This window comes from Celeribacter sp. PS-C1, from assembly GCF_019429625.1.
Taxonomy (GTDB): Bacteria; Pseudomonadota; Alphaproteobacteria; order Rhodobacterales; family Rhodobacteraceae; genus Celeribacter.
The window spans coordinates 1-55,254 of sequence record NZ_JAHXRW010000011.1 but is presented as its reverse complement, the minus strand read 5'-3'; the positions used below and the strand labels follow the sequence as shown (position 1 = coordinate 55,254).

Below are 55,254 nucleotides of genomic sequence, written 5' to 3'. Positions count from 1 at the left end.
CGGAACAGCTGGGCTTGAGATCTGTCGAGTTCAGCGTCCTGACTGATGACCTCGCCCTCGGGGCCAAAAATCGATAGGCGCAGCACATCGCCCGCACGGCTACCGTAGGCAAAGCCGTATACGACAAGCGCGGGGCTTTGTGTGGTGAACGCCGCGGCCCCCGCCGTGCCCGCTTTGACCGCCTCATATTCGGGAACTGTCGTATCGATGCCCACGTCCAAAAGGCCACCAGCCTGGTAAACCATGTCGCGGTCCCAAAGCGTGCCGCTCAGGATCGCGTCCGGTCCGCAGGCGACGGTGCCCGCAGGATTGAACGGGTCGATGGTTTTGTCGTTATGACGCACGGAGAGGTGGACATGCGGGAATTGCGTCAGACCCGACAGGCCGACTTGGCCCAGAACGGTTGCCGAGGACACTCGGTCGCCCTCCTGAACCGCGATGCTGTCCTTCATCATGTGGCAATATTGTGTGACCCAGCCGTCGCCATGATCGACCACAACGCCATTGCCGCATTCCTTCCCGGTGATGTCGGGCGCGCCTTCGCGGCCTTGGGGGAAATCCTCCATGCCGTCGCGGGTGCCGATGACGGTGCCGGGTGCTGAGGCGAGAACATCGACACCATTCCAAAGGTCGATGACGGCGGGCAGGGCGAAATCAGTGCCTTTGTGACCGTCATAGGAGAGCGTGCCACAGGTGAAATCCGCCGCCCCCGGGCCGGGGTCGGTGTCGACATAGCTTTGGATGTAACAGGTGTCGCCCAGTGTGCAGTTGATCGGCGGCGACAGCACCGGATCACGCGCCAGAGCGGGCGCGGCGATTGAAATGAGGCCAAGGAAGAACAGTGGTTTCGTCATGAGGTCCAAGCTGACGTAAAAAGCCCCGCCAAGACAGGTCCTGACGGGGCTTTTGTTTGTTTTTTAAATCACTCTGCGGTCAGAAGTGGTGGCTTCTTCGAACGTCCGATGCGCGGGGCACCCGGCTCCTCGATGCGCAGTTCGATGTCGCCATCCTTGACGCCCACCTTGACCACGCCGCCCTTCGACAGCTTGCCGAACAGAAGCTCTTCAGCGAGCGGTTTTTTGATGTGCTCCTGAATGACGCGGCCCAGCGGACGTGCGCCCATCTTGTCGTCGTAGCCCTTGTCGGCGAGCCATTCGGCGGCCGGGCGGGTGAGTTCGATGTGCACGTTGCGGTCCATGAGCTGGGCCTCAAGTTGCAGTACGAATTTCTCGACGACCTGCAGGATGACCTCTTTCGGCAGCGGGCCGAAGGAAACCACCGCGTCCAGACGGTTGCGGAATTCCGGCGTGAAGGTGCGTTCGATCGCGGCGGTGTCTTCGCCTTCGCGACGGTCGCGGCCAAAGCCGATGGCTTCTTTCGCCTGCTCGGACGCACCCGCGTTGGAGGTCATGATCAGGATCACGTTGCGGAAATCGACGGTGCGGCCGTTGTGATCGGTCAGCTTGCCGTTGTCCATCACCTGCAGAAGAATGTTGTAGACATCCGGGTGGGCCTTTTCGATCTCGTCGAGCAAAAGCACACAATGCGGATGCTGGTCGACGCCATCGGTCAAAAGACCGCCCTGATCGAAACCGACATAGCCCGGAGGCGCGCCGATCAGACGGGAGACCGCGTGTTTCTCCATGTATTCCGACATGTCAAAGCGCAGCAGTTCCACGCCAAGGCTATCTGCGAGCTGTTTCGCAACCTCGGTTTTACCCACACCGGTCGGACCGGCAAAGAGGTAGTTGCCGATGGGTTTCTCCGGCTCGCGCAGACCCGCCCGCGACAGTTTGATCGCAGAGCTGAGTGTCTCGATGGCCTTGTCCTGGCCGAAGACGACGCGTTTGAGCGTGCCTTCGAGATCCTTGAGCACCTCGGCATCGTCTTTGGAGACGTTCTTCGGCGGGATGCGGGCGATCTTTGCCACCACGGCTTCGATCTCTTTCGGGGAGATCGTTTTACGGCGTTTGCTTTCGGCCACGAGATGCTGGGCCGCGCCCGCTTCATCGATCACGTCGATCGCCTTGTCGGGCAGTTTACGGTCGTGAATGTAGCGCGCGGACAGTTCAACGGCGGTCTTGATCGCATCTGCCGTGTAGCGGATGTCGTGATGCTCTTCGAAATAGGGTTTGAGACCCTGAAGGATTTTCACCGCATCATCAACCGACGGCTCGTTGACGTCGATTTTCTGGAACCGACGCGACAGGGCACGGTCTTTCTCGAAATGCTGGCGGAATTCCTTATAGGTCGTGGAGCCCATGCAGCGCAGTTTGCCGCCCTGCAGCGCAGGCTTCAGCAGGTTGGAGGCATCCATCGCGCCGCCAGATGTGGCACCCGCACCGATCACGGTGTGAATCTCGTCGATGAACAGCACCGCGTCCGGGTGATCTTCGAGCTCTTTGACGACTGCTTTCAGGCGTTCTTCGAAATCGCCGCGATAGCGCGTGCCCGCCAAAAGCGCGCCCATGTCGAGCGAAAAGATCGTGGATTTGGAGAGAACCTCCGGGGTTTCACCGTCAACGATTTTTTTGGCGAGACCTTCGGCGATGGCGGTCTTGCCCACGCCCGGATCGCCCACCAAAAGCGGATTGTTCTTGCGGCGGCGGCAAAGAACCTGAATGCAGCGCTCGACCTCATGGGCGCGACCGATCAGCGGATCGACATCGCCCTCGGCGGCCTTCTTGTTGAGATCGACGCAGTATTTCGCGAGCGCGGACTCTTTGTCCTCGCCGGAGGATTGCGGCTGCGCGCTTTGGGTTTCTTCCTGCTGTTCTTCAGAGCCGGTGATCGGGCGTTGTTCGCCAAAGGCGGGGTCTTTCGCCACACCATGGGCGATGAAATTCACCGCATCGTAACGCGTCATATCTTGTTCTTGCAGGAAGTAGGCGGCGTTGGATTCACGTTCAGCAAAGATCGCGACCAACACGTTGGCACCGGTCACCTCGGTGCGGCCCGAGGATTGGACATGGATCGCGGCGCGCTGGATCACGCGCTGGAACGAGGCGGTAGGCACGGCCTCAGAGCCTTCGACATCGGTGACGAGCGTCGAAAGATCGTCCTCGATATAATCCAGAAGGGTTTTTCGCAGCTCCTCAAGCTCGACATTGCAGGCCTGCATCACGCGGGCCGCGTCGGGCTCGTCGATCAGGGCCAGCAATAGGTGTTCCAGGGTTGCAAGTTCGTGGCGGCGGGCGTTTGCCAGCGCCAAGGCTGCATGGATGGCTTGCTCAAGGGTGTTCGAAAATGACGGCACGTTGGGGGTGCTCCTTCGCATTCGGGGTCTCTAAAGGGGCATGTTTTGCGGCCCGCCCCCTAAGTTTTGGCCTGATACTCTTAAAGTTCGATTGAAACGCGCGCGCTTCAAGCAAAAAAATGGTTAACGGGGGTAAATTTTTGTGAGGCGTCAAGTTTTGAGCGCTTTGTTTGGGGCGATCCCCTGTTTTCCAAGAAACTATGTAAGTTTACTTGACAGGAAAACAAGGGGCCAACTCATGCGTTAAAACGAGTCCTTTCGGGCTCTGATTTCGGCGAAAACCTCGGCGTCGGAAGCGTCCTCCATACCCAAAAGCTCTTTCACTGGCGCCAGCCCGGCGCGCAGGAAAGGATTGGTCGCAAGTTCCAGAGCCAGCGGCGAGGGCACGGTGGCTTCGCCGTTTTCGCGAGCCGCCTCAATGGCTTTGGCACGGTTTCGCAGCGCCGCGTTGTCGGGTTCGATGGTCAGCGCAAACCGCGCATTCGAGGCGGTGTATTCATGGCCGGAGTAGACCACGGTGTCCTCTGGCAGGGCGGCGAAACGCGAGAGCGTCTCCCACATCTGCGCAGGGGTGCCCTCAAACAGACGACCGCAGCCAAGCGCCATGAGGCTGTCCGCAGAAAACAGGGCCTTGGCTGAGGGGATGTGATAGGCGATGTGGCCTATGGTGTGACCATCGGCGGCCAGAATCTGCACCTCATGCCCGGAGAAATCAAAGCTTTGCCCCGGCTCTACGATGCGCATGAGCGGCGGCAAGCGGTGTTGGTCGGCCTTGGCGCCAGTGACCGTCGCGCCCGTCGCCTCAACCAGCCCGGGGGTGCCGTCCACATGGTCCCAATGGTGATGAGTGAGCCAAATCTCATCGAGCGTCCAGCCACGTTCGGAGAGGGCATCCAACACGGGGGCTGGATCGGCTGCATCGACCAGAGCGGTGCGCCCGCTGACGGGATCATGCACAAGAAAATCGTAATTGTCCGTAAGGGCGGCAATGGTGACGATCTCTAGCATGGCGTTCTCCGGTATCTTGCGTCTATGGTGTTCCTAACATTTGGGGAAGGCCCGCGGATTGCAATGCATCTCGACGTCGTTGAGCTGAGAAATTTCTACTACCGGACCGGATTGGGCCGCGCCGCACAGCGCGCGATCCGGGATCAGGTTGTGGCCTTTTGGCCCGATGCGGAACGTCAGTCTGTGGCGGGCTTTGGCTTTGCCGTGCCGTTGCTACGCCCCTATCTGGCAGATGCGCGTCGGGTGATTGGCTTGATGCCGGACCAGCAGGGGGTGATGCATTGGCCTGCGGGGATGCCGAATGTCTCGGCGCTGTGCCCTGAGACGCGCTGGCCGCTCCAGACCGGATTCGTCGACAAGCTGGTGGTCATGCACGGGCTCGAGACCTCGGACGCGCCGGATGCCTTGTTGGAAGAATGCTGGCGGGTGCTTGGGCCGGGGGGCAAGGCGCTCTTTGTGGTGCCGAACCGAGGCGGGCTTTGGTCGCGCTCAGACAGCACGCCGTTCGGTTATGGGCGGCCCTACAGTCTCAGCCAGCTTGAGTTGCAGCTGCGGCGCTCGCGGTTCTTGCCTGAACGTCACGCCGCGGTTCTGTTTCAGCCACCGTCACACAAACGATTTTGGAAACGCTGGGGGCCGGTGTGGGAACGCGTCGGGCGTCAGATGCCGACGGCGCTCGCGGGCGGTGTTCTGGTGGTCGAGGTCTCGAAACAGGTCTATGCCCAAACCGGGTCCGGTTCGCCGGAAGCAGTGCGCCGCAAAGCCGGGGTGCTCGAAGGTCTGCGCCCTGTGCCCGAGGCGAAACCTGTTTGACCGCGCCCAAGTCAAATCTGTGGCAAGTCTCGCGTCAGATCATCATTTTTCGTGCCCGCGTTTTCGGGCCAGCGGATCGAACGCGAGGGAATCACACGGTTTCGTGAGGCAAATCCGCATCGCTGTCGCAATTTTTTTGCGCCGCTTCGAAGGGGTGGGAGGCGGAAAACCCTTAAAGCCCTGAAAACTCTGACCGCAGAGTTGCAATCTGTTGGCGCTAAACTGGCGCAACAAGGTTGCGGCAAAGTTGAGGCTCTGCTACATCCACGCTGATTTTGTTGCCTGTGCGGTTCGCGTGCGGGTCAATCAAGCTGCTCTACCTCCATGAATGACCTCAAAAACGGGGCAGAAGGGGGAGGGCCCTAAGACATCGGAAGGGTGGACGTGTCCGAACCAGCTTCGATCTCCAGCGGCATCGCCGCACGCTACGCAAAGGCCGTTTTCGAACTGGCCAAAGAAAGCAATGCCATCGCGGCACTTGAGGGGGACGTGGCGACGCTGTCGACAGCGCTCTCCGAGAGTGACGATCTCAAGGCCCTCATTTCTTCGCCGGTGTATTCCCGTGAAGAATTGGAAGCCGCGATCACCGCGATTGCCAAAAAGGCCGGTCTGACAGACTTCGTGTCCAGCACGCTGGCTCTGATGGCGCAAAACCGCCGTCTTTTCGCCTTGCCGCAGCTTGTAGCTGCTCTGAGCGCCCTTCTTGCCGAAGAGCGTGGCGAAGTGACCGCCGAGGTCGTGTCCGCAAAAGCGCTGACCAAGACCCAGGCCACCAAACTTGCCAAGACCCTCTCCGAGAAGTTTGGCAAAGACGTGAACATCAATGCGACCGTGGATGAATCTCTCATCGGCGGTCTTGTCGTCAAGGTGGGCTCGAAGATGATCGATACCTCGATCGCCTCCAAGCTCAACTCCCTCCAGAATGCAATGAAAGAGGTCGGATAATGGGAATCCAGGCAGCTGAAATTTCTGCGATCCTTAAGGAGCAGATTAAAAACTTTGGCCAAGAGGCCGAAGTTGCTGAAGTGGGCCGCGTGCTCTCCGTCGGTGACGGTATTGCGCGTGTGTATGGCCTCGATAACGTTCAGGCCGGTGAGATGGTCGAATTCCCCGGTGGTATCCGCGGGATGGCCCTCAACCTCGAATCCGACAACGTCGGCGTCGTGATCTTCGGCTCCGACCGTGACATTAAAGAAGGCGACACCGTCAAGCGCACCAAGTCCATCGTGGACGTGCCCGCTGGCGACGCGCTTCTCGGCCGCGTGGTCGACGGTCTGGGCAACCCGATCGACGGCAAAGGCGCCATCGCCGCTTCCGAGCGTCGCATCGCCGACAGCAAAGCACCGGGCATCATCCCGCGTAAATCCGTGCACGAACCGATGGCCACAGGCCTCAAGTCCGTGGACGCGATGATCCCGATCGGTCGTGGCCAGCGTGAGCTGATCATCGGCGACCGTCAGACCGGTAAAACTGCCGTTGCTCTCGACGCCATCCTCAACCAGAAGTCCTACAACGACGCTGCTGGTGGTGACGAGAACAAGAAACTCTACTGTATCTACGTGGCCATCGGTCAAAAACGCTCCACCGTTGCTCAGCTCGTCAAAAAGCTCGAGGAAACCGGTGCGATCGAATACACCACCGTCGTCGCCGCAACCGCGTCCGACCCGGCGCCGATGCAGTACCTGGCTCCGTACACCGCGACCGCGATGGCCGAGTTCTACCGCGACAACGGCAAACACGCCCTGATCATCTACGATGACCTCTCCAAGCAAGCTGTGTCCTATCGTCAGATGTCCCTGCTTCTGCGTCGTCCGCCGGGCCGCGAAGCTTACCCGGGTGACGTGTTCTACCTCCACTCGCGCCTGCTCGAGCGTTCCGCGAAGCTGAACGAAGATTTCGGCGCCGGTTCCTTGACGGCTCTGCCGATCATCGAAACCCAGGGCGGTGACGTGTCTGCGTTTATTCCGACCAACGTGATCTCCATCACCGACGGTCAGATCTTCCTCGAGACCGAACTGTTCTACCAAGGTATCCGTCCGGCTGTGAACACCGGTCTGTCCGTGTCCCGCGTGGGCTCCTCGGCTCAGACCAAAGCCATGTCCTCCGTGGCTGGCCCGGTGAAACTGTCGCTCGCTCAGTACCGTGAGATGGCAGCGTTTGCTCAGTTTGGTTCCGACCTCGATGCCGCAACTCAGAAACTTCTGAACCGTGGTGCGCGTCTGACCGAGCTGATGAAACAGCCGCAATACGCGCCGCTGACCAACGCCGAGATCGTCTGCGTGATCTTCGCTGGCACCAACGGCTACTTGGACAGCATCCCGGTGTCCGAAGTGGGCGCCTATGAGGCGAAGCTGCTCGACTTCCTGCGCAACCAGAAAGCCGACGTTCTTCAGTGGATCACCGACGAAGATCCGAAGATCAAAGGCGAGCCTGCTGACAAGCTCAAAGCGGTTCTGGACGAATTCGCCAAAACCTACGCTTAATCCTGAAGGACAGCTTTAATGCCCAACCTCAAGGATCTCAAAAACCGGATCGCGAGCGTGAAATCCACGCGCAAGATCACCAAGGCCATGCAGATGGTGGCCGCCGCGAAACTGCGGCGGGCACAGGATGCGGCTGAGGCCTCGCGTCCCTATGCAGAGCGTTTCAACGCTGTGCTCGGGTCGCTGTCGGCTTCGGTTGGTGGCTCCGATACCGCGCCCCGGCTTCTTGCCGGGACCGGAAAAGACGATGTGCATCTGCTCGTTGTCATGACCTCTGAAAAGGGTCTGTGTGGTGGCTTTAACACCAACATCGTGAAACTGGCGAAAACCCGCATCGTCGAGCTTCAAGGCAAAGGCAAGACGGTGAAAATCATCACCGTCGGCAAAAAAGGCCGTGAACAGCTCAAGCGTGATTATGCGGATCTCTTCGTCGCTCACGTGGACCTGACCGAGGTGAAGAAAATCGGTTACGCCAACGCGCAGGACATCGCGAAGGACCTTCTGGTTCGCTTCGATGCCGGCGAGTTTGACGTGGCGACGATCTTCTATGCCAAATTCCAAAACGTCGTGACCCAAGTCCCGACTGCGCAACAGATCATCCCGGCGGCCTATGAGGCCGATGAGGATGCCGGTGGCTCGCTCTACGATTACGAGCCCTCCGAGGAAGGCATTCTGGCCGACCTTCTGCCGCGCGGTGTGGCGACGCAGATCTTCTCGGCGCTGCTGGAAAATGGTGCCTCCGAGCAGGGCGCGCGGATGTCCGCAATGGACAACGCCACCCGCAACGCAGGCGACATGATCGACAAGCTGACGATCGAATACAACCGTTCGCGTCAGGCCGTCATCACCAACGAGCTTATCGAAATCATCTCGGGCGCTGAAGCGCTCTAAGACCCGGAGTAAAGAAACATGGCACAGTCCAAAGGCAAGATCACGCAGGTGATTGGCGCCGTTGTCGACGTACAGTTCGACGGCGAGCTCCCCGCCATTCTCAACGCGCTTGAAACCGACAACAACGGCAACCGTCTGGTTCTCGAAGTTGCTCAGCACCTCGGCGAAAACTCGGTCCGCACCATCGCGATGGATGCGACCGAAGGCCTCGTGCGCGGTCAGGAAGTGACCGACACCAACGGCCCGATCACCATCCCGGTGGGCAATGCGACCCTCGGTCGTATCCTCAACGTGATCGGTGAGCCGGTCGACGAAAAAGGTCCGGTCGAAGCCACCGAGCGTCGTCCGATCCACGCGGAAGCCCCGGAGTTCTCCGAACAGGCGACCGAAACCTCCATCCTCGTCACCGGCATCAAGGTGATCGACCTTCTCGCACCTTACTCCAAAGGTGGTAAGATCGGTCTCTTCGGTGGTGCAGGCGTGGGTAAAACCGTTCTCATCATGGAACTCATCAACAACATCGCAAAAGTGCACTCGGGCTTCTCCGTGTTCGCTGGTGTGGGTGAGCGGACCCGTGAAGGTAACGACCTTTACCACGAGATGATCGAATCCAACGTCATCAAGCCGGACGCCCTCGAGGAGTCCCAGGTGGCTCTGGTTTACGGTCAGATGAACGAGCCTCCGGGAGCCCGCGCACGTGTTGCTCTGACCGGTCTGACCCTCGCTGAGCAGTTCCGTGACCAGTCCGGTACCGACGTTCTGTTCTTCGTGGACAACATCTTCCGCTTCACGCAAGCCGGTTCCGAGGTGTCCGCACTTCTCGGCCGTATCCCCTCCGCTGTGGGCTACCAGCCGACGCTGGCCACCGACATGGGTGCGATGCAGGAACGTATTACCTCCACCAAGAACGGCTCGATCACCTCGATCCAGGCTGTGTACGTGCCCGCCGACGACCTTACCGACCCGGCACCGGCCACGACCTTTGCTCACTTGGACGCGACCACCGTTCTCAACCGTGCGATCTCCGAGCTCGGCATCTACCCGGCTGTGGACCCGCTCGACTCCTCTTCGCGTATCCTCGATCCGCAAATCGTTGGCGAAGAGCACTACAACGTCGCACGTCAGGTTCAGAACATCCTTCAGCGCTACAAGTCGCTGCAGGACATCATCGCCATCCTCGGCATGGACGAACTGTCGGAAGAAGATAAGCTGACCGTGGCTCGCGCCCGTAAGATCCAGCGTTTCCTCTCCCAGCCGTTCGACGTGGCGAAAGTGTTCACCGGCTCCGACGGTGTGCAGGTTCCGCTCGAAGACACGATCTCGTCCTTCAAGGCGGTTGTGGCCGGCGAATACGACCACCTGCCGGAAGCAGCCTTCTACATGGTTGGCGGCATCGCGGAAGTGCTCGAAAAAGCCGAGAAACTGGCTGCAGAAGCTGCCTAATTTTAACCCGGAAGGAGGCCTCTGATGGCTACAGTCCAATTTGATCTCGTCTCTCCCGAGCGCAAACTTGCGTCTCTCCAAGTGGAGCAGGTCCAGATCCCGGGTTCCGAAGGCCGTTTGACAGCGATGGCGGGCCACGAGCCCACCATCCTCACCCTGCGTCCCGGTCGTTTGATCGTGAACGGGCCGGAAGGTGAGATGGAATTCATCGTGACGGGCGGGTTTGCCGAACTGGCGCCGGAGAACATCTCCGTGCTGGCTGAGGTGGCTTTGCCGCGTGGGGAAATGTCGCAAGAGATCGTCACCGATCTCATCGCGAAAGCCCGCGCCGAACATGACAAGGCGTCGCAAGAAGAGCAGGCAGAGACCCACACGTTCCTGTCCGATCTCTTCCACATCGCCGAAGACCTCGGGTTCCACACCAATCTCTGATTGGCTGTGACACGTGAATTGGAAAGGCCCCGCATCTCAGCGGGGCCTTTTTTATTTCTGAAAGGATTTTGATGATGGGTGACGCGTTTCGACCCCGTGTCCACGGCTGGGTCGTGACCTGTTTTGGCGAAGACGTCGCGATGGACGCGGCAGAGCGCAACCGGCGGTTTTTGGAGGAGGCTCTGGAGCTGGTGCAATCTTTGGGCATGACGCAATCTGCGGTCCATGAGCTGGTCGATTACGTCTTCTCTCGAGCCAAAGGCGAGGCGGTGCAGGAAGTCGGCGGTGTCATGGTGACCCTCGCCTCGCTTTGCGCAACCCATGGCATGGATATGGCAGGGGAGGCGGACAAAGAATTGAGCCGCATCGAGGCCCCCGAAGTGATCGCCAAAATCCGCGCCAAACATGCAGGTAAGCCGAAGGTCTGAACTGATAACCCTTTCCCTCTTCCCTTGTTCACGCGTTTCGGGGCAATCTGCCTGCGGGGGAAAGATTAATGCTTAGAATAGACAGTCATCAGCTCGGGATCTCTCAGGGATCCTTTGTGCTCTTTTCGGATTTTCAGGTTGGGGGCGCGATGTGGACGGGGCAGGGGCCACGTGAGCTACGCCGCGTGGTCGAATTCGACGAGGCCTATCTGCGACCGCCATTGGTTCAGGTCAGTCTCTCAATGCTCGACATCGACCATTCTACCAACCACCGCGTCGATATTTCCGCAGACATGGTGTCTGAGGAGGGCTTTATGATCGTCTTCCGCACTTGGGGTGATACCAAGATCGCGCGGGTGCGAGCCGATTGGACCGCTTTCGGGCCGGTGCGTCATGAGGATGACTGGGAGGTCTGAGAAGATATTCAAGCCATGAAAAAAGGCGCGTCGGGGAGGTCCCGCGCGCCTTTTCCATGAACGGCTCAACAGCTTACGGGTGATACACACCTTCGTAGAGCGGCACGAGCGTCTTGTCTTCGAACAGCGAGGACACGGAGGTGCCGTTCCAAGTGTTGATGATCGCCTGCGCAAAGAGCGGCGCGGTCGGCACGATGCGGATGTTCTTGCAGGCGGCGACGGCTTCATTGGCCTCGATCGAGTCGGTGATCACCAAGGATGAGAGCTTGGAATTGGTCACGCGCTCCACGGCAGGACCGGACAGCACGCCATGGGAGATATAGGCGTGCACTTCGGCGGCGCCGTGATCCATCAACAGATCGGCGGCTTTGCAGAGCGTGCCAGCGGTGTCCACAAGGTCATCGACGATGATACATTTCTTGCCCTCGACGGAACCGATCACGGTCATCTCGGCGACCTCACCCGGCTTTTCGCGGCGTTTGTCGACGATCGAGAGCGGTGCGTCGATGCGCTTTGCGAGCTCACGGGCACGGGCCACGCCGCCAACGTCAGGAGAGACGACCATGATGTCGCTCAGACCGTCCTTGAAATGATGTTTGATGTCGAGCGCAAAGACCGGCGAGGCGTAGAGGTTGTCGACTGGAATGTCGAAGAAGCCCTGAATCTGCGTCGCGTGCAGATCGAGCGTCAGAATGCGTTCAATGCCTGCTTCGACCATCATGTTGGCGACGAGCTTCGCGGTGATCGGCGTGCGGGCCTTGGTGCGGCGGTCCTGACGGGCGTAGCCGAAATAGGGGATCACGGCGGTGATGCGGCCCGCGGACGAGCGGCGCAGCGCGTCGGTGATGATCAGCAATTCCATGAGGTTGTCGTTGGCCGGGTTGGACGTCGGCTGAACAACGAACATGTCCTCGCCACGCACGTTCTCATAGACCTCGACGAAGATCTCGCCATCGTTGAACCGCTCAACACGAGCATCGCACAGGTCGATCGACATGCCGCGGTGCATCGAGAGACGGCGGGCAATGGAATTCGCCAGCGTGCGGTTTGCATTGCCGGAGATGAGTTTCGGTTCATGAGATGTGGGCATGGCAGCTTTTCCCAGAGTGTTTGGCGAAATTGGCGCGGGGATCGTCACGGAATCGTAACGTTGACACCGCTTACCACCCAGCTAGGTTTTTGGAAACATCCCGAGCGTCCCGAGGAGGGGGCAAATGGCACATATCGACTATTATTTTTCGCTTCTGTCCTCTTTCACCTATCTGGCAGGGGATCGCTTTGCGGAGATTGCGGAAAAACATGGGGCGAGCGTGCGCTATAAACCCTTCGATATTCTTACCATGTTTGATCGTATCGGCGCCCCGCGTCCGGCTCAACGTCCGCAGGGGCGGCAAGAGTACCGCATGCAGGAGCTGAAACGGTTTGCTGCCAAGCTGGGCAAACCGATGCATTTTCAGCCGGCTTATTGGCCGACCAACGCGGCGCCAGCCTCCTATGCGGTGATCGCGGCTCAGGAGGCCGGAGGTGGCGATCTTGATGGTCTGGTGCAGCGCCTCCTCAAAGCGGTCTGGGAAGAGGATCGTGATATCGCCGACGATGCGGTGATCACGGAGGCGCTTAAGGCGTCTGGGTTTGATCCGATGCTGTCGATGACGGGGCTTCTGAAGGGCGCGGAGCTCTATGAGCAGAACCTTGAAGAAGGGCTGAAGGCCGGAATTTTCGGCGCACCGTTTTACATTGTGACGGATACGGATGAACGGTTCTGGGGGCAGGATCGCCTCGATATGCTGGACGAGTATCTCGGGGCCTTGTGAGCGTTTCAGCCCCACAATCCGGAGTTTTCTGCGCCCATTTATCTCGCACGAACCTTAATCTGATTAACCTTAATGCGTGCTGAGAGGTCTGGGGCTCAGTCCGCCAAAGCCGCCAAAAGCGCATCCACATCGGCCTCAGTCGTCGACCAGCTCGCCACAAATCGTGCCAAAAGCGGCTCGTCCGGGTCACCTGTCAGAGCCCTGTTCGGGCCCCAGAAGTGATAGACTGCGCCTTTTGCCTTGGCCTCGATGTGCATCTTGCGAGGCAGGCGGGCGAAAACCAGATTACCCTCGGCGGTATAGGCCAGATCGCCCCCGATTTCCGCGATGCCTTTCGCCAAACGCGTGCCCATCGCATTGGCCTGAGTGGCTAATTCCAGCCAAAGATCTCCCTCCAGCCATGCCAGAATCTGCGCCGAGATATAGCGGGATTTCGAGAGGTTATGCCCGCCGCGCATGCGTTGGCTTTCAAAGGCCTCTTTAAAGGCCGGGTCAAACAGCACGGCGGCCTCGGCCCCCATCGCTCCGGTTTTCGTTGCGCCCAAAGAGAGTGCCGACAGCTCGCGTGTCATCTCCCAAGGTGTCGCGCCGCTCGCCGCCATCGCATTGGCAAACCGCGCCCCGTCGAGGTGCAGCGGTAAGCGTGAGGCTTCTGCCAATGCGGCAATGTCGGCCGGGCGATAGAGTTCGCCAAATTCGGTAAGATTGGTCAGCGAGACAGCCGCTGGCGGGCTGGCGTGAATGTCGTCGCCACTGTCGCGGATCACGGCATCGCGCAGTTCCTCTGGCGCCATTCGGCTGCCAGTGCCGGACAAGAGTTTGAGTTTCGCGCCACCAGAATAAAACGGCACGGAATTGCGCTCGTCCACCTCGATATGCGCGGTCTTATGGCAATAGACGATGCCCCAAGGCGGCGTCATTGCCGCCAAAAGCGCGGCGTTCGTACCGGTGCCCGAAACCATCGGATAGACCAGCGCATCGGGCGCCTGAAACATGTCGCGCAGACGCTCGGTCAGCTCCGCCGTCCAACGATCCCCGGCATAAGGCGCGGCGTATCCGTCGTTGGCGCGGGCGAGTGCCTCCATAATTTTCGGATGCACGCCTGAGGTGTTATCAGACCCGAAAAACATCAGGTGGGTTCCTCGATGATATGATCTTCCCAATCATCCTCATCGACTTCGAATTCTGGCACTGTCCTGCCGCGCATGGAGACGCCTGCGGCGTGCACGCTCTCCGGGTCGCCGGTCAAAAGCGGGTGCCAATCGGGCAGGGGGCGGCCCTTCCACAACAGGCGATAAGCACAGGTGGTGGGCATCCAATAGGCGTGGCTGTCGATGTTCTCGGGCGTCAAGCGGATGCACTCAGGCACAAGCTTTTTGCGGATCTCATATTGTCCGCATTGGCAGGACTGATCATCGAGCAGGCGACAGGCGACACGGGTCAGATAGACTTCGCCCGTGTCCGCATCTTCGATCTTGTTGAGGCAGCATTTGCCACAACCGTCACAGAGCGCTTCCCATTCTTCCTCCGACATCTTCGTCAGAGGCACGGTTTCCCAAAAGCGCTCGCGTTTGCTCATTCCAACGCCTCAAGGATCGCGCGGGCCTGTGCGCAATCGAGATCCATCTGATCAATAAGCGGTTGCAGCCCTGTGAAAACAAGCTCAGGACGCAAATATTCAACAAAGGCGACCGAGAGGTGTTCATCGTAAAGCGAGCCGGAAAAGTCGAAGATAAAGGTCTCGAGGCAGGGCATATTAGCGCCGAAGGTCGGTTTCACCCCCAAGGAGGCCGCGCCCTTATAGGAGCCTTTGTGAGGCCCCGTGAGCACGTCGACCAGCACCGCATAGACCCCGAATTTCGGGGCATGCAGCCCCTCGATCGACATGTTCGCAGTTGGGAACCCGAGCTCGCGCCCGCGTTTGTCGCCGTGGCCGACTTTGCCCTCGATCCGGTGCCAATGGCCCAGCATCTCGGCGGCCTTTTCCGGCGCGCCCTCTGAAAGCGCGACACGGATCGCAGAGGACGAAGAGATGCCGCTGTCGGTTTCCAAAAGCTCGGCGATGGTGACGCCAAAGCCCATCTCTTCGCCAAACCTCTGAAGATCGGCCACTTTGCCGGCCCGTTTCGCGCCGAAACAGAAGTCCGCGCCGACAACGATATGTTTGAGACCCAGCCCTTCGACGATGATCTCGCGGGCAAAGGCTTCGGGCGTCATCGCCGCCAGTTCGGCATTGAACGGCAGTTGGAACAGTTGCTCGACGCCCAGTTTCGCAAGACGGCTCGCTTTGGAGTCGGCATTCATCAAGCGAAAGGGCGGGGCGCCTGGTGCAAAAAACTCGCGGGGATGCGGCTCAAAAGTGACGATGCCCAACGGGCCATGCGCGCGGGCGAGATCAATCACATGGCGGTGGCCACGGTGTACGCCATCGAAATTACCAATCGCGGCGGCACAGCCTTTGGCCTCTTCGGGAATGTCGGTCCAGTGCGTGTAAATCTGCATGGGGCTCCTCGCGAGAGGCGCCCCTCGCGTCGTCAGTCGAATTTACGGCTCGGCGCAAGCACCATGGCCTCGCCTTTCAAGACAACGGTATCGCCCACGGTGCAGCGACATTCAAGGGCAACACGGCGTTTTGCATGGATGATGTCGGTCACCGTGACCTCGGCCAGAACCGTATCGCCGGGGCGCACAGGTGCCAGAAACTTGAGCGTCTGGCCCATGTAGATCGTGCCATGACCGGGAAGCTGCTCTCCGATCACGGCGGAAATCAGAGCGGCGGTCAGCATGCCATGGGCAATGCGGCCTTCGAAAATCGTGTCATTGGCATAGGCATCGTCGAAATGCACGGGGTTACGGTCGGTAGAGACCTCCCCAAACAATTCAATGTCGTGATCGGTGATGACCTTGCGCAAAGAGCGCGTCATGCCGATCTCGATGTCTTCGATACAGATGGTTCCGCGGGGCTGATTGTCCAACATGCGCTCCGATTCCTTCTTGATGTTGCGGTGCAGCATAGCGGAAAATCGAGAGAGAAACAATATTGCGCGCAAGAAAATTTTTATGACGACGTAGATATTGGAAATAAGTTTCGTGGCGATGTCATGAGGGGTGCGCAAAAAAAGGCGCGGGATCCACTCCAGCGCCTTGTTTACTTTTTGCCTGAAATACTCACACCTCAGCGTAAGAACGAAATCGCTGCCGTCGGTGACAGGTTATGTTCCGAAAGCCACATCTTGAGCCGCTCCGGGTCAGGGTTTACCGGATCGGGCCCGAATTCTTTGGCAGCCAAGCCGCCGGTGATGAACAAGACGTCCAGCCCTTCGCCAATGCCACCCATCACATCCGTGCCGATGCCATCGCCGATGCAGAGAATACGGTTGTCGTCGATGGGGGCGAGCTGGGCCAAGCGGCGGCGGGCCAGATCATAGATCGGCGGATGCGGTTTGCCGAAATAGAGGCTCTCACCGCCCATTTCGGTGTAAAGCGCAGCCAAAGCGCCCGCGCACCATTCCCGCACCTCGCCACGATCCACCACGATGTCGGGGTTGGCACAGAGAAGTTTCAGGCCCTTTTGTTTCGCATAGAGGAACTGCGGACGGTAAATCTCCGGGTCGGCCAGCGGGTCCTCGGGACCGGAACATACGATGCCTTCGGCCTCTTCGAGCGGCACTTCGGTGATCTCGACGGCCTCATCCGTGACGATGTCCATCGGCTGCATGAAGTCGTCTTTGAACATATCGCCGATGTGGTGAACTTTCTCTCCCACGACGCCCAGATACATCGCCATCCGTGCGGAATCGCCGGAGGTGGCGATGGCGTCATAGGCGTCCTCTGGGACGCCGAACTCTTTGATCTGCTGCGCGACCGAGCGCCACGGACGCGGGGAATTGGTCACGAGCACGACTTTGCCGCCGCCCGCGCGGTAGGTTTGCAATGCGGCACAGGCTTCGGGAAACGCCGTGACGCCATTGTGGACACAGCCCCAAAGGTCGACGAAAAGCGCATCGTAATCGGTCGAGATTTCGGACAGGGTTTGGATCAGGCGGGTCATATCGGCTCCTCATGCATCGCTGCCCTTTAGCTATCCTGTGAGGGTCTGAAAGGAAAGCGTCAGAATGCCCACTTGCGGTAGGACTGCGGGCTGATATGACCGGAATGACCGATCAAAGGAGTGAGACATGAATCCGACCAAACGCCGTTTTCTCGTCTATGGAGGCGCTGCCGTTGTGGCGCTGGGGTTCGGCCTGTTGCGCGCGTCTCAGACCCGAGCCGTGCAGGGTGTGGACTACGACCATAAAATTATGACCGTGGCGCAAATGCAGGCCGAGGGCGGTCTGATCGTCGACATCCGCACGCCCGAGGAATGGGCCGAGACCGGTGTGATTGAAGGTGCGGAGCTTGTGACCTTTGAAAGCGCCGATAGTTTTCTGGCCGAAATCAGTCCGAAGCTGTCGGAAGGGCAGGACCTGATCCTGATCTGTCGCTCCGGCAACCGCACAGCGCGCGCGGCGCAGGCCTTGGCGGGCAAGTTGCCGAACCGGATCATCTCCATCGACGGGGGCATGAAGGCGCAGATTGCCAGTGGCTATCAACCCGTCGCGGTCAACTGATCAGCACGCCAGCGCCGGATCGGCCTCGCGGTCCACGACGAGCGTCGTGACAATAGCGCCGATCCACATGCAGAACAGGGCGAGCCAGGCGGTGGCGGCAAAAACCGAACTGCCGGTGACGCCGTTGCCGATGGCGCAACCGCCCGCGAGCATGGCGCCGAAGCCCATGAGCACCGCGCCGACCATGGATTTGCGCATGACGGGAACGGAGTCAAAGCTCTGCCAGCGGAACTCACCGGAGAGGAGCGAGGCGACAAAGGCTCCCACGACCACACCGGGCACGAGGCCCACGTCGAATTCCAACACCGCGTTGAGGTCGAGAAAGAACATCAATGTGTTGGCGGAAGGGCCGGAGAAGGTGACGGAGGTCACGGGAACGGGATCAAAAGCGACCTGCGCCAAGGACCATGTAAGGCCCCAACCGACCGCGACGGCAAAGCCCACGCCCGAGGCAAAGATCCAGGTTTTCGGGCCGATCTGGTTCTTGATCGCCAGTATCAAGGCCAAGGCGGCAAAGGCCAGCCCTAGCACCAGTCCCGTGCCCTCCGGCAGATGCAGCGCATTCAGAAGATTGACGTTTTCACCGCCGGGTGTGATCGAAAGAGATGCCAGCTTGTCGCGGTAAGGCGCCAAGACGCCATGCAGGCTCATCTGAGCAGTAACCGCAAAGATCAGCCCTGAGACCACTGAGCGCAGATTGCCCGTAGAGGCCAACACTAAAAGCCGTCCTGAACAGCCGCGCGACAGGACCATGCCTGCGCCAAACATCAATCCGCCGATCACCGCGCCGGACCATGATCCGGGCACGGCCATGACACGCGCGTCCGCGCCGCGAAACAGCCCCAACATCTGCGCGCCCTGCACCCAGACGATGGCGGTTGAGAGCGTCAGGAACCAGACAGCAACTTTGGGACCAAGGCGTCCGCGGGCAAACTCGACCGTTGCCGCGCGTAGACAGAATTGAGAACGCTGTGCGGAGACGCCAAAAATGAGACCGGTGATCAGGCCGAATATCGCCGCAGAGGGGCTTTCGCCGATCCCCTCGACGAGAGTCAAAATATCCATGATCTGCTCCTCCCACAGGCAAATTCCGGCTATTTTAAGGGAGAACTATAGCTGCGCTTTGATTTGAGTCACATGATTTTGCATATGTGAATGTTTTGGGCATACCTCTGCTCGGCTGTGGCAGAAGGGGGTGTGCGGGATTTCTGGCTATTCAAAATCGTTTTTGCCCCCTAAAGCAAATCTATGACACGCTCACCGATCCCCCTCTCCGAGACCCCGAACCTGCCGCTATGGCGCAGGCCCGAGGGGTTGTTGTTCCTGATGGCCTTCGCCATGCCGGTGGCCTTTGCCACATGGAACGCATTGTTGAACAATTTCGTCATCGAGGTGGCGGGGTTCACAGGAGTCGAGATCGGCTGGCTGCACACGATCCGCGAAATTCCGGGCTTTCTCGCCATCGGGGTGATCGCGCTGATCATCTTCATTCGCGAGCAGGTGCTGGGCATCGTGTCGCTCTTGCTCTTGGGCGTGGCGACCGCCGTGACCGCCTATTTTCCCTCGCTTGGCGGCATTTTGACGGTCACCATGCTGTCCTCTATCGGCTTTCACTACTTTGAGACGGTGAATCAGTCGCTGCAATTGCAATGGCTGTCGAAAGACCGTGCGCCGATCGTGATCGGGCGTTTGATGGCGGCGGGGTCTGCCGCCTCTCTTGTGGCTTATGGGGTGCTGGTCTTGACGTGGAAGACCTTCGATCTGTCCTATGCGCTGGTCTACGTGGTCTCGGGCGGCTTTACGGCAGCGGTCGCGATTTTCGCGCTCACCGCCTATCCGCAGTTCGAGGCGCCCAATCCGCAGGCCAAGAAAATCGTCCTGAAACGTCGCTATGGTCTCTATTACGCGCTGCAATTCATGTCCGGCGCGCGGCGACAGATCTTTGTCGTCTTCGCGGCCTTTATGATGGTCGAGAAATTCGGTTTCGAGGTGCATGAGATCACCGCACTGTTTCTGATCAACTATGTCGCCAACATGGTGATTGCGCCCTTCATGGGCAAAGTCGTGTCCCGCAAGGGCGAGCGCTTTGTCTTGATGCTGGAATACATCGGTCTGACGTTGGTGTTCCTGGCTTACGGTGGGATTTACTGGCTGGGGTGGGGCGTTCTCATCGCAGCAGCACTTTACGTGATCGACCATATGCTCTTTGGCCTCGCTTTCGCGCTCAAAACCTATTTCCAAAAGATCGCCGATCCGGAAGACATCGCGCCTACGGCAGCCGTTGCCTTTACCATCAACCATATCGCGGCGGTCTTCCTGCCGGCTCTGTTGGGCTATCTCTGGGTGGCCTCTCCGGGCGGGGTGTTTGCGCTGGCCGCAGGCATGGCGATGGCCTCTCTCGGTTTGGCCGCACTCATCCCGCGTCACCCGGAAAAGGGCAATGAATGGCGGTTCCTGCCGCTGGTGCGCGAAAGCGCGGTTCTGAGCGAGCCGGCGGAGTAACTTGGTGCTTGGCGTTTTGCACTCTATATTGAGAGCGAAACGCCATGATGGAGCCCGCCATGTTCTCTGCCCTGACCAAGAAACTTACCATGCCCACGCCAGACGCCGCCTTGCCGGGGCGTCCTGATCCGATCCCGACTGCGGCGGAGCATTTTGTCTTGCACGTGCCACTTGAGGGCGATGTGCCTGAGGGCTGCGAAGAGGCGATTTTTGGCATGGGCTGTTTTTGGGGTGTCGAGCGCAAGTTCTGGCAGGTGCCGGGAGTGGTGAACACCGCCGTCGGCTATGCGGCGGGCTATACGCCGAACCCGACCTATGAAGAGGTCTGCACCGGCCAGACCGGTCACAATGAGGTGGTGCGCGTGATCTTTGATCCGTCGAAAGTCAGCTACGCCGAGCTGCTCAAGGTCTTTTGGGAGGGCCACAACCCGACCCAAGGCATGCAGCAGGGCAATGATCGCGGTACGCAATATCGCTCCGGCATCTACTACACCTCCGAGGCTCAGCGCGCGGCGGCGGAGGCCTCGCTGGCGGGCTATAACGTGTTGCTGCAGGACAAAGGTTACGGCGCCATCACGACCGAAGTTCTGCCTGCTAGCAAGTTCTATTATGCCGAGGACTATCACCAGCAATATCTGGCGAAGAACCCTAGCGGCTATTGCGGTATCGGCGGCACCGGGGTGAGCTGTCCGGTGGGGCTGTCAATGGGACGGTCGATTGAATGGACGGACCCGGTGGAGCCGCAGGGGCACGCCGACTGAGCCGCATCCAATCTGTAAAATCCAGAGCCGCGCTTGAGTAAAGCGCGGCTTCGCTTTATGGCGAAGGCAAAGCCCATTTCGGAGTGCAGCCATGACCACTTTCACCGCCTTTACCAAGACCCGCGGCAAAGCCCCCGCCGAAGCCATTGGCGAGGCGCTGGAGTTTCTCGACCCGGAACCCACGGGCGTGGGGGTCTTCGAGATCGAGGACGGTTCGGGTCTCTGGGAAGTTGGCGCCTATTTCACCGAGGCGCCCGATGAGATCGCGCTGGCGCTTTTGGCTAAGGCCAATGACGCGCCGGATTTCGTCATCTCTGAACTGCCGGAAACCGATTGGGTCGCGAAAGTGCGTCGCGATCTGGCCCCAGTCGAGGCCGGTCGTTTCTTTGTCTACGGTTCGCATGACGTCGACAAACTGCCCGCGGACAAGATCGGGCTTTTGATCGAGGCCGCCATGGCCTTTGGCACCGGGCATCACGGCACCACTCTGGGCTGTCTCAAGGCGCTGGATCGTCTGATGGGCGAGGGCAAAAGCTTTGACAACGTGGCCGACATCGGCTGCGGTACCGCCGTTCTCGCGATGGCGGCTGCGAAGATCTCCGACCAGATCGTCTATGCTTCCGACATCGACGAGGTGGCTGTAGAGGTCGCACAATCGAATGTCGATGCCAATGATCTCTCGGGTCGCGTCATCTGTCTGGAAGCTGCTGGCTTTAACCATGAAGTTCTCGCCGAAAAAGCGCCCTTCGATCTCGTATTCGCCAACATTCTCAAGGGCCCGTTGGTGGCGCTCGCACCTGATATGGCGGGCAACGTCAAACCTGGCGGCCATGTGATTCTCTCCGGAATTCTCAATCCGCAGGCCGATGAGGTCGTCGAGGTTTATACACGTACCGGGTTCAATCTGGTCGATCGGCAGGAGATTGTTGACTGGACGACGCTGACAATGGAGCGCAACGCCTCATAAAGGAGGCAAAATCTTCCCCTCACCAGGCTTGCCCCATTTTTGACATATTCTGCCTTAATTATGTCATGGTCGGTGGGGCCGATGTAGTTTGTATGGGGAGGCTGCTATGCCGTATGCCGGTTCGCAGCAATTGAATAAACGTTTGACCCGGATCGAGGCGCGGCGTCGTGCCTTGAATAAGGGTGTCATTTATTCCGTTAATCAGGACGGGCTGATCATCGCTCGCCCGCGTCGTCGCGGTTTGCGGCGTCCGATCCATTTGTTGTTCGTGGCTTTGGCTGGGGTCATTCTGTTCAAAGCGGTGCTCTATGCCACCCTTGGCGCCTCGACCTATGGCGCACGTGTGGCTGAGCTGGCCGAAGGCACGGCGATCGAACGCGCTGGTGCTTGGGTGATGCATGCCGATGATCTGACCATCTGGTTGGCGCTTCAGGGCAAGATGCTTCTGAGCTGACATCAGAGAGAGTCCGGGATCTCTCTTCTTGAGTTGAACGGCTGTTTCTCAATTTGCCGTTCCGGGACCTCTCCACGTCATAGCCCGCGCCTCCAGTGCGGGCTTTCGCCTCTTTTGATGCTCACGCCTGACGGTGCCTGATAGGGCGGGCCGAGAGGTCCTGCATTTGCATGACACGCTGCGCTTGGCTGAGTCTTCGCTCTGCCATTGAAATAAGTGGCTGGAGGCAAACCAGTCTTGGCAAATGTTCTCGTTTCGTGCTAACTCATTCTTAACGAATAAAACGAGCAGGTGAGACTATGCGTGTGATGGGCATCGACCCCGGGCTGCGCAATATGGGCTGGGGCATTATCGATGTCGCAGGCCCGCGTATCAGCCATGTCGCCAACGGCATCTGCCGCTCGGCTTCTTCCGATGATCTCGCCACGCGGCTTTTGTCGCTCTTCGATCAGCTTACCGCTATCGTCGAGACCTACCGCCCCGATAGCGCCGCCGTCGAGCAGACCTTTGTCAACAAGGACGCCGTTGCGACGCTGAAACTTGGGCAGGCGCGCTCGGTCGCGTTGCTGGTCCCTGCGCGGGCGGGCATTCCCATCGGTGAATACGCCCCCAACGCGGTGAAAAAGACCGTCGTAGGTGTTGGCCACGCGGCCAAGCAACAGGTCGAACATATGATCAAGCTGCAACTGCCGGGCGCGAAGCTCGAAGGTCCCGATGCGGTCGATGCGCTGGCCATCGCGATCACGCATTCTTACCACGCGCAATCGTCGTCGCGGCTGCAAGACGCGCTCAGAAAGGCCGCCTCATGATCGGCAAACTCACCGGTGTCATCGACTATATTGGCACGGATCATGTCCTGATCGACGTGCGCGGCGTCGGCTATATCGTCTATATTTCCGAGCGCACGCGGATGTCCCTTCCGGGGCGCGGCGCGCCGGTTGCGCTTTACACTGATATGCTGGTGCAGGAGACGAACCTGCAACTCTTTGGCTTTACCTCACTCTTGGAAAAGGAATGGTATCGCTTGTTGATTTCCGTGCAGGGCATCGGCTCGAAAGCCGCCATGGCCATCCTCGGCACCTTGGGGCCGGAGGCGACAGGGCGGGCGATTGCGCTGGGCGACTGGACGGCGGTCAAGGCCGCACCAGGCGTGGGACCGAAGATCGCGCAGCGTGTGGTCAATGAGTTGAAAGACAAGGCACCCACGGTGATGTCGATGGGCGGCAAGCTGTCGGAGGCTTTGGAAGCGCCCGAGACAGTCGAGGTGATTGAAAGCGCCACGCCCACCGCCAAACCCGCGCCGAAGAAAGCCCCTGCCAAAGCCAATGCGAGCGCAGAGGCCGAGGCGTTGTCCGCGCTGCAAAACCTCGGCTATTCTCCGTCGGACGCGGCGCAGGCCGTGGCGCAATCCGCGCAGGACGCGCCCGAGGCGGACACCTCCACCCTGATCAAAGCCGCGTTGCGCCTACTCGCGCCGAAAGGGTAACCGATGGATCAACCAGACCCGACATTGCGGCCCGAACGCCAAACCGAAGACGCAGATCGCGCCTTGCGCCCGCAGGCGCTTGAGGAATTCATCGGTCAGCAAGAGGCCCGCGCCAACCTCCGTGTGTTCATTGAGTCTGCCAAGATGCGCGAGGAGGCGATGGACCATGTGCTGTTCCATGGTCCACCGGGCCTTGGTAAAACCACGCTTGCGCAGATCATGGCGCGCGAGTTGGGGGTGAATTTCAAGATGACCTCCGGGCCGGTCTTGGCGAAAGCCGGCGATCTGGCGGCGATCCTGACCAATCTCGAAGCCCGCGATGTGCTCTTCATCGACGAGATACACCGGATGAACCCGGTGGTCGAAGAGGTGCTTTACCCGGCGATGGAGGATTTTGAACTCGATCTGGTGATCGGCGAAGGCCCCGCCGCGCGCACGGTGCGGATCGAGTTGCAGCCCTTTACCCTGGTCGGCGCGACCACGCGGCTCGGGCTTTTGACCACACCTTTGCGTGACCGTTTCGGCATCCCGACGCGGCTTCAGTTTTATACCACCGAAGAGCTGCATGAGATCGTCACCCGTGGTGCGCGTCTGTTGGGTGTTCCTGCGGAGCCTGATGGCGCGCATGAGATCGCGAAACGCGCCCGTGGCACGCCCCGGATCGCCGGGCGGCTCTTGCGCCGCGTGGTGGATTTCGCCGTGGTCGAGGGCGACGGGCGGATTACCAAATCATTGGCCGACGGCGCGCTGACGCGTCTGGGTGTGGACCTTTTGGGCCTTGATGGGGCCGACCGACGGTATCTCGGGATGATTGCAGAGAATTACGGTGGTGGGCCTGTGGGGGTGGAAACTTTGGCGGCGGCACTTTCGGAGTCGCGAGATGCCATTGAGGATGTGATCGAGCCCTATCTTTTGCAACAGGGCCTGATCCAACGCACGCCGCGCGGGCGGATGTTGACGCAGAAATCCTGGCGGCATCTGGGGCTCGAGGCCCCGAAAGCGCCGGATCAGTCGGATTTGTTCGGAAAGTGAGTATTTGAGCCACGGAAAGAGGCGAGGGGCTATGCGGGTTTTCTTTTTGTCGATTGTCGCAAGTGTTTTGCCCTTTGCGTTTATGGCGATGGATCGCGCGGAAACCTCTGCGGGCGTCGCTGAAATCCTGCCGCTCGCGCCGATTGGCGCAGATGCGCTTTATCTGGCAGACGCGCCCGTCGATCTGCCGCTTGCCGTGGATCATCTCGACATTGCCGCGCAGGACGGAAATCTCTTGCTCATCCTCTTGGCGTCGGGCGGCACGGCCTGTCCCAAGATGTGGGCCTATGTCGATGCCGGGGCTGATCCGGTCTGGGTGTCGGAGCCATTCGGGACATGCCACGACAATGCGCAAGCTCAGATGACGGAGCGAGGGATCGAGGTAATCTCTCCTGCGACCGATCCGGGGCAGAGTGGGGATCTGCGCTACTGGCTCGAAGGACGTGAGATCCATGAGGCGCGGGCTCCGTCAAAATCACTGGGCTTTACCCAAGTGGCCCAATGGGAGGGGAGGCACCCAAAGCTCTTGGTCAACGATCCTGCGTGGGAGGGGCGGTTCCTTGCGGCAGTCGGACCCATTGGGTTGTTGGAACTCAGAGCACTTTTTGAACAGGCAAGCGTCTTGGAGTGGGAGGGCGACTGGCTTGTGGCGCAGGGGTGTAAGGCCAATGCCTGCGGGCATCTCAAAGGGGCGTTGGCGATGCGCCGGGATGGACATGCCTTGGTGGCAGTGATTGGCCGCGCGGCCGCTGATCCGCTGGCGGGGCTGCGCATCTATGGCGATGCGCAAAACCAGCCGCTGCCGCAAGCGATCATTCAGGTGTTTGCCGGTCACGTTGAGTGAGCTTACCCCAACAAATGCCCCATCTGCGCCACGGCCAGTTTGTAGCCGTTGACGCCACAGCCCGCCATGACCGCATCTGCGCGCATTGAGACATAGGAATGATGGCGGAAGGCTTCGCGTTTGTGGACCTGAGAGATATGCACCTCGATCACCGGGCCTTCGAAGGTGTTCAATGCATCGAGAATAGCCACCGAAGTATGCGTATAGGCCGCAGGGTTGATGACGATGCCTGCGGCTTTGTCACGGGCTTCGTGGATCATCTCGATGATTTCACCTTCGTGGTTCGACTGGGCGAAGACGATGTCGAGATCGTGGCTGGCGGCCTCGGTCGCACAGAGGGCTTCGACATCTTCGAGCGTGTCGGCGCCGTAAATCTCCGGCTGGCGTTTGCCCAGAAGGTTCAGGTTGGGACCGTTCAGGATGTAGATTGTCTTGCTCATGATGCGCCTCGTCTCGTTTTCGCGGCCAAGCTACGCGGGGCAGGGGTTGCTGCGCAAGCCACCCTGTTGCAAAAGAGCGGCGAAACCCTGTGACGCGAGAGAGCCAAATGACGGACATCACCCCGGACCGGATCGAAGAGTTTTTCACCCGCTCGAATGGCGATTACGTCTTTGCGCGCTGGGGGCGGCCGATTGCGCCCGTGGTCTTTGGCGTCGAGGATGAGACTTTGGTGACGGTGAAATCCGCGATCGAGGCCTGTGTCGCCATCGCAGGGCATCGTATCGAGGAGATGGACCCCGAGCTTGGCACGAACCTCATGGTGTTTTTCCTGTCCGATTGGGCGGAGCTGTTGGACGTGCCGCATATGGGCGATCTGATCCCTGATCTTGAGGCGCGGGTAGCGACACTTCAGGAGCGCGGCGCGCATCAATACCGGGCCTTCCGGTTTGACGATCAAGGCGCGATCAAGGCCTGTTTCACCTTCGTGCGCATGGGCGGCGCGATGGATGAGGTGCCTGCCGAGGTGATTGCACTGTCTCAGGCGGTGCAGGCGATGCTGTTGTGGTCGGATGTCGAGTTCACCCAAGACAGCCCGCTGGCCGAGACCTCCGAGGGTACGGTGGTTCGACCGGATGTGGCGAATGTGCTTCGTGCGGCCTACGATCCGATGCTGCCCAATGCGGCGCGGGATGCGTCACACGCGCTTAGGCTCTATGCTCGGGTGATCGCGGGGTGAGAGCCTTCGTCGGCCTCCCTCTGCCGCACGATTTGACGGATCGGCTGGACACTCTGGCTATGGGGTTGCGCTTTGGGCGCGCTGTGCCTGCGGAGAATATGCATATCACGCTGGCTTTTCTGGATGATCAGCCCGAGGAGGTTCTGGCGGAGCTGCATGAGGAATTGTCCGGCTTTTCCTCACGCGCGCCGGAGATCGAGATCAAAGGCCTCGATGTCTTCGGCGGTGGCAAACCGCGCCTGCTTTTTGCCAATGTTGAACCGAACGAAGCGCTGACCGCCTTGCACAAAAAGATACGGCAGGCGGCGCGGTCGGTCGGGATTGAGTTGTCGCACGAGCGTTTCCGTCCCCATATCACGCTGCGCCGGTTCAACCGCCTGCATCCCGGCGAACATCAGGAGTTGGAACATCTGATCGCGGCGCAGGGGGCGTTCTCTTGGCCCAAATTCCAAGCGCCGAGTTTCGACATGGTGCACTCTGTGCTGAGCCATGAGGCAGCGCAATATGAGACCCTTGCGAGCTATCCGCTCGCGCCCTAGGGTCGCAAAAAACGAAAGGCCCGTCAGATGATCCACACGCTCCCTGTCCATGTCTATTACGAGGACACCGATCTCGCGGGCATCGTCTATTACGCCAATTACCTCAAATTCATCGAACGCGGTCGTACTGAATGGGTGCGCGACCTGGGCGTGGATCAGGTCAAGCTCAAGGAAGAAGAGGGCATTGTCTTCGCCGTTCGGCGCGTCGAGGCGGATTACCTGTCTCCGGCCAGATTCGATGACGATCTGGTGGTCGAGACCTCGCTTGAGGCCATGACAGGTGCCCGGATTGTGGTCAGCCAAAAGGTCAAACGCGGCGAAGAAGAGCTTTTCGTCGCTCAGGTCACCCTCGTGGCGCTCACCGCGACGGGCCATCCTGCGCGTCTTCCGGCGGTTCTCCGCCGAAATCTGCACTAAGCCTCCCCAAAATCGCCAAAAATCCGAAAATCTAGCACGAGTGTCACATGTTCGTGTTGGCGAAGCCCCTGTGGATAGGATAGAATCTCGGGTAATGATGAGAGCCGAGTAAATGCGGCCGACAGGCGATTAAAAGAGCAGGTTCATGGACCAGACAACCCTTGCGATGGCGCAGGAGATCGATTTCTCCTTGCTGGCGCTTTTCATGCGCGCAACCTTCACCGTGAAAATCGTGATGCTGATGCTGATCGTGGCCTCGTTTTGGTCATGGTCGATCATCATCCAGAAATTCATCGCGTTCAAAAAGGCCCGCGCGGAAGCTGCCGCCTTTGATCAGGCCTTTTGGTCTGGCGAGCCTTTGGACGAGTTGTACGACCAAATCTCCAATGGGCCGATGTCTGCGCCGGAGCGGGTGTTTGCCGCTGGCATGACCGAATGGCGCCGCTCTCACAAAGCCGATGGCGGGCTGATCGCGGGTGCACAATCGCGCATCGACCGTTCGATGGATGTCGCCATCGCGAAAGAGAGCGAAGAGATGACCTCGGGTCTGTCTTTCCTCGCGACCGTTGGGTCGACTGGCCCCTTCGTGGGCCTGTTCGGCACGGTTTGGGGCATCAAAACCGCCTTTGAAGACATCGCCATGGCGCAATCCACTAACTTGGCCGTCGTGGCGCCGGGCATTGCGGAGGCGCTTTTGGCCACGGCGCTTGGCCTTCTGGCCGCTATTCCGGCGGTGATTTTCTACAACAAACTCAACGCCGACAGCGACCGCATCTTGGGCGGTTACGAAGCCTTTGCCGACGAATTCGCGACCATCCTGTCGCGGGAACTGGACAGCTGAGATGGGCGCGGGTGTGGTACAGAAATCGGGCGGAGGCGGGCGTCGCGGACGTCGCCGTCGCCCCGCAGCGATGAGCGAGATCAACGTCACGCCTTTCGTCGACGTGATGCTCGTGCTTTTGATTATCTTCATGGTGGCAGCCCCCATGATGACCGTCGGCGTGCCGGTGGAACTGCCGGAAACTGCGGCGACCGCTTTGCCGCAAGAGGAACAGGAGCCACTCACCATCACGCTCACCGCCGATGGGCAGGTGCTCTTGATGGAAAACGAGACTCCCGAGGGTGATCTGGTGACCAAGCTTCAGGCCATCGCTGCTGAGCGCAACGATGACAAAATCTTCCTGCGCGCCGACGGATCGGTGCCCTATGAGCGTGTCGCTCAGGTCATGGGCGCGCTCAATGCGGGCGGGTTCCGCTCGATCGGCCTCGTGACCGAACAGGGCGGACCCCGCCTTGACGGCTCCGGAAACTAAACTGGAAACTAGGGAACAGTCGGCGTGAACGCGGGCCAATATATCTCTGGGGCGGGCCATCTTGGCCTAATCGCCTATATGCTTTTCGGGGGGCTGTTCTTGCGCCCCGAGAGACCGGAGGACGTGTCCGTGCAAGAGGTCGCGCTGATCTCTGAGGCCGAATTCGCCGCCATGGTCGAGCGCAGCACGGCGCCCGAGAATTTCGAAGAGGCGCAGCAATTGCAGGCACCCCAAACCGAGGCCGCGCCTGACGTGCGCCCGACCCAAGAGGCCTCGCCCGAAAGCACGCCACCCGTGACGCCGCCGCCGGATGTGCCCGACGCACCGCCGGAACCGCAAACCAGTGTGACGCCACCCGTCGAGGTGACGCCGACCCCGCCCACGCCGCAGGCCGAGCCGGAGATTTCTCTCGAAGACCCCGGCGCGAATTTGCCCGATATACCGGATCAGCGCCCGACACCGCGTCCGGTGCCGCGCATTTCCGATCAGGTCGTGACCGCGCCCGAGCCGCAGCCGGAGATTTCCCAAGCACCGGTTGAAGCCGCGTCTGAAGACAGCGAAAGCCCCGAGGTGGTCGAGGAGCCGGTTGAAGAGGCAGCCCCGCAGGAAACCACGACGGAGATCGTGACGGAGGCCGAAAGACCATCGGGTATGACCTCGTCGCCGCGCCCGAAATCGCGTCCGGCGAATCTGGCCGCTCAGGCGGCTGAAGCTGCGCGAGAGCCGGAACCGCAACCGCAACAACAGCCGCAAGAGCAGCCGCAACAGGCACGGCAGGACAATTCCGATGCTGTGGCCGAAGCCGCCGCTGCGGCAGCTGCCGCTTTGGCCGCCGAAAGCGCCACGCCTGCCGCGCCCGAACGCCCGGCTGGTCCGCCGCTCACCTCTGGCGAACGCGAAGGCATGCGTGTGGCTGTGTCGCAATGTTGGAACGTCGGCGCCATGTCTACGGAGGCGATGCGCACCGTGATCACCGTCGGTGTCCAGATGAACGAAGATGGCACGCCGCAGAACGGCTCCATCAAGCTCTTGTCCCATTCGGGCGGCTCGGAGGCGGGCGCGACAGCCGCGTTCGAAGTGGCCCGACGGGCGATAATCCGCTGTGGAGCAAGCGGTTTTCCGTTGCCGGTGGAAAAATACGCGCATTGGCGCAATATCGAAATGACGTTCGATCCCGAACAGATGAGGTACAAATGAAACGCCTGACGACACTTGCCTGTGCTTTTGCCTGCGCACTCTCTTTCGGAGCTGCGCCGATGCAGGCACAGGACCCAGGTCCCCTGAAGCTCGACATTACCCGTGGTGTGATCGAGCCCCTGCCGCTCGCGCTGCCGGATTTCATCGCCGAGACGCCACAAGCCGCAGAATACGCACAACAAATCTCCCAAGTGATCGCCGCCGATCTGGTTGGCACCGGGTTGTTCCGTGAGATCCCTGCCTCGGCGCATATCTCGCAGGTCACCAATTTCAGCGCGCCCGTGTCCTATGCGGATTGGAGGGCGATCAACGCGCAGGGCCTCGTGACGGGTGCTGTCGGCATGGATGCCTCGGGCAACCTTTCGGTGAAGTTCCGTGTCTTCGACATCTATGCTGAAGCGCCTTTGGGATCGGGTCTGCAACTGGGCGGTTCGACCACCAGCTGGCGCCGGATCGCGCACAAGGTGGCCGATGTTGTCTATTCCCGGATCACCGGCGAAGGTGGCTATTTCGACAGCCGTGTGGTGTTTGTGTCCGAGACCGGGCCGAAGAACGACCGTCTGAAACGTCTCGGTGTGATGGATTACGACGGGGCGGGGCTTCAGTATCTCACCGACGACAATTTCATCGTGTTCGCGCCGCGGTTCTCGCCGACCGGCGACCGGGTGCTCTACACATCTTATGAAAACGGCACGCCGCAGATCATGATGCTCGATGTGGGTACGGTGACGCGCACGCGTCTGCCAGTGCCTGCCGAAGCTGTGACCTTTGCGCCGCGCTTCTCGCCGGATGGCCAGTCCATCGTCTACTCCATGTCGACTGGCACCAACACCGATCTTTATCGCATGGACATTGCGACGGGGCAGAACGTGCGTCTGACCAATACGCCGGCGATCGAGACTGCGCCGTCTTTCTCGCCCGACGGCTCGCAGATCGTCTTTGAATCCGACCGCTCCGGCACGCAGCAGCTTTACATCATGCCCGCAAATGGCGGCGAAGCGCGGCGTATTTCGGCGGGCAAGGGGCGTTATGGCACTCCGGTCTGGTCGCCGCGGGGAGATCTGATCGCCTTCACCAAGCAAAACCAAGGTCGCTTCCACATCGGCGTGATGCGCACGGATGGCTCCGAGGAGCGTCTGTTGACCGCGTCTTTCCTTGATGAAGGTCCGAGCTGGGCGCCCAACGGTCGTGTGATCATGTTCACCCGTGAAAGCCAAGGGGCGTCAGGCGCCAGCGCGCTTTACACAGTGGATATTTCTGGCCGCAATCTCAAGCGCGTGCCGACCAATGCGGGTGCCTCTGATGCGGCCTGGTCGCCGCTTTTGAAATGACCTCGTTGAAATAAATAAGCGACCCTCCCCAAGTTGCGGGGAGGGTGTTATAGTCCAACCGAAGAGCAGTTTCGAGTTTCCGCAAAGGAAGATCCTCATGTCCAATATTCTCACTTCCCGCACCTCGCGTGCCGTCCTTTTGATTGCAGCTCTGGGCCTGTCGGCCTGTACCAACCCCGGCCGGTTCGGCGCAGGTGGCGGTGCGAATGGGGCTGGCGGCGCTGGTGCCAATGGCGCGCTGGCGGGCTCGGTTTCTGATCCGACCTCGGTTGCGTATTTCAACCAGACCATCGGCGACCGCGTGTTGTTCGCGGTGGATCAATCCACGCTTTCTGATGAGGCGCGCACCGTGCTGGCCGGTCAGGCCAACTGGCTGTCGATGAACCCGGCCTATACCGCGATCATCGAAGGTCACGCGGATGAGCAAGGCACACGCGATTACAACTTTGCGCTCTCCGCCCGTCGTGCAGCGTCCGTGCAGGAATATCTGATCAACCAGGGTGTGAACCCGTCGCGTCTCAAGACCATTCCTTATGGCAAGGAACGTCCGCTCGCGATCTGTTCCGACGAGTCTTGCTATAGCCAGAACCGCCGTGCGGTGACGGTGCTGGCCGCTGGCGCGGGCATGTAAGGACCGGTCACGATGAAAGCCCTCCTCCTCTCCGCCACGCTGAGCGCCCTAACGCTCGGCACCCCGATCATTGCGCAGGACGCGCAGACGCTGGCCGATATTCGTCAGGAAGCCGCTGTGCTTTCCGTCGAGATCAACACGCTGAAGCGTGAGCTTTCCACCACCGGCGCGCCCAACACGCAGTTTGCGGGGGCGGGGACGCTGGAGCGGGTTGATTTGATGGAAGCGGCATTGGCCAATCTGACGGCCAAGATCGAGGCATTGGAATTCCGCATCGACCGCGTTGTGAGCGATGGCACGAACCAATTGGACGACCTGAACTTCCGGCTCTGCGAGTTGGAAGCGGGCTGTGACATTGGCAACCTGCCGCCGCTGAAACCCATTGGGGGCGAGGCGGGCGCGACAGATGTGGTCGTGCCGTCTCCGGGGATCGAGCCGCCGATGGATGGCGGGGGTGATCTCGCATTGTCCGAGCAAAGCGATTTCGATGCGGCTATGGCGCTTTATACCAACGGGAAATACCCCGAAGCCGCCAACGCTTTCGCGAATTTTGCCCAGACCTACACCGGCGGATATTTGACCGGCGAGGCGCATTTCATGCGCGGAGAGGCCCTGTCGGCCTCGGGCCAAACGGCGGATGCAGCGCGCGCCTATCTCGACAGCTTCTCCGGGAGCCCCGAAGGCGACCGGGCACCGGATGCCTTGCTGCGTCTGGCGGGCGCTTTGAGCGATTTGGGCCAGACCGACAAAGGCTGTGTCATGTTCGGCGAAGTCATCGCGCGTTTCCCGGGTTCTCAAGCGGCAATTCAGGCCCAGACCGACGCGTCTCTGCGCGGGTGCTCACTGTAAAGGTCTGAATATGGAAGAAAAAGCGGCGAACCGGGCGATGCTGCGGCATTTCGTGGCCAGCGCGTTTTCTTTCGACAAACCCGACCATCTGGCCGTTGCCGTCTCGGGCGGTGGCGACAGTCTGGCGCTTTTGCATCTGATGGCGGAATGGGCGGCGGAAGAGCGGATCAAGCTTGAGGCCGTCACCGTCAACCACGGGCTGCGCCCCGAGGCCGCGCATGAGGCGCAATTTGTCGCCGAGGTGTCCGAGCGGCTCAAGGTCAAACACACCACGCTGAACTGGTCCGGCTACAATGGTGCGGGAAATCTACAGGATGCCGCGCGACGGGCGCGCTATCGCTTGATGGCCGAATGGGCCAAGCCGCGCGGCATTTCCACCATCGCGCTGGCGCATACCGCCGACGATCAGGCAGAGACATTTTTCATGCGTCTGGCGCGGGCCTCCGGCATCGACGGGTTGACCGGGATGCAGCGGCGGCGGATCTCTGATGGCATCACTTGGGTGCGGCCCCTGTTGATGCAGGAACGCTTCGAGTTGCGGCAATATCTGCGTGAGCTGCGCGAGCCCTGGATCGACGACCCGTCGAATGACGATGAGGCGTTCGATCGCGTCAAAGCACGCCGTGCGATGGAGGAACTCACGAAACTGGGCATCGATGTGCATGTGGTGGGTCGGGTGATGGATCATCTGGGCCAGGTGCGTTCGGCTCTGGATTTCGCCACGCATGATCACGCGCTCGAATGCGTGCGCGAAGAACATGGCGATCTGATCATCGACCGCCGCCGTTTCGCCGAAGGCTCGCCCGAAGTGAATCGCCGCCTTGTTGCCGCCGCCCTGCGGTGGATTGCCTCGGCGGATTATGGCCCGAGGGGGATGAAGCTTCAGGAATTTCTCTCCGCCATGATGCGCGGACGCGATGCGACGCTTCATGGTGTGCGTCTTTTGGGTGGTAAAGAGAGCTTTCGCCTGACTCGTGAGCATGCCGCTGTTGCGGGTGCCGTGGCGCTGCGGGGGGGCGTTTGGGACGGGCGCTGGATCATCGAAGGTGTTGATAACAAAGAGTTCATCATTCGCGCCTTGGGCGAAGACGGGTTATTACAACTTGGCGAACGCCCCGCTGACGCGCCGCCGCGCGAAACATTGGCGGCGTCTCCTGCGGTCTTTGACGGCAATACGCTGATCTCGGCACCTCTTGCGGGCCATGGTGTGGCCCACGCGCGGTTAATCCACCCGAAAGCTGGTTTCTATACATCGCTTTTATCGCATTGAACTTGGGGCGTGGATGCCTATTTTAAGGGGTAAGCTTCGCGCCCGTGGTATGCTTCATGGGTGCGACCCCAGATTATTTCGAGGAGATCCCCTTGGGCAACGCACGTAATCTCGCCTTCTGGCTCGTGCTTTTGATGCTCGTTCTGGCCCTGTTTCAGGTGCTGGGCGGCAGTCAGAACACCATGTCGTCGGAAGTCGTACCCTATTCCGAATTCATGTCGAAGGTGGATGACGGCACCGTCACCTCCGTCGATATCGACGGTGAGCGGGTGTATTTCACCGGTGCAGACAACCGGCGCAAATACACGATCAACCCGGGTGACGACAGTCTCGTGTCCCAGCTTTTGGAAGAGGGCGTGCAAGTCAAAGGCGAGCCGCAGGAAGAAAGCGGCATCATGCCGTTCGTTCTGTCCTTCCTGCCGATCTTCCTGATCATCGGTGTCTGGATTTATTTCATGAACCGCATGCAGGGCGGCGGCAAAGGCGGTGCGATGGGCTTTGGCAAATCGCGTGCGAAACTTTTGACCGAAAAACAAGGCCGCGTGACCTTTGACGATGTCGCCGGTATCGACGAGGCCAAGGAAGAGCTCGAAGAGATCGTCGAATTCCTGCGCAACCCGCAGAAGTTCTCGGCCCTTGGCGGCAAAATCCCGAAAGGCGCTTTGCTGGTCGGTCCTCCGGGCACCGGTAAAACGCTTTTGGCGCGGGCGATTGCGGGCGAGGCGGGCGTGCCGTTCTTCACCATTTCCGGCTCTGATTTCGTCGAGATGTTCGTGGGTGTCGGTGCGTCGCGTGTTCGCGACATGTTCGAGCAGGCGAAAAAGAACGCGCCCTGTATCCTGTTCATCGACGAGATCGACGCCGTGGGTCGTGCCCGTGGTGCGGGTTACGGCGGCGGCAATGACGAGCGCGAACAGACGCTCAACCAGCTGCTCGTTGAGATGGACGGTTTTGAAGCCAACGAAGGCATCATCATTGTGGCCGCGACCAACCGTCGTGACGTGTTGGACCCCGCGCTTCTGCGTCCGGGCCGTTTCGACCGTCAGGTTACCGTGCCGAACCCGGACATCAAAGGCCGCGAGAAAATTCTCAACGTCCACGCGCGCAAAGTGCCGCTGGGCCCGAACGTCGACCTGCGCGTGATCGCGCGCGGTACGCCGGGCTTCTCTGGCGCTGATCTCGCGAACCTCGTGAACGAAGCCGCCTTGATGGCCGCACGGATCGGGCGTCGTCAGGTGACGATGGACGATTTCGAACAGGCAAAAGACAAGGTCATGATGGGGGCCGAGCGCCGCTCCATGGTCCTGACCGACGAGCAAAAGGAAAAGACTGCCTATCACGAGGCGGGCCACGCCATCGTGGGTCTGAAACTGCCGAAATGCGACCCTGTTTATAAAGCGACGATCATCCCGCGCGGTGGCGCTCTGGGCATGGTGATGAGCCTGCCAGAGATGGACAAGCTGCAGATGTTCAAGGATGAGGCGCGTCAGCGCATCGCCATGACCATGGCTGGTAAAGCTGCCGAGATTTTCAAATACGGCGAAGAGGAAGTGTCCTCTGGCCCGGTCGGCGACATCCAGCAGGCCTCGCAATTGGCACGCGCGATGGTGATGCGCTACGGCATGTCGGACAAGGTTGGCAACGTCGACTACGCTGAGGCCGCCGAGGGCTATTCCGGCAACACCGCGGGCTTCTCCGTCTCGGCCCACACCAAGGAATTGATCGAAGAAGAAGTGAAACGCTTCATCGACGAAGGCTATGCGGAGGCCTACCGGATCATTTCCGAGAATGCCGAGGAATTCGAACGTCTGGCTTTGGGGCTTCTGGAATATGAAACCTTGACCGGTGACGAGATCAAACGTGTGATCGCGGGCGATCCGCCGCAACCCGGCGAAGACGGGGACGGGGGCGCATCCGGCAAGGACGAGGATATGCCGTCGGTCACGGCGATTCCGAAGACCAAGAAAAAGCCGAAAAGCGATGGTGGCTTGGAACCTGAGCCCAGCTCCTGAACGATCTGAAAATGGACAAAACCGCGTCTCTCACTGAGGCGCGGTTTTCGTTTGCGCTTCCTTCCCTTCACTACGGCTGTGTCTTTTCGGAGTGGCTCTGTCGTGTTAAAGCCCAAGAAAAAGGACTGCCCACATGCTCAAATCGCCTAAAGAGATTGCCACGATGACCGATCTGCGGGTTCAGATTGACCAGATCGACCGCGACCTCATGGCGCTTTTGGCGCTGCGTCAGGCTCATGTGGATCGCGCGGCGGAATTGAAGCCGGGGGAGGGCCTGCCGGCACGGATCGACGCGCGGGTTCAGGATGTGCTCGACAAGGTCGAGGCCTGCGCCGAAGAGGCCGGGTTCGAGCCCGCCCTGGCGCGTCAGATGTGGGCCTTGATGGTCGATGCCATGATCGCTCGCGAGGAACGTGTGTTGGGGCCGAGTGCCTAACTGCGCGTCTTTCTCTTTGGGTTAAATACTCAAAAAAAACGCCCCGGTTACGGGGCGTTTCGATTTTCAGCGCTGCACGACATCAATGTGCGAATTCGCTTTCCTCGACGAACATGTTGGCCCAGGCGCGGTCCACCAGTTCGGGCGTCATCTGATAGGGGATGTCCTCGAATTCACAAATCGAGATCATCTGGTCGATCAGGAAGACCGGCTGATAGTTGGCGTAGACATTGTCGATGGTCGGGTATTTCTCTTTCAACAGATAGACCAACGCGGCTTCATCAAGCGGCATTTTTTTCTTGCGCGCGACCATGGCGAAGATTTTCAGGAAACCCGCCTGATCCGGCCCGTCGATCTTGATCTTGTAGAAAATCCGGCGCAGTGCGGCGGTATCGAAGATTTTGTTCGGATGGAAGTTGGTGGAGAAAATCACCAAGGTATCGAAGGGCACTTCGAATTTTTCGCCCGATTGAAGCGCCAGAATATCCTTGCTCTCTTCGAGCGGAACGATCCAACGGTTGACGAGTTTTTGAGGAGGTTCTTCTTGGCGACCAAGGTCGTCGACGATGAAAATCCCGCCGGTGGATTTGAGCTGCAAGGGCGCCTGATAGGTCCGAGCGGTCGGGTTATACACCAGATCGAGCATGTCGAGAGACAGTTCGCCCCCGGTCACCACCGAGGGACGTTCACAGCGCACATAGCGCCGGTCGAAGCGGTTCGCGGTCTTGCGCAGCGCATTTGGATCGTCATCCACATCCTCGCGCTTCACATGCATCAGCGGATCATACACGGTAATGACCGAGCCGTTGTATTCGATCGCGCGCGGCACATAGATCAGATCGCCCAAGGCATCACGAATGCCGTTGGAGATAGAGGATTTACCGTTTCCCGGCGGGCCGTACATCAAAATCGAGCGCCCGGCGCCCACCGCAGGCCCGAGCTGATCCAACAGATCGGGCGGCAGGATCAAATGCCCCATCGCGCCCAGCAAAGCATCTCGCGTCACCTTCATATTGCGCACGGATTGGCGTTTGACCTGTTCGGCGTATTTCTCAAGCGGGATCGGCATGGCGCCGTAATATTCCGACTGGCTGAGCGCGTCCAAGGCGCGCGCCTTGCCCGTATCTGAGAGGCGAAACCCCATCTCAGAGCCTGCGCCCGCGTGCATCGTCCCCGTGGCTTCGACCATGCCCTGTTCGCGGGCTCTGTCGACCAGATCCTGTGTCACCGAGACCGGCAAAGCCAAGGCCTGCGACAGGCGCGAGACCTGTTCGAGGTTGGTGCGGAACATCGTTTTCAACACGATGTCGCGCATCATCACCGGTGACAGTCCCGTCTCCTCGGCGCGCCGTGGTTGGACGGGCGCGATCACATTGGGGGTGATTTCCATGTTCATGCTCTGCTCTTTCTCTGCCCTGCGCGTTAGCGTTGCGCGGTGTCTCTTTGCGCGCAAGTGTACGAATCCTTGGCGTCAAAGCCAAGATTTTCGACACGGTTTTCCGCGCTCCCTTTGCAAAGCGCAGTGTTTGGCCATAATCTTTCGCGAAAATGAACGAAAGCGGTCCGCCATCGCTTTGAGCAGCTTTTTTCGGCGGAATTCGGGTGTGATTGAGGTGTCGAAACGCCTTATACCCGGAGGATAACGTGCGACGCATGAGGCAGGCAGTATGACAAGAATTTCGGCCGGAAAATACGCGGCATTTCTCGCGGCTTTGATCTGTGTGTTCGGTGGCGTCGCGCTGGCGAAATCTGGACTCTATCTCGACCGGCACGAAGGCGATGCGGCGCATATGATCGAGATTCTGTTGCGCATGCTGGACGGGCAGCTGCCGCATCTCGATTTTTCCACGCCCATCGGGATTTTGGCCTTCCTGCCGATCCTGACGTTCGCCAAGGCGGGTCTTGGCATGGGCATGGCCTTTATTGCAGCGCAGATTTTGATCGCCGTGCTTCTGGCGCCAATGGTGCTGCGTGTGGCCGCGTCACGTCTCAAGGGGCTTTCGGCGTGGGCTTTTGGCGCGGTGGTCATGGCGCTTGTTTTGGCGTTGGTGCATGGCGAAAATGTCACCGCGATTTCCGTCTCGATGTATTACAACCGTTGGGCCTGGGCGGCGTCTTTCATCGTCATTCTTCTGGCGGTTCTGCCGCCTTTCGAGGCCCGCAAAGCGCCACGTCTCGATGGCCTCATTGCCGGGCTCTTGCTGGCGGTTCTAGCGCTGATCAAGCCAACCTATTTCGTGGCTTTCGTCTTGCCGGTGGCGCTCGGGTTCCTGGTGCGCGGCGCGATGCGCAGCCTTGTCGCAGGGGTCGCGACCGGGCTTTTGGTGGCTGTCGTTATGGTCGGGGTCTATGGCGTCGATTTCTTTCCGGCCTATATCAACGATTTGCTGACTGTCACTCGATCAGGCACGCGATCTGCTCCCGGGATGTCGCTGATCGAGGTGATGAACGCGCCACGGTTCCTGATCGGCAGCCTGACCTTGATCCTCTCGGTGATCGTCCTGCGCCAATCGGGGCAGGCGTTGGCGGGGCTTTTGCTTTTGCTTGTCGCGCCGGGGTTCATCTATGTGACCTATCAGAATTTCGGCAATGATCCGACTTGGCTGATCCTCTTGTGTCTGCTGCTGATGGCGCAGCGTCCGATGCGGGGCCATCGCGTGTTGTTTAATGCCGACGCGCGCAACGCGGTTTCCGCGCTGGCGCTCGTGGCCTTTGCCCTGATCGCGCCGTCCTTGCAGAACATCGTGACAAGCCCCTTCCGGCTTTTGGCGGTGGAGACCGAGGATTATGTGCCGCAATTCGCGAGCCGCTCTGAAATTCCTGATATCTATGTCAAAGCCGACCGCACGAGCATGGTCTTGGGGCGTGAGGCTTTGGTGGACCGTTACCCCGAACTTGAACCCTATATCATCGAAAGCGAACGCTTTGAGGCACTGAGCTTTTTGGGTGAGACGCTGCCGCGGTGTACGCTGCAGGCGGGGGAGGTGGCGCTCCATAGCTATATGGCAGACCGGTTGAAACAGCCTCCGTTCAATTTCCCGCCCGAGAGCGAATTTTTCGTCGCCGATATTGCCTCTGGCATCTGGATTTTGGGCGGCTTTGCGCCGCTCGAAGGGGGGGCGCCCTGGTATTATTCCGGCGTACCGGGGATCGAGCATGCCGACGCCATTATTGTCCCAACCTGTCCAATCGATGCTGCGACCCAGCGCAATGCCTTGGAGGCGATCGAGCAGGCCGGGCTGACCCTGCGCCCGCCGCTGCGCGATCCGATGATGCTGGTCTATCCGATTGTGAAGGAGTGAGGACGTTTCGCCTTTCGCCAGACTTGAAAGGACTGGTTCCCGGCTTAACCAGATTAAGGTGAGGTCAGAGATGAGCGTGCGGCGCTCTCACGCCTTATTCAGAGCGCCCTGATCACCGCAGCGAGCGCCAAATAGGTCACCATCGTCCCGGCCAAAGCGAGGCCCATGGGAAACTTCTTGTGCTCCCAAGACACCCAGTCCGGCGTTGCGCGACGAATGGCAGGAATGGCGCGGGCGATACGATGCGCCACGAAAGCGCCCAAGAGAAAAGCCGCGAACAACGTAAGAACGGCCCCCAAGTCGGAGAAGGGGATAAACATTGACATGGCGACCGCGAATTTGCCGTCGCCTGCGCCCACGCCCAGATAGGCATAGGCAAAAAGCGCCACGACATACATCACCGCCGCATGGGCAAAGCCCCAGAGATATTGCTCGAACGGCAGGAGAAACGGTCCCATGACCACATAGATCGTGCCGAGAGCCAATACGACCGCATTGGGCAGCTTCATGCGTTTCAGGTCATTGAACGCGGCAACAAAGGACACCACAGCGACCGGCAATAGAAACCAGAGCGCGGCCTGAGGGGGCAGGGAAATCATAGACTCAATCAGCCGTTGGTGACATTTGCCTCAAGCGCGCGGAGCGAGCGCACGGCGGCTTCGAAATGCTGCGGATGGGTGTCGATCGCGTCCTTGATCAGGCCCTTGCCGATGGCGACATCGCCCGCTTTCACCGCCGCAAGACCTAGCGTGTACAAGAGCTGAGCGCGTTCGGTCTGGGACATTTCCATCACTGGCAGATCGTATTTGCCCTGCGCGCCACGAGCCAGAATGAGGTTGTTCTTGGCGGTGAACATAGAGGGATCATAGGTGATCGCCTGAGCGAAAAGCTTTTCGGCCTCTTTGTATTCGCCGCGCGTCAGTCTCGAATAGCCCCAGTTGTTCAACACGCCAGAGGGGCGTGTGGTCAGGCCCACGGCGGTCTGGTAGAAACTGTCGGCGTTCTTCCATTCCTGATTGCTGTCGGCGATCATCGCCTCAAGACGGTAGCGCTTGTAGGTTTCATGGGTCGGCGGCACGCTGTCGAGCTGGGCTTCGGCCTGATCCCATTCGCCGGTGCGAATGAGCGCGTCGGCATAGTCCACGCGGTCGTCATTGGTCGCATCTTTGTGACCCACCACGGCCTTCCAGGCGGCGACGGCGGCGTCGTTTTCGCCCGCGCGGATCAGAGATTGCGCGAGACCCCGACGCAGGTCGATGCGGTCCGGATTTTCGCCCACGGAGCGCGAGAAATAAGAGACGGCTTCGGCCGGATCTGCGGCGTTCAACATGATGTCCGAGAGCCCCGTGCCGTCGATGGCGTTCACAGAAGTGTCAGCCCGGCGGACATCGCCGCCAAAGGGCTTCTGGCATGCCGAAAGGGCAACCGTGCTCGCAAGCGCAAGCGTGATCACGGTATGCTTGCGCATAAAAATATGGGTCATGATGTTGGTCATGGTGCCTGCCACCTCTTGTCTGCTCGGGTGTCTGAGGATTTATCCTCGTGGCTTTGCGCCTTTTGACCCGGGTTGCCTCAATCTTTCGTTGTCTTCGCCTTGTCTCGACGGCCGGTCCGTTTTCGGATCTCTGACCGCCTCAGCGCGCGAGGATAAGATACTCTCCCGTCCCGCGTCGCACCAAGGTGAAATTGCTCTCGTAGGTTTCACTATACTCAGGATTTTCGAGTTTAGCGAGTGCCAAGCGCAGATTCTCGCGAATTTCGGCAGATTGGCCACTGTCGAGGGCGAAGGCGGTGCGGAACACCCGTTCGGATTCACCAAACTCGTTCTGCTCCATCAAGACCACGCCCAGATTGTTCCAGGCGGGCACAAAGGTGTCGTCGATCTCGATCGCGCGGCGCAGATCGCTTTCGGCTTGGCCCAAACGGCCGAGGCGCAGCTTCGCCGACCCGATGGCAGAGAGCGTATCGACCGTCATACCTTGATTGGCGGCGGCACGGTAATAGGCCTTAAGCGCCAGTTCATATTCGCCCGCCGCCATCAGCCGGTGCCCGACGATCAGCCCGTCAACGGATTGTTCGGAGGCATCGACGCCCACAGGTGCGTAATCCCCGGAATCGCGAAGCGGTTTGAGTCCGCCCTCTTGGCAGGCGGCCAGAAGAGTGAGGCCCATGAGAAAGACGTAAGGCGCGGGCCCGAAGGCCGCGCGCGGAAATCGTGGAGACATGATGTCCCTTGCTGTTGTCTCGCTCGAGAGGCCGTTGATCCGAAGATCAGAAGTGGTTCTCACCGAGCATGATGTAGATGTCATAAACCGACGGGCCGATCAGAATGATCAGAAGCGGCGGCACGGTCAGCATCATTGTGGCAAGGGTCATCTTGGTAGGCAACTTGTTTGCGGTCTCTTCGGCCCGCATCACGCGTTTATCCCGCATTTCGCCAGCATAAATCCGAAGCGCGTCGGCGATCGAGGTGCCGAATTGCTGCGACTGGATCAGCACGGTGACGAAAGAGGCCACGTCGGGCACGCCACAGCGCTCGGCCATGTCCTTAAGCACAACGGATTTGTCCTTACCGGCCTTGATCTCATAGGAGACGATTTCGAACTCATCGGCCAGTGCCGGAAAGCCGGCGCGGATTTCCTTGGAAACGCGGATGATGGCCTGGTCCAGAGACTGCCCGGCCTCGACACAAACGAGCATCAAATCGAGCGCGTCCGGAAAGCCGTTGATGATCTCTTCCTTGCGGGTCTCGACCCGGCGCGTGACCCAGTATTTCGGCAGCATGTAGCCGATACAGGCGGGCAAAAGCACGGTCAGGAACAGGGACTTGGGCGTCATTTCCTGCTCGGACGACTTCAGCAAGGCAAAAAGCAGACCCAGCGCCAGCGCGCCCAGACCCATCGCGAATTGCGCGAAGTGGAACATGCGTACGGCGTTCTTCGTACGGTAGCCTGCCTGGATCATCTTGAGCTGGGCGGCGGAATATTCCTCCTCGTTTTGCGGTTCGAGGAAGGCGGAATATTTTTCGAGTTTGGCGCCTTTCTTGTTGTCGTAGCGCAGCTTGGCCGGAGATTTGCCCTTGGTGGTTTCCTTGCCCGCCTGCGCTTGTTCGCGCAGTCGATCCATCGGGTCGCGTTTTTTCTTCAACAACACCGGGAGGGCGAAGAGGATCAAAATTGCGCCCAGCGTGCCCATCAGGATCAGCGGGCCGAAGGGGCCCAGTTGGTCGCCCAAGATTGCGGAAAACAGCTCTTGCATGATCGGTGTCCTTTCCGTCTCAGACCTTGATGTTCACGAGGTTCTTCATCACGAAAATATTCGCGGCGAGAAAACCGGCAACGATCAGACAGGCGGGAATGAACGCCGGCGTGTCTTTGACCGTATCGTAGTAATCGGGTTTCATGAGCGAGATCCCCAACAGCGCCAAAAGCGGGAAGCCGGAGAGGAAGTTGCCGGACCATTTCGCCTCGGCGGTGATTGCTTTGACGCGGCGGAAAAGTTTAAAGCGCGAACGGATCACTTTGGAGAGACCTTCTAGCACCTCGGCGAGGTTACCACCCGATTGCTGTTGGATCGAAACGGCCACCGCGAGGAAGCGCAAATCCTGCATGTCGAGACGTTCGGCCATGTCTTTCAAAGCTTCGCCGACGTCACGGCCATAAGCAGATTCGTCTGCGATCACGCCCATCTCGGTGCCGAGAGGGTCGGGAACTTCCTTGGCGACGATGTTGAGCGCGTTGGAAAACGGGTGACCCACCCGCAGGCTGCGCACCATGAGTTCGACCGCATCTGGGAGCTGTTCTTCGATCAGAGCGAGGCGTTTTTTGGCCTTGGTCTGAATCCAGACGTAAACGGCACCCACGCCCATGGCGACAGCGACAATCACTCGGATTGGCATGGAGGCCGCGGTGCCAATTGACAGACCCACAAAGGCGATCATGGCAAGCAGGCCCATCACCAGCAAAAGCTGCACGGGGGAGAAGGCGATATTGGCTTTTTGCGCCTTTTCGGCCAGCACCGAATAAAGCGGGATTTTGCGCGATTTGAGGTGCTGGCTCATCTCCTTGCGAAGTTGATTGAGCACTTCTTCACGGTCGCCGGAGCCTTTTTCCAAAAGCTCGTAACGGCGGTTGACCTTGGAATTCAGCGAGATCGATTTGCCGAACACCGTCAGGTAGATGCCCTCGACCAAGAGCAGAACGGCGATGAAGATGACGCCGTAGATGATCGGTTCCATAGAAATGATCATGATCGTCGTCCTCTCTTAACGCGGATTCGTCGGCTCGAAGAGCGACGGCGGCAAATCGTAACCCCACATGCGGAAGCGTTCGGAATAGTGGCTCCGCACGCCCGTCGCCGTGAAATGACCGATGATTTTATTATCGGGCGTCAGACCGGTGCGCTGAAAGCGGAAGACCTCCTGCATAGAGATCACGTCGCCTTCCATGCCGGTCACCTCGGTGATCGAGACCATGCGACGTGAACCATCCTGCAGACGCGAGGCCTGCACGATCAGGTTCACAGCCGAGGAAATTTGCGACCGCACGGCCTTTAGCGGCATCTCGATCCCGGCCATTGCAATCATGTTTTCCAGACGCGACACCCCATCGCGCGCAGAGTTGGCGTGGATCGTGGTCATCGATCCGTCATGGCCGGTGTTCATGGCCTGCAACATGTCGATCACCTCTTCGCCGCGGGTCTCCCCCACAATGATGCGGTCAGGACGCATCCGAAGTGCGTTGCGCAGACAATCGCGCTGGGTCACGGCCCCTTTGCCCTCGACGTTCGCCGGACGGCTTTCCATCCGACCGACGTGGGTTTGTTGCAGCTGAAGTTCCGCCGTATCCTCGATGGTCAGGATGCGCTCTGAGTTGTCGATGAAGGAAGACAGCGCGTTCAGCGTCGTCGTTTTACCTGAGCCCGTACCGCCCGATACAATCACATTGAGACGGGTGGAGACGGCGGCCTGAAGATAAGCGGCCATTTCCTCGGTGAAGGCACCGAAGCGCACCAGGTCGTCGATCGCGAGCTTTTCTTTTTTGAACTTACGAATGGAGACGAGTGAACCGTCTACCGCGACCGGCGGCACCATGGCGTTGAAACGCGAACCGTCCTTGAGACGGGCGTCAACGTAGGGGTTCGATTCATCGACGCGCCGGCCCACGGCGGACACGATCTTGTCGATGATCCGCAAGAGGTGCTTTTCGTCTTTGAAGGTGATGTCCGACAGTTCGAGCTTACCGTTGCGCTCGATGAAAATCTGTTGCGGACCGTTCACCAGAATATCGTTGACGCTTTCGTCTTTCAAAAGCGGCTCAAGCGGGCCGAGGCCGCGCACCTCGTCAAAGAGGTCCTGGTTCAGAGTGATCCGTTCATCGCGGTTGAGCACCAGTCCTTGGTCGGCCAGAAACTCGGCGGTGATGTCAGAGATTTCTGATTTGAGATCTTTTTCCGCCGCGGTTTCGAGAGCCGCGAGATTGAGGTCTTCGAGGAGGCGCTTGTGCATCTCCACTTTGATTTCGCTCAGACGTTCCTTGCGGCGGCGTTCCTTGTCCACAGGTGCGGCCTGTGCCGCGCGGCTGGTGGGTTTCTGCACGGCAGCTTTGACGGGCTTTGCCGTCTTGGCCTCTGCGTGCGCCGGACCATTTTGCGTTGCACCGGTGGCGACGGGCGCCGCCTTCTGGGTGTCTGTCTTTTTGTATCGCGAAAACATCTGTCTCTTACCTCATTTGGCCCTCATTTGGTGGGGCAGGGGGCCTTATTGTGCGGCTTCAAGCTGTTCGGATTGGCGGGCGTGCAAGGAGGCGGCCAGTTTCTGGATTTCCTTGCGTAGTGGGTTTTTCGTGGCCTCAAGTCCCAAGGGCATGCCCTGATCGCAGGCTTCACGCACTGGGCGGCCGCCGTCGGGGAATTGCACCTCGATGGCAATCTCAAGGTTCTCTGCCATGCGTTTGATCCGCGCCTTGGCCGAGAGATCCATCCCCTTCGGCGCGCGGTTCAACAAGAAGCGCATCTTTTCAAACGGAAGTTCCTCGGCACGCAGCGCATTGCGCAAGCGCAGGATGTTCTGGGCCGATCGCAGGTCTAGATCGATAGGCGCGAAATAGAATTCCGCCGCTGTCAGAACGGTCTCGGTCCATGCCACCAGCGTCGAGGGCATGTCGACAACCACATAGTCGAAATGCGAACGTGCCTTGTCTAGCAGGCGTTCGACATCGACCGGTTCGATGAAGTCGAGCGGCAGGACTTCTGCAGGCGCGGTCAGAACCGACAGCTTGTCGTTGAAATTCATCAACGCGCCCTTGAACACATCGTCATCCATGCTTTCGGTCGAGGACAGCAATTCGTAGACGGCCTCACGACGCGGGAGATCGAGATAGGTCGAGACCGAGCCGAATTGCAGGTTCAAATCGATCAAAAGGACGCGCGGCTGCGGGTCTTTCTTTTCGATGGTGGCCAATTCCCAAGCAAGGTTAACGGCGATCGTGGTCGCGCCCGAGCCGCCAGCGATGGATTGCACCGGCAGCACAATACCGTGCGCGCCCCCTCGTTTCGCCATCGTGGGCACGGGTGCTTCGATGAAATCGACAGCTGGCACTTTGCGCGGGGCATTCAGCCGCTCGATCGCATCGTGCAGGGCGCCTTCCGGAAGCGGGTAGGGGATGAAATCCTCAGCACCCAACTGCAGCAGCTGGTGCAGCGCCATGGGCGAGACTTCATCGGCGATCAGAATCACCTTGATGCCCTGCGCCTTGGCCGCTTTGATCAGGTCGGCGATCATGGCCAAATGGCTCTCGTCTTCCTGATCGAGGGCAATGGCAACGAATTTCAGGCCGCCACTCTCGGGTTGCCGGAAAAATTGTCGTGCATCTTCAAAGGAAAGGTCACCCCAGGCTTCGCCCAGTTCGGTTTCCATATCCTCGATCAGAAGATCGAAATTCTGTACGTCCCGGCTGATCGTACAGGCAACCAGCGGGGCCGGGTCGTTTTGCAATAGAGCTTCACTCGTCATTGCTCAAAGCGTCCTTTTACTCGAACGCCAGGTTCTTTTGTCTGCCAAGCCCTTTGAACGAAGAGACCCAACCCCATTTCCCCTGACGCGTCAGCCCGACTCAGACATCGGACATATTGCTCCCATTGGGTTCAAGGTGCCGGTCAACTGGGGCAACAATAGGGCCGAAATCGCGTAATAATTCGCTATTCCGGGACGATATGAACGCTTTGGGGCCAAACCCGCGAAAGGTTTGGCCCCAGTGTTCATGCCGAATCGTTTTGTGAAAGGCGGTCTTAGTTTCCGGGGTTGATTTCCCGTGCGCCGAAGTCGACCAGATCGGACGAGGCTGTGGCGCTTTCGATATATTCGCGGTGAATAATCTCGGCGTAGCGACTGTCCATCACAAGTTTCGAGTTCTCGACGAAGCCGGAGACCTCGGTGACCGTGCGGCGGTTTTTACGTTCCGGATCCTGCGTCACGATGAGCGGCTGGGTCTCGCCGTAGGAGACCATGGCTTCGAGACGCGAACGCGAAATGCCGTTGCGCGCGAGTTCGGCGACAACCGCCTTGGCGCGGCGCAGGCCGAGCGACTTGTTGAAGGCGTTGGAGCCGACGAGATCGGTGTGGCCGTAGACGCGGAAGCGGACTTCCGGGAATTGAGCCATGAAATGCGCCTGTTTGCGGATCGCATCGCGTGCAACGCCATCGAGAATGGCCGAGTTGAATTCGAAATTCACGGTGGCCGGAACCTGTGCGGCAAAGCGTTCGTTCAGGTCAATCACGTAATTCAGCTGACCGGTCTGAACGAGCGTGTTGTTCATGGTCGCATTGCCGAAGGTGCCGTTGTCGAGATAGCCGCCGGCCTCTTGGAACCAAGCGGAACCCGCCGGCTGATCGGAGCAAGCGCCAAGAGCCAGAAGGGCCGAGGCCGCGAGGGTCAGTTTCAAAGTATCCCGCATGTCCTTACTCCATCACATAGCCGTAGGACCCGGAGAAGTCCTGTTTCGCAACTTCTGCGGCACTGCCGGATTGCGGCGCGGAGGTGCCGCCAAAGGTTTTGCCGAACAGGAACAAATCGCTCTCCGTCGGGATTTTGACGCGATCCGTCGGCAGGGCCAGAGCCAGACCGTTGGTCGGCGTCACCAGATGCGGGGTGACGATGATCACCAGCTCGGATTGACGGCGCGAATAATCGGTGGAGCGGAACAGTGCGCCCAGAACCGGGATGTCGCCCAGCCACGGCACCTGACCGACGAGATCTTCGAAGTCGTCCTGCAACAAGCCCGCGATGGCAAAGCTTTGACCGTCACGCAGTTCCACCGTGGTGGAGGTTTCGCGACGTTTGAAGGAGTTCAGAGTAAAGCCGTCGACGGAATAGTTCACGGTCGAGTCGATGCCCGACACGGCAGCGCGCATTTCAAGGTTGATCTGATCACCATTGATCACGCGCGGAACGAATTCCAGCTCAACACCGAAGGGTTTGAAGTCGATGTAGATGCCGTCATCATCGGAAACCGGGATCGGATATTCGCCACCTGCGAGGAATTTCGCCTGTTGGCCCGACAGCGCGGTCAGGTTCGGCTCGGCCAGCGTGCGGACGAGGCCTTTTTCTTCCATGGCTTCCAGAACGACGGCCAATTCGGTGTTGCCGATGGAGCCACCAAGTTTGACAGCACCCAAGGTGCTTTCATTGGCTTCAAAAGCGCCGGTCAGGGTTTGCCCGATCATGTTGCCGGTGAACCCGCCGCTCCAGTTTTCGCCAAGACCGCCGTTTTGAACACCAAGCGAGGCCGACAGGTTCTTGGACACAGAGCGCGTCATTTCGGCGAAACGCACTTTCAGCATCACCTGCTGGGTGCCGCCGATGTTCAACAGGTTGGACACGCGACCCGGCGCATAGCGTTCGGCTAGCTCGACCGCGCGTTCCATCATGGTGACAGAGGAAATCACACCGGAAAGTACGATGCCGTCGTTGGCGGTGCGCACTTCGATGGTTTCATTGGGCATGATCTGGCGCAGGCGTTCTTTGAACTCGGTCACGTCCGGCGTGACCTGCACCTGCACGTTGGTGATCAGCGAGCCGTCGGGCGCCAAGAGCGTGATCGTCGTCAGGCCGGGCGACCGGCCCAGGACGTAGATCGTGCGATCCGACAGGGTGGAAATATCTGCAATCTCTGCGTTGGCGACCGAGATTTCCGCGAAGGGTTCGTCGCTTTCGACCACCACAGCGCGGTTCATCGGAACATTGAGAACCCCCGAGGGAGATCCCGTCATAACACGGAGTTTGTCTGCAAACGCCCCTTGGGGTGTTGCACCGATAAGGGCACACCCGACGAGGGCCGCCTTGAATATATTCAACATTTTCATGTGATCCTGCCTCTGATCGACCACGCCTCAAGAACGGACTCTGACGGTCCAATTGCCTTCGACCATGCGTCAAATTAACTTTTTTTGCAATAATCAATCTCTTGGCGGTGTTTTGTGATGTGGATAAGCCACAACGGCGAAATCCGATGATAAAGCTGCCTCCCTAAAAAGCGCGCTCCAAGGTGTTGATGCTTAATCATAAAAAAGATGCGCCAAACCCATGGCAGGTTTGGCGCAAACATTTGAGAAAATCCCATATGCGCGTGGATTTAGTCGGCGCAGGGGATCTGGGTCACAATGATTTCGCCGCCTTTGCGGGTGCGAATGGAGCAGACCTCTTCCTTCGGGGCTTCAACGTATTCCTGCTCGACAATGCCCAAGAGCGTGTTCTTGTCGATCTCGACGGCGTCGACCACGGTGTCGTCATTGCGCCCGACCAAGGCTAGCGAGAGACGCCCGGTGGTTTGCGCGGTGGCAAGTGCTGCGACTTCCGTCGGCGTCGCCTCGACCGTCACGGTGCGGGCGATCGTTGTGGTCTGACGCTCTTCATCGGCGGATTGGTCGACAGCCACGAGCGGCATCGAGGATTGGATCAGCTTCGTCGTCTCGCCCGCGGCGCCGGGCAGGCGGCCGGTCCAGTAGACATCGACGCGGTCACCAGGGCGCAACAGGCCCGACACGCCGGTGGTGACGTCAACGCGGATGGCGAAGGCGCGCATGCCCTTTGAGAGGCGGGCTGCGACGCCGGCTTTCACGCCCGGACGGGTGACTTTCGCTCCCATGAGCGGCTCCATCGGTTCAATCGTGCGCAGTGCGGCACGCAGAACATCCGGGCCTTCCGGGAAAAGTTGTTCTTCGGTCATGAAGGGCTGGGCGGGGATCGCGTCCACCGGCCAATTCACCTTTTTCACCTTCTCCGGAAGAATCGGGTCACCATAGGTCAGCTGTTCGATGGCGACGTATATCTCTTCGGTTGGGACCGCCGAGGAGCGCATGGCTTTTTCGCGGTCAAGCTCTGCCTGATATGTCGACAGGTAGCCCCGCGTCATATGAACGGCAAACCCTGCAAGTGCGACCCCGATGACGAGGACCAATCCGAAAATGATACGCATTACATTCGTCCTTTAGCTTGCGGAGGACACAGCTCCCCCTTCGCGATACCCTGTTAACTTTTCAGTCAAATAAGGCAATTCGGTGGTTTCGTGACGGCGCTCGCATGGATTTTTGCGATTTTATGAACAAAGCCTGCGAACCGGGCTGGCTGTTCTCGGCGGGTTGGTTCGGCCAGCTGGATCTAAACCATCTGGCGCCCGCCATTGTCGCGTAGGGGCGAGAGCCCGTGATATACGGGAAAACCGCGCCTCCCAGTGAAGACGCGGTTTTTGTGTCTTGCTCGCTCGGCCAGTGAAGGCCGTGCAGAGATTAGTATTCAATCACGGTGCGGGACACGAGGTCGCTGGAGATCGTGTTGCCGAGAGCGAGCGTACCTTTTTGCACGGTGGCCAGAACGGCGATGGCGAGACCGACAACGGCGGAGGTCAGCACAACCCAGTCAACGGTCACGGCGCCGTCTTCGTCACGTTTGAAGCGATTTGCGAGTTTGAAGAATTTCATCAGTTTACTCCGTATCTATAAATCAGGCGGATCAGTATTCGATCACGGTGCGGGACACGAGGTCGCTGGAGATCGTGTTGCCGAGAGCGAGCGTACCTTTTTGCACGGTGGCCAGAACGGCGATGGCGAGGCCGACAACAGCAGAGGTCAGCACAACCCAGTCAACGGTCACGGCGCCGTCTTCGTCACGTTTGAAGCGATTTGCGAGTTTGAAGAATTTCATCAGTTTACCCTCCAAGGATATGTTTAAGCTCAGTGTTCCACGTCATAGCGGTCGGAGCGTTTGCCGTTTCCCTTGGCGATTTCGCTCTGTCTCGCTTTCGATGAGCCTATATGGCCCCCGAACTGGGGCGAGAGTTGGGCAGCATTGGTACGTTTTTGGAAACGCGAAAAAATCCAAGTATTTTTTTGTTATCCATATGATTTTAAATGATAAAAAGTTTTAACTATTTTCTAAGAAAATGCTTTTTTGCTGAAAAACGAGTGAACGCGCGCCTTCGATTTCTTTGAAATCGGTCTAAATCACTCGCAAAACACAGTGATTTTTGCGAAGCTTGACTCAATAGTTTCATAGAGGCCGACCAACAGGCCCGTGATGAGAGCAGTGTCAAATGATTCAAACTTCTTGGTCCGGGGTCATATCCCCGCTTGTTATGTCTGTGAATTTAATCGCCATGGTCGTGGCGACGCCTCTTCACGCGCAAGATCAGAGGCAAGAGAGCGCGCCGCCTGCCGCCGAGGCGGCGACACAGGTTCCGCCGCCTTGGCCCGAAGTGCGTAGCAAGCGGATCGGTGTGCCGACCCAAGGCGCGGGCAATCTGATCAACGTGCAAATTCGCCCCGGCCCTAAAACCCTCAAAGCCCCGCCTGCGGCCAAACCAGCCGCTGCCCCTGCAGACACCGCGCCGCGGGACCTGATGGACTGGTATTGGACCGCTGTGCCGCATGATCTCGCCGGCGCTGAGGCCGCGCGCTTTGGGGCCGCTTTGGCCGCGCTCGATCTCGACACGAAAAAGATGATTCCCAGCCCATCGTTTCAGCATGTGACGGATCTCGCGAACCGCTATGGCCCGTCGCTCCTGCTGAACTCCATCGGAACGCAGGTCAGCCCGGCCTTGGCGCTTGCGGTGATCGCGGTCGAATCCTCGGGCGATGAGGCGGCGCTCAGCGGGGCGGGGGCGCAAGGTCTTATGCAGCTCATTCCGGCGACCGCCGAGCGCTTTGGCGTCGACGCCACGGACCCGGACCAAAACATCAAGGGTGGGATCGCCTATCTTGATTGGCTGTTGAAAGAGTTCAACGGCGATCTGGCGCTGGCGCTTGCGGGCTATAATGCGGGGGAAAACGCGGTGAAATCCGCAGGTGGCCCGCCACCCTATGCCGAGACGCGCGCCTATGTGCCCAAGGTGTTGGCCGCTTGGCAGGTGACAAAGCGCCTCTGTGTGACCCAGCCGGAGCTTTATTCAGACGGCTGCGTCTTTGCCACCAACGCGGTGCGGGCGTCCAACTGAAAAGGGGCCCTTTCGGGCCCTAATCTCAACACGCGTTCAGATCGACATTTTCTTGAAAATGAATTCCGGAATGTGCCGGATGATCAGCATGATGTAGCGCCAGAAGAACGGCGTGTAGATCACGTTCTTTTTCTTGGCCACCGCGCGCAGGATGTCTTTCGCCACCGCATCGGGGGAGGCGACGAGGAACATCCCCTCGATCCCCCAAGTCATCGCCGTATCGACAAAGCCCGGTTTCACGGTCACCACATGACCGCCCGCGCGCGTCAGGCGATTTCGGAGACCCGACAAATAGGTTGCAAACCCAGCCTTGGCCGAACCGTAGACATAGTTTCCAATCCGGCCACGATCTCCGGCGACCGATCCGACGCCTACAACCGTGCCCTGACCGCGCGCTTCCATTTGGGGGGCGAGCATCGACAGGAAAGTCGCTGGCCCGATATGGCTGTCTTGCACCACGCCGTCGATCAGGCTCGGGTCCGCATCGATCACGGATTGCTCGGGCATGGAGCCGACGAAAACGGCGCAGTTGATGGCGCCTTCTTTTAAGACCGCGCGCTCGACAATAGGGCCGAAACTTGTGCTGTCGCGTGCGTCAAACCGCATCGCCAGAGCCTCGGCCGCACCACGCGCTTTGCAATCCTCGGCGGAGGCGGCGAGGTCATCCATGTCGCGGCCACAAAGGATCAGCATCGCGCCCTCTTTCGCTAGCCGCCGCGCCATGGCGCGCGCCATCGAAGAGGTCGCGCCGAGGATGATCCAGGTCTGTGCTGTCTGTGTCATCTCAGCTCTCCTTCGCGCTCTCACGCAGGTTCAGCCGCCGCACCAGATCGGTCACGAGCGCCCCCTGCGGGTCGGCTTTCTCAACCGCGCGCTGCCATTTGTCCTGCTCGGGATACATGCCTTTAATCTGGGTGGCTTCGGCCACTCCGTCCTTGGCAAAATAGATCCGCCCGCCCGCATCCAGTGTCATATCGGTGAGTTCTTTGATCAGCTCTTGAGAGCCGTCCTTGTTCGGGAAATCGACGGCCAGCGTATAGCCTTCCATCGGGAAGGACATGTAGCCGCCACGCCCGTCGCCCATCTTTTTGAGCACCGCCAGAGGCGAGGCGAGATGCGACGCGCCGATTTTTTCCAGCATCAGCCGCAGCACATCGACGCGTTCGGGCGGCACCACGCATTGAAATTGGTTGAAGCCATGCTTGCCGTAGAGCCGGTTCCAATTGTGGATCGCATCGAGCGGAAAGAACGGCTCGGTGATCGGTTTGACAGAGGTGCGGCCTTTCGCTGGCACGCGGCGGAAATAAAGCTCGTTGAACACCCGCACCACCGGCGCCGACAGGGCCCAGCCGGGCGCGTTGAACGGAACGGCCTTAGCGCCATCCTTGCTGTTGTTTATGCCGGAGGTGATTTCCCCCTCTTCCAAAATCCCGCGCCCGAGATGCGCGCCGGTCGCCGTCGCGTCGATCCAGCCGACGGTGTAATCCGTCTTGCTCTCGTCAAAGGCGGCGAGGAACTCATCCAGACTGTCGATCCGCCGTTCGGTCAGCACCATCATGTCGCCTTTGCAGGGCATGAGCTGAAGTTTGGCCTTGGCGATCACCCCGGTCTGACCAAGGCCGCCGACGGTGGCCTTCCAAATCGCGCCGCTCTTGGGTGTGATGGTTTTGATCTCCGCACCGTGAATCAGCGTAATCTCGGTCACATGCTGACCAAAAGAGCCTTTCACATGGTGGTTCTTGCCATGCACGTCATTGGCGATACAGCCGCCAACCGTGGCAAATCCGGTGCCGGGCATCACCGGCGGGATCCAGCCCTTTGCGGCAAAAGCGCGACCCAAATCGCCGATCGGCATCCCGGCCTCGACCTCAACAACGCCGGTCTCTGCATCAAACGACAGCACACGGTCGAGCCGTGTCATGTCATAAGCGCGGCCGCCGTCGTTGAGTGCGACATCGCCATACGAGCGCCGCATCCCGAAGGCCGGAGCCGCAAAGCTCGCGATCTCGCGCAACAAAGAGGATTGGCGTTCAGGGCGGGCCACTTGGCCCGTGGCGCTGCGGGCGCGCCCCCAGCCAGCATAAGTGAGTTTATTCCAAGTCATCGGAAATCCTGTGGATGACGTTTTCTGCTCTGACCTTTTTGAACGAAAGGCCTTGTGATTGCTCAGCGGTTTAAAAAACAATTAGGGCGACAATATGATGCTGTTTCTAATTTTAAAACAATCAAACCAAGGAAAAACGCGACCCATCTCTGAGCCGCGTTCCGTCGTCTTCTCGGTTGAATGACGCAAAGAGCGCTCAGCCCACAATCGTCGCCTCAGTTGCCGCGCGAAGCTCGGCTTCCGTGACCCCATCGGCCAGCTCCACGATCTTCAAGCCGCCTTCGACCACGTCCAGAACGCCCAGGTTGGTGATCACCCGATCCACCACGCCCTGGCCGGTCAGCGGCAGGGTGCATTCCTTCAAAAGCTTCGACTCGCCGTGCTTGTTGGTGTGATCCATCACCACCACCACGCGGCCCACGCCCGCGACCAGATCCATCGCGCCACCCATGCCTTTCACGAGCTTGCCCGGGATCATCCAGTTCGCCAGATCACCCTTCTCGTCGACCTCCATCGCGCCCAGAATCGCCATGGCGATCTTGCCGCCACG

At 59.5% G+C, this 55,254-nt stretch carries 59 protein-coding genes (1 of these 59 only partly in view); 32 read left to right on the top strand and 27 right to left on the bottom strand.

The window, feature by feature from the left end:
* From J5Y17_RS15225 to gloB, 3 genes are all read right to left on the bottom strand, one after another.
* Nucleotides 1–854, bottom strand: the 5' portion of a protein-coding gene (locus J5Y17_RS15225) for a M23 family metallopeptidase (RefSeq protein WP_219786208.1). It extends 121 nt beyond the left edge of the window; 854 of the gene's 975 nt are visible here — the first part of the coding sequence; it begins with the start codon at nt 852–854; its stop codon lies beyond the left edge, outside the window.
* A 68-nt stretch (nt 855–922) separates the two neighbouring features.
* On the bottom strand, nt 923–3,256 hold the full coding sequence (clpA, locus tag J5Y17_RS15220; RefSeq protein WP_219786206.1) for an ATP-dependent Clp protease ATP-binding subunit ClpA: 2,334 nt from the start codon (nt 3,254–3,256) through the stop codon (nt 923–925).
* Nucleotides 3,257–3,499: 243 nt separating this feature from the next.
* On the bottom strand, nt 3,500–4,264 hold the full coding sequence (gene gloB / locus J5Y17_RS15215) for a hydroxyacylglutathione hydrolase (protein ID WP_219786205.1): 765 nt from the start codon (nt 4,262–4,264) through the stop codon (nt 3,500–3,502).
* Between the two features lie 63 nt (nt 4,265–4,327).
* On the opposite strand from gloB, the gene J5Y17_RS15210 reads away from it, so the two are divergent.
* From J5Y17_RS15210 to J5Y17_RS15175, 8 genes are all read left to right on the top strand, one after another.
* Nucleotides 4,328–5,077 carry a class I SAM-dependent methyltransferase gene (locus J5Y17_RS15210; RefSeq protein ID WP_219786203.1) on the top strand — a complete coding sequence of 250 codons (750 nt, stop codon included), beginning with the start codon at nt 4,328–4,330 and terminating at the stop codon, nt 5,075–5,077.
* Nucleotides 5,078–5,461: 384 nt separating this feature from the next.
* Nucleotides 5,462–6,022 carry a F0F1 ATP synthase subunit delta gene (locus J5Y17_RS15205; protein ID WP_219786201.1) on the top strand — a complete coding sequence of 187 codons (561 nt, stop codon included), beginning with the start codon at nt 5,462–5,464 and terminating at the stop codon, nt 6,020–6,022.
* Complete coding sequence (gene atpA / locus J5Y17_RS15200) at nt 6,022–7,560, top strand: F0F1 ATP synthase subunit alpha (RefSeq protein WP_219786200.1); 1,539 nt, start codon at nt 6,022–6,024, stop codon at nt 7,558–7,560. Before J5Y17_RS15205 ends, atpA begins: the two co-directional genes overlap by 1 nt.
* A gap of 18 nt (nt 7,561–7,578) precedes the next feature.
* Entirely contained in the window at nt 7,579–8,451 is an 873-nt protein-coding gene (locus tag J5Y17_RS15195) for a F0F1 ATP synthase subunit gamma (protein WP_219786198.1), read from the top strand.
* A gap of 18 nt (nt 8,452–8,469) precedes the next feature.
* Nucleotides 8,470–9,894 (top strand): F0F1 ATP synthase subunit beta, encoded by a 1,425-nt coding sequence (gene atpD / locus J5Y17_RS15190; protein ID WP_219786197.1) that lies wholly within the window; start codon nt 8,470–8,472, stop codon nt 9,892–9,894.
* Between the two features lie 21 nt (nt 9,895–9,915).
* Entirely contained in the window at nt 9,916–10,326 is a 411-nt protein-coding gene (atpC, locus tag J5Y17_RS15185) for an ATP synthase F1 subunit epsilon (RefSeq protein WP_219786312.1), read from the top strand.
* 74 nt (nt 10,327–10,400) lie between these two features.
* Nucleotides 10,401–10,754 carry a hypothetical protein gene (locus J5Y17_RS15180; protein ID WP_219786196.1) on the top strand — a complete coding sequence of 118 codons (354 nt, stop codon included), beginning with the start codon at nt 10,401–10,403 and terminating at the stop codon, nt 10,752–10,754.
* 68 nt (nt 10,755–10,822) lie between these two features.
* Nucleotides 10,823–11,170: an H-type lectin domain-containing protein gene (locus J5Y17_RS15175; RefSeq protein WP_219786194.1), complete on the top strand. Its 348-nt coding sequence runs from the start codon at nt 10,823–10,825 to the stop codon at nt 11,168–11,170.
* Nucleotides 11,171–11,243: 73 nt separating this feature from the next.
* Here J5Y17_RS15175 and J5Y17_RS15170 read toward each other — a convergent pair whose 3' ends face one another.
* Nucleotides 11,244–12,260 carry a ribose-phosphate pyrophosphokinase gene (locus tag J5Y17_RS15170; protein ID WP_219786193.1) on the bottom strand — a complete coding sequence of 339 codons (1,017 nt, stop codon included), beginning with the start codon at nt 12,258–12,260 and terminating at the stop codon, nt 11,244–11,246.
* 124 nt (nt 12,261–12,384) lie between these two features.
* Between J5Y17_RS15170 and J5Y17_RS15165 the strand changes: the two genes are divergently transcribed.
* Nucleotides 12,385–12,984, top strand: coding sequence for a 2-hydroxychromene-2-carboxylate isomerase (locus tag J5Y17_RS15165; protein ID WP_219786191.1), 600 nt, complete (start codon nt 12,385–12,387; stop codon nt 12,982–12,984).
* Between the two features lie 95 nt (nt 12,985–13,079).
* On the opposite strand, the gene J5Y17_RS15160 is transcribed toward J5Y17_RS15165, so the two are convergent.
* From J5Y17_RS15160 to J5Y17_RS15140, 5 genes are all read right to left on the bottom strand, one after another.
* Nucleotides 13,080–14,114 (bottom strand): low specificity L-threonine aldolase, encoded by a 1,035-nt coding sequence (locus tag J5Y17_RS15160; RefSeq protein ID WP_219786190.1) that lies wholly within the window; start codon nt 14,112–14,114, stop codon nt 13,080–13,082.
* Nucleotides 14,114–14,563, bottom strand: coding sequence for a YcgN family cysteine cluster protein (locus tag J5Y17_RS15155; protein WP_219786188.1), 450 nt, complete (start codon nt 14,561–14,563; stop codon nt 14,114–14,116). The genes J5Y17_RS15160 and J5Y17_RS15155 overlap by 1 nt, the downstream gene beginning before the upstream one ends.
* Nucleotides 14,560–15,486: a bifunctional riboflavin kinase/FAD synthetase gene (locus tag J5Y17_RS15150; protein ID WP_219786186.1), complete on the bottom strand. Its 927-nt coding sequence runs from the start codon at nt 15,484–15,486 to the stop codon at nt 14,560–14,562. The genes J5Y17_RS15155 and J5Y17_RS15150 overlap by 4 nt, the downstream gene beginning before the upstream one ends.
* 32 nt (nt 15,487–15,518) lie before the next feature.
* Entirely contained in the window at nt 15,519–15,962 is a 444-nt protein-coding gene (locus tag J5Y17_RS15145; protein ID WP_219786184.1) for a MaoC family dehydratase, read from the bottom strand.
* Between the two features lie 197 nt (nt 15,963–16,159).
* Entirely contained in the window at nt 16,160–17,035 is an 876-nt protein-coding gene (locus J5Y17_RS15140; protein ID WP_219786182.1) for a TIGR01459 family HAD-type hydrolase, read from the bottom strand.
* 127 nt (nt 17,036–17,162) lie between these two features.
* Here J5Y17_RS15140 and J5Y17_RS15135 point away from each other — a divergent pair, with 127 nt between their 5' ends.
* Nucleotides 17,163–17,594 (top strand): rhodanese-like domain-containing protein, encoded by a 432-nt coding sequence (locus J5Y17_RS15135; RefSeq protein WP_219786181.1) that lies wholly within the window; start codon nt 17,163–17,165, stop codon nt 17,592–17,594.
* Here the strand turns inward: J5Y17_RS15135 and J5Y17_RS15130 are convergent, their stop codons facing one another.
* Nucleotides 17,595–18,659, bottom strand: coding sequence for a YeeE/YedE family protein (locus J5Y17_RS15130; protein WP_219786179.1), 1,065 nt, complete (start codon nt 18,657–18,659; stop codon nt 17,595–17,597). It lies immediately after the preceding gene.
* A gap of 183 nt (nt 18,660–18,842) precedes the next feature.
* Between J5Y17_RS15130 and J5Y17_RS15125 the strand changes: the two genes are divergently transcribed.
* The 8 genes from J5Y17_RS15125 to J5Y17_RS15090 all read left to right on the top strand — a co-directional run bounded on the left by J5Y17_RS15125 (nt 18,843) and on the right by J5Y17_RS15090 (nt 25,640).
* Nucleotides 18,843–20,096, top strand: a complete 1,254-nt coding sequence (locus J5Y17_RS15125) for an MFS transporter (RefSeq protein ID WP_219786177.1) — start codon at nt 18,843–18,845, stop codon at nt 20,094–20,096.
* A gap of 59 nt (nt 20,097–20,155) precedes the next feature.
* Nucleotides 20,156–20,857, top strand: a complete 702-nt coding sequence (gene msrA / locus J5Y17_RS15120) for a peptide-methionine (S)-S-oxide reductase MsrA (RefSeq protein ID WP_219786175.1) — start codon at nt 20,156–20,158, stop codon at nt 20,855–20,857.
* 91 nt (nt 20,858–20,948) lie between these two features.
* Entirely contained in the window at nt 20,949–21,824 is an 876-nt protein-coding gene (locus J5Y17_RS15115; protein WP_219786173.1) for a 50S ribosomal protein L11 methyltransferase, read from the top strand.
* A gap of 106 nt (nt 21,825–21,930) precedes the next feature.
* The gene (locus J5Y17_RS15110; protein WP_219786172.1) at nt 21,931–22,278 is read left to right on the top strand and encodes a hypothetical protein; all 348 of its coding nucleotides are present in this window, start codon (nt 21,931–21,933) and stop codon (nt 22,276–22,278) included.
* A 299-nt stretch (nt 22,279–22,577) separates the two neighbouring features.
* Nucleotides 22,578–23,087 carry a crossover junction endodeoxyribonuclease RuvC gene (gene ruvC, locus J5Y17_RS15105; RefSeq protein ID WP_066705966.1) on the top strand — a complete coding sequence of 170 codons (510 nt, stop codon included), beginning with the start codon at nt 22,578–22,580 and terminating at the stop codon, nt 23,085–23,087.
* Nucleotides 23,084–23,764: a Holliday junction branch migration protein RuvA gene (gene ruvA, locus J5Y17_RS15100; RefSeq protein WP_219786170.1), complete on the top strand. Its 681-nt coding sequence runs from the start codon at nt 23,084–23,086 to the stop codon at nt 23,762–23,764. Before ruvC ends, ruvA begins: the two co-directional genes overlap by 4 nt.
* Before the next feature lie 3 nt (nt 23,765–23,767).
* Complete coding sequence (ruvB, locus tag J5Y17_RS15095) at nt 23,768–24,796, top strand: Holliday junction branch migration DNA helicase RuvB (RefSeq protein WP_219786168.1); 1,029 nt, start codon at nt 23,768–23,770, stop codon at nt 24,794–24,796.
* Nucleotides 24,797–24,827: 31 nt separating this feature from the next.
* Nucleotides 24,828–25,640, top strand: coding sequence for a hypothetical protein (locus tag J5Y17_RS15090; RefSeq protein ID WP_219786167.1), 813 nt, complete (start codon nt 24,828–24,830; stop codon nt 25,638–25,640).
* A 2-nt stretch (nt 25,641–25,642) separates the two neighbouring features.
* On the opposite strand, the gene aroQ is transcribed toward J5Y17_RS15090, so the two are convergent.
* Entirely contained in the window at nt 25,643–26,080 is a 438-nt protein-coding gene (gene aroQ / locus J5Y17_RS15085) for a type II 3-dehydroquinate dehydratase (protein ID WP_219786165.1), read from the bottom strand.
* Between the two features lie 107 nt (nt 26,081–26,187).
* Here aroQ and J5Y17_RS15080 point away from each other — a divergent pair, with 107 nt between their 5' ends.
* The 12 genes from J5Y17_RS15080 (at nt 26,188) to J5Y17_RS15025 (ending at nt 36,812) form a co-directional block, all read left to right on the top strand.
* On the top strand, nt 26,188–26,817 hold the full coding sequence (locus J5Y17_RS15080) for a hypothetical protein (protein ID WP_219786163.1): 630 nt from the start codon (nt 26,188–26,190) through the stop codon (nt 26,815–26,817).
* Complete coding sequence (gene thpR / locus J5Y17_RS15075) at nt 26,814–27,356, top strand: RNA 2',3'-cyclic phosphodiesterase (RefSeq protein ID WP_219786161.1); 543 nt, start codon at nt 26,814–26,816, stop codon at nt 27,354–27,356. The genes J5Y17_RS15080 and thpR overlap by 4 nt, the downstream gene beginning before the upstream one ends.
* A 27-nt stretch (nt 27,357–27,383) precedes the next feature.
* On the top strand, nt 27,384–27,773 hold the full coding sequence (gene ybgC / locus J5Y17_RS15070; RefSeq protein ID WP_219786159.1) for a tol-pal system-associated acyl-CoA thioesterase: 390 nt from the start codon (nt 27,384–27,386) through the stop codon (nt 27,771–27,773).
* A gap of 145 nt (nt 27,774–27,918) precedes the next feature.
* The gene (gene tolQ / locus J5Y17_RS15065) at nt 27,919–28,614 is read left to right on the top strand and encodes a protein TolQ (RefSeq protein ID WP_219786158.1); all 696 of its coding nucleotides are present in this window, start codon (nt 27,919–27,921) and stop codon (nt 28,612–28,614) included.
* Between the two features lies 1 nt (nt 28,615).
* Entirely contained in the window at nt 28,616–29,086 is a 471-nt protein-coding gene (gene tolR, locus J5Y17_RS15060) for a protein TolR (RefSeq protein ID WP_219786156.1), read from the top strand.
* Between the two features lie 24 nt (nt 29,087–29,110).
* Complete coding sequence (locus J5Y17_RS15055) at nt 29,111–30,283, top strand: energy transducer TonB (protein ID WP_219786155.1); 1,173 nt, start codon at nt 29,111–29,113, stop codon at nt 30,281–30,283.
* On the top strand, nt 30,280–31,614 hold the full coding sequence (gene tolB / locus J5Y17_RS15050) for a Tol-Pal system beta propeller repeat protein TolB (RefSeq protein ID WP_219786153.1): 1,335 nt from the start codon (nt 30,280–30,282) through the stop codon (nt 31,612–31,614). The genes J5Y17_RS15055 and tolB overlap by 4 nt, the downstream gene beginning before the upstream one ends.
* 97 nt (nt 31,615–31,711) lie before the next feature.
* Nucleotides 31,712–32,245, top strand: coding sequence for a peptidoglycan-associated lipoprotein Pal (gene pal, locus J5Y17_RS15045; RefSeq protein WP_219786151.1), 534 nt, complete (start codon nt 31,712–31,714; stop codon nt 32,243–32,245).
* A 12-nt stretch (nt 32,246–32,257) separates the two neighbouring features.
* On the top strand, nt 32,258–33,094 hold the full coding sequence (ybgF, locus tag J5Y17_RS15040; RefSeq protein WP_219786149.1) for a tol-pal system protein YbgF: 837 nt from the start codon (nt 32,258–32,260) through the stop codon (nt 33,092–33,094).
* Nucleotides 33,095–33,104: 10 nt separating this feature from the next.
* On the top strand, nt 33,105–34,364 hold the full coding sequence (gene tilS, locus J5Y17_RS15035; RefSeq protein ID WP_219786148.1) for a tRNA lysidine(34) synthetase TilS: 1,260 nt from the start codon (nt 33,105–33,107) through the stop codon (nt 34,362–34,364).
* Between the two features lie 56 nt (nt 34,365–34,420).
* Complete coding sequence (gene ftsH / locus J5Y17_RS15030; protein ID WP_219786146.1) at nt 34,421–36,376, top strand: ATP-dependent zinc metalloprotease FtsH; 1,956 nt, start codon at nt 34,421–34,423, stop codon at nt 36,374–36,376.
* Between the two features lie 133 nt (nt 36,377–36,509).
* Nucleotides 36,510–36,812, top strand: a complete 303-nt coding sequence (locus J5Y17_RS15025; RefSeq protein ID WP_219786144.1) for a chorismate mutase — start codon at nt 36,510–36,512, stop codon at nt 36,810–36,812.
* Nucleotides 36,813–36,894: 82 nt separating this feature from the next.
* On the opposite strand, the gene J5Y17_RS15020 is transcribed toward J5Y17_RS15025, so the two are convergent.
* On the bottom strand, nt 36,895–38,208 hold the full coding sequence (locus J5Y17_RS15020) for an ATPase (RefSeq protein WP_219786143.1): 1,314 nt from the start codon (nt 38,206–38,208) through the stop codon (nt 36,895–36,897).
* A gap of 271 nt (nt 38,209–38,479) precedes the next feature.
* Between J5Y17_RS15020 and J5Y17_RS15015 the strand changes: the two genes are divergently transcribed.
* Nucleotides 38,480–40,114 carry a hypothetical protein gene (locus J5Y17_RS15015; RefSeq protein WP_219786141.1) on the top strand — a complete coding sequence of 545 codons (1,635 nt, stop codon included), beginning with the start codon at nt 38,480–38,482 and terminating at the stop codon, nt 40,112–40,114.
* Nucleotides 40,115–40,212: 98 nt separating this feature from the next.
* On the opposite strand, the gene J5Y17_RS15010 is transcribed toward J5Y17_RS15015, so the two are convergent.
* The 12 genes from J5Y17_RS15010 to J5Y17_RS14955 form a co-directional block, all read right to left on the bottom strand.
* Nucleotides 40,213–40,713 (bottom strand): A24 family peptidase, encoded by a 501-nt coding sequence (locus J5Y17_RS15010; RefSeq protein WP_219786139.1) that lies wholly within the window; start codon nt 40,711–40,713, stop codon nt 40,213–40,215.
* 8 nt (nt 40,714–40,721) lie between these two features.
* Nucleotides 40,722–41,582: a tetratricopeptide repeat protein gene (locus J5Y17_RS15005; protein ID WP_219786310.1), complete on the bottom strand. Its 861-nt coding sequence runs from the start codon at nt 41,580–41,582 to the stop codon at nt 40,722–40,724.
* A gap of 166 nt (nt 41,583–41,748) precedes the next feature.
* Complete coding sequence (locus J5Y17_RS15000; protein WP_370628970.1) at nt 41,749–42,339, bottom strand: tetratricopeptide repeat protein; 591 nt, start codon at nt 42,337–42,339, stop codon at nt 41,749–41,751.
* A gap of 46 nt (nt 42,340–42,385) precedes the next feature.
* The gene (locus tag J5Y17_RS14995; RefSeq protein WP_219786137.1) at nt 42,386–43,372 is read right to left on the bottom strand and encodes a type II secretion system F family protein; all 987 of its coding nucleotides are present in this window, start codon (nt 43,370–43,372) and stop codon (nt 42,386–42,388) included.
* Nucleotides 43,373–43,391: 19 nt separating this feature from the next.
* Nucleotides 43,392–44,363, bottom strand: coding sequence for a type II secretion system F family protein (locus tag J5Y17_RS14990; protein ID WP_219786135.1), 972 nt, complete (start codon nt 44,361–44,363; stop codon nt 43,392–43,394).
* 15 nt (nt 44,364–44,378) lie between these two features.
* The gene (locus J5Y17_RS14985; RefSeq protein ID WP_219786133.1) at nt 44,379–45,827 is read right to left on the bottom strand and encodes a CpaF family protein; all 1,449 of its coding nucleotides are present in this window, start codon (nt 45,825–45,827) and stop codon (nt 44,379–44,381) included.
* Between the two features lie 45 nt (nt 45,828–45,872).
* On the bottom strand, nt 45,873–47,126 hold the full coding sequence (locus J5Y17_RS14980; protein ID WP_219786131.1) for an AAA family ATPase: 1,254 nt from the start codon (nt 47,124–47,126) through the stop codon (nt 45,873–45,875).
* 275 nt (nt 47,127–47,401) lie between these two features.
* Nucleotides 47,402–48,067 (bottom strand): OmpA family protein, encoded by a 666-nt coding sequence (locus tag J5Y17_RS14975; protein ID WP_219786129.1) that lies wholly within the window; start codon nt 48,065–48,067, stop codon nt 47,402–47,404.
* 4 nt (nt 48,068–48,071) lie between these two features.
* Nucleotides 48,072–49,475 (bottom strand): type II and III secretion system protein family protein, encoded by a 1,404-nt coding sequence (locus tag J5Y17_RS14970; RefSeq protein ID WP_219786128.1) that lies wholly within the window; start codon nt 49,473–49,475, stop codon nt 48,072–48,074.
* Nucleotides 49,476–49,744: 269 nt separating this feature from the next.
* A complete protein-coding gene (gene cpaB / locus J5Y17_RS14965) occupies nt 49,745–50,587 on the bottom strand; it encodes a Flp pilus assembly protein CpaB (RefSeq protein ID WP_219786126.1) in 843 nt (280 codons plus the stop codon).
* 310 nt (nt 50,588–50,897) lie between these two features.
* Nucleotides 50,898–51,089, bottom strand: coding sequence for a Flp family type IVb pilin (locus tag J5Y17_RS14960; protein WP_219786124.1), 192 nt, complete (start codon nt 51,087–51,089; stop codon nt 50,898–50,900).
* A 31-nt stretch (nt 51,090–51,120) separates the two neighbouring features.
* A complete protein-coding gene (locus J5Y17_RS14955) occupies nt 51,121–51,312 on the bottom strand; it encodes a Flp family type IVb pilin (RefSeq protein ID WP_219786124.1) in 192 nt (63 codons plus the stop codon).
* Nucleotides 51,313–51,700: 388 nt separating this feature from the next.
* Between J5Y17_RS14955 and J5Y17_RS14950 the strand changes: the two genes are divergently transcribed.
* Nucleotides 51,701–52,600 carry a lytic transglycosylase domain-containing protein gene (locus J5Y17_RS14950; protein ID WP_255572121.1) on the top strand — a complete coding sequence of 300 codons (900 nt, stop codon included), beginning with the start codon at nt 51,701–51,703 and terminating at the stop codon, nt 52,598–52,600.
* 36 nt (nt 52,601–52,636) lie between these two features.
* Here J5Y17_RS14950 and J5Y17_RS14945 read toward each other — a convergent pair whose 3' ends face one another.
* The 3 genes from J5Y17_RS14945 to J5Y17_RS14935 form a co-directional block, all read right to left on the bottom strand.
* The gene (locus J5Y17_RS14945) at nt 52,637–53,383 is read right to left on the bottom strand and encodes an SDR family oxidoreductase (RefSeq protein ID WP_219786122.1); all 747 of its coding nucleotides are present in this window, start codon (nt 53,381–53,383) and stop codon (nt 52,637–52,639) included.
* A gap of 1 nt (nt 53,384) precedes the next feature.
* Nucleotides 53,385–54,704: an FAD-binding oxidoreductase gene (locus J5Y17_RS14940; protein WP_219786120.1), complete on the bottom strand. Its 1,320-nt coding sequence runs from the start codon at nt 54,702–54,704 to the stop codon at nt 53,385–53,387.
* Between the two features lie 196 nt (nt 54,705–54,900).
* The coding region (locus J5Y17_RS14935) for a CoA-transferase (RefSeq protein ID WP_304518557.1) at nt 54,901–55,254 on the bottom strand (354 nt) is incomplete at its 5' end.

Excerpts from the sequence above, each read along its gene's own strand:
- ruvB (WP_219786168.1), top strand. The coding sequence starts at position 23,768 with ATGGATCAACCAGACCCGACATTGCGGCCCGAACGCCAAACCGAAGAC.
- J5Y17_RS15130 (WP_219786179.1), bottom strand. The coding sequence starts at position 18,659 with ATGGATATTTTGACTCTCGTCGAGGGGATCGGCGAAAGCCCCTCTGCG.
- gloB (WP_219786205.1), bottom strand. The coding sequence starts at position 4,264 with ATGCTAGAGATCGTCACCATTGCCGCCCTTACGGACAATTACGATTTT.
- J5Y17_RS15020 (WP_219786143.1), bottom strand. The coding sequence starts at position 38,208 with ATGAACATGGAAATCACCCCCAATGTGATCGCGCCCGTCCAACCACGG.
- tolQ (WP_219786158.1), top strand. The coding sequence starts at position 27,919 with ATGGACCAGACAACCCTTGCGATGGCGCAGGAGATCGATTTCTCCTTG.
- ybgF (WP_219786149.1), top strand. The coding sequence starts at position 32,258 with ATGAAAGCCCTCCTCCTCTCCGCCACGCTGAGCGCCCTAACGCTCGGC.
- J5Y17_RS14955 (WP_219786124.1), bottom strand. The coding sequence starts at position 51,312 with ATGAAATTCTTCAAACTCGCAAATCGCTTCAAACGTGACGAAGACGGC.
- cpaB (WP_219786126.1), bottom strand. The coding sequence starts at position 50,587 with ATGCGTATCATTTTCGGATTGGTCCTCGTCATCGGGGTCGCACTTGCA.
- J5Y17_RS15025 (WP_219786144.1), top strand. The coding sequence starts at position 36,510 with ATGCTCAAATCGCCTAAAGAGATTGCCACGATGACCGATCTGCGGGTT.
- J5Y17_RS14975 (WP_219786129.1), bottom strand. The coding sequence starts at position 48,067 with ATGCGGGATACTTTGAAACTGACCCTCGCGGCCTCGGCCCTTCTGGCT.
- J5Y17_RS14985 (WP_219786133.1), bottom strand. The coding sequence starts at position 45,827 with ATGTTTTCGCGATACAAAAAGACAGACACCCAGAAGGCGGCGCCCGTC.
- J5Y17_RS15175 (WP_219786194.1), top strand. The coding sequence starts at position 10,823 with ATGCTTAGAATAGACAGTCATCAGCTCGGGATCTCTCAGGGATCCTTT.
- J5Y17_RS15015 (WP_219786141.1), top strand. The coding sequence starts at position 38,480 with ATGACAAGAATTTCGGCCGGAAAATACGCGGCATTTCTCGCGGCTTTG.
- J5Y17_RS14945 (WP_219786122.1), bottom strand. The coding sequence starts at position 53,383 with ATGACACAGACAGCACAGACCTGGATCATCCTCGGCGCGACCTCTTCG.
- J5Y17_RS15145 (WP_219786184.1), bottom strand. The coding sequence starts at position 15,962 with ATGTTGGACAATCAGCCCCGCGGAACCATCTGTATCGAAGACATCGAG.
- J5Y17_RS15110 (WP_219786172.1), top strand. The coding sequence starts at position 21,931 with ATGCCGTATGCCGGTTCGCAGCAATTGAATAAACGTTTGACCCGGATC.
- J5Y17_RS14960 (WP_219786124.1), bottom strand. The coding sequence starts at position 51,089 with ATGAAATTCTTCAAACTCGCAAATCGCTTCAAACGTGACGAAGACGGC.
- aroQ (WP_219786165.1), bottom strand. The coding sequence starts at position 26,080 with ATGAGCAAGACAATCTACATCCTGAACGGTCCCAACCTGAACCTTCTG.
- J5Y17_RS15080 (WP_219786163.1), top strand. The coding sequence starts at position 26,188 with ATGACGGACATCACCCCGGACCGGATCGAAGAGTTTTTCACCCGCTCG.
- msrA (WP_219786175.1), top strand. The coding sequence starts at position 20,156 with ATGTTCTCTGCCCTGACCAAGAAACTTACCATGCCCACGCCAGACGCC.
- J5Y17_RS15195 (WP_219786198.1), top strand. The coding sequence starts at position 7,579 with ATGCCCAACCTCAAGGATCTCAAAAACCGGATCGCGAGCGTGAAATCC.
- atpA (WP_219786200.1), top strand. The coding sequence starts at position 6,022 with ATGGGAATCCAGGCAGCTGAAATTTCTGCGATCCTTAAGGAGCAGATT.
- ruvA (WP_219786170.1), top strand. The coding sequence starts at position 23,084 with ATGATCGGCAAACTCACCGGTGTCATCGACTATATTGGCACGGATCAT.
- pal (WP_219786151.1), top strand. The coding sequence starts at position 31,712 with ATGTCCAATATTCTCACTTCCCGCACCTCGCGTGCCGTCCTTTTGATT.
- ruvC (WP_066705966.1), top strand. The coding sequence starts at position 22,578 with ATGCGTGTGATGGGCATCGACCCCGGGCTGCGCAATATGGGCTGGGGC.
- J5Y17_RS15115 (WP_219786173.1), top strand. The coding sequence starts at position 20,949 with ATGACCACTTTCACCGCCTTTACCAAGACCCGCGGCAAAGCCCCCGCC.
- J5Y17_RS14940 (WP_219786120.1), bottom strand. The coding sequence starts at position 54,704 with ATGACTTGGAATAAACTCACTTATGCTGGCTGGGGGCGCGCCCGCAGC.
- J5Y17_RS15180 (WP_219786196.1), top strand. The coding sequence starts at position 10,401 with ATGGGTGACGCGTTTCGACCCCGTGTCCACGGCTGGGTCGTGACCTGT.
- J5Y17_RS14990 (WP_219786135.1), bottom strand. The coding sequence starts at position 44,363 with ATGATCATTTCTATGGAACCGATCATCTACGGCGTCATCTTCATCGCC.
- J5Y17_RS15165 (WP_219786191.1), top strand. The coding sequence starts at position 12,385 with ATGGCACATATCGACTATTATTTTTCGCTTCTGTCCTCTTTCACCTAT.
- J5Y17_RS15000 (WP_370628970.1), bottom strand. The coding sequence starts at position 42,339 with ATGTCTCCACGATTTCCGCGCGCGGCCTTCGGGCCCGCGCCTTACGTC.
- J5Y17_RS14950 (WP_255572121.1), top strand. The coding sequence starts at position 51,701 with ATGATTCAAACTTCTTGGTCCGGGGTCATATCCCCGCTTGTTATGTCT.
- J5Y17_RS15160 (WP_219786190.1), bottom strand. The coding sequence starts at position 14,114 with ATGTTTTTCGGGTCTGATAACACCTCAGGCGTGCATCCGAAAATTATG.
- J5Y17_RS15170 (WP_219786193.1), bottom strand. The coding sequence starts at position 12,260 with ATGCCCACATCTCATGAACCGAAACTCATCTCCGGCAATGCAAACCGC.
- J5Y17_RS15010 (WP_219786139.1), bottom strand. The coding sequence starts at position 40,713 with ATGATTTCCCTGCCCCCTCAGGCCGCGCTCTGGTTTCTATTGCCGGTC.
- ftsH (WP_219786146.1), top strand. The coding sequence starts at position 34,421 with ATGGGTGCGACCCCAGATTATTTCGAGGAGATCCCCTTGGGCAACGCA.
- J5Y17_RS15125 (WP_219786177.1), top strand. The coding sequence starts at position 18,843 with ATGACACGCTCACCGATCCCCCTCTCCGAGACCCCGAACCTGCCGCTA.
- atpD (WP_219786197.1), top strand. The coding sequence starts at position 8,470 with ATGGCACAGTCCAAAGGCAAGATCACGCAGGTGATTGGCGCCGTTGTC.
- J5Y17_RS15140 (WP_219786182.1), bottom strand. The coding sequence starts at position 17,035 with ATGACCCGCCTGATCCAAACCCTGTCCGAAATCTCGACCGATTACGAT.
- J5Y17_RS15135 (WP_219786181.1), top strand. The coding sequence starts at position 17,163 with ATGAATCCGACCAAACGCCGTTTTCTCGTCTATGGAGGCGCTGCCGTT.
- J5Y17_RS15150 (WP_219786186.1), bottom strand. The coding sequence starts at position 15,486 with ATGCAGATTTACACGCACTGGACCGACATTCCCGAAGAGGCCAAAGGC.
- ybgC (WP_219786159.1), top strand. The coding sequence starts at position 27,384 with ATGATCCACACGCTCCCTGTCCATGTCTATTACGAGGACACCGATCTC.
- J5Y17_RS14970 (WP_219786128.1), bottom strand. The coding sequence starts at position 49,475 with ATGAAAATGTTGAATATATTCAAGGCGGCCCTCGTCGGGTGTGCCCTT.
- J5Y17_RS15005 (WP_219786310.1), bottom strand. The coding sequence starts at position 41,582 with ATGCGCAAGCATACCGTGATCACGCTTGCGCTTGCGAGCACGGTTGCC.
- J5Y17_RS15090 (WP_219786167.1), top strand. The coding sequence starts at position 24,828 with ATGCGGGTTTTCTTTTTGTCGATTGTCGCAAGTGTTTTGCCCTTTGCG.
- tilS (WP_219786148.1), top strand. The coding sequence starts at position 33,105 with ATGGAAGAAAAAGCGGCGAACCGGGCGATGCTGCGGCATTTCGTGGCC.
- tolB (WP_219786153.1), top strand. The coding sequence starts at position 30,280 with ATGAAACGCCTGACGACACTTGCCTGTGCTTTTGCCTGCGCACTCTCT.
- tolR (WP_219786156.1), top strand. The coding sequence starts at position 28,616 with ATGGGCGCGGGTGTGGTACAGAAATCGGGCGGAGGCGGGCGTCGCGGA.
- J5Y17_RS15210 (WP_219786203.1), top strand. The coding sequence starts at position 4,328 with ATGCATCTCGACGTCGTTGAGCTGAGAAATTTCTACTACCGGACCGGA.
- J5Y17_RS15155 (WP_219786188.1), bottom strand. The coding sequence starts at position 14,563 with ATGAGCAAACGCGAGCGCTTTTGGGAAACCGTGCCTCTGACGAAGATG.
- J5Y17_RS14980 (WP_219786131.1), bottom strand. The coding sequence starts at position 47,126 with ATGACGAGTGAAGCTCTATTGCAAAACGACCCGGCCCCGCTGGTTGCC.
- J5Y17_RS14995 (WP_219786137.1), bottom strand. The coding sequence starts at position 43,372 with ATGCAAGAGCTGTTTTCCGCAATCTTGGGCGACCAACTGGGCCCCTTC.